General features: G+C 68.8%; 54 protein-coding genes and 1 tRNA gene (1 of these 55 only partly in view). 27 read left to right on the forward strand and 28 right to left on the reverse strand.

Annotation, left to right across the window (positions count from 1 at the left end):
* Positions 1 to 278: 278 nt before the first annotated feature.
* Entirely contained in the window at positions 279 to 1,754 is a 1,476-nt protein-coding gene (locus ACWGE0_RS36845) for a CYTH and CHAD domain-containing protein (RefSeq protein ID WP_452265504.1), read from the reverse strand.
* A 153-nt stretch (positions 1,755 to 1,907) separates the two neighbouring features.
* Here ACWGE0_RS36845 and ACWGE0_RS36850 point away from each other — a divergent pair, with 153 nt between their 5' ends.
* Genes ACWGE0_RS36850 through ACWGE0_RS36860 form a run of 3 tightly spaced genes read left to right on the forward strand, consistent with a single transcriptional unit; the run spans position 1,908 to position 3,506 of the window.
* Positions 1,908 to 2,717 carry a hypothetical protein gene (locus tag ACWGE0_RS36850; protein WP_452265505.1) on the forward strand — a complete coding sequence of 270 codons (810 nt, stop codon included), beginning with the start codon at positions 1,908 to 1,910 and terminating at the stop codon, positions 2,715 to 2,717.
* A gap of 46 nt (positions 2,718 to 2,763) precedes the next feature.
* Positions 2,764 to 3,198, forward strand: a complete 435-nt coding sequence (locus ACWGE0_RS36855; RefSeq protein WP_452265506.1) for an SRPBCC family protein — start codon at positions 2,764 to 2,766, stop codon at positions 3,196 to 3,198.
* Positions 3,195 to 3,506, forward strand: coding sequence for an ArsR/SmtB family transcription factor (locus tag ACWGE0_RS36860; protein ID WP_452265507.1), 312 nt, complete (start codon positions 3,195 to 3,197; stop codon positions 3,504 to 3,506). Before ACWGE0_RS36855 ends, ACWGE0_RS36860 begins: the two co-directional genes overlap by 4 nt.
* On the opposite strand, the gene ACWGE0_RS36865 is transcribed toward ACWGE0_RS36860, so the two are convergent.
* Together ACWGE0_RS36865 and ACWGE0_RS36870 are read right to left on the reverse strand one after the other, a co-directional pair.
* Positions 3,484 to 5,025, reverse strand: a complete 1,542-nt coding sequence (locus tag ACWGE0_RS36865; protein ID WP_452265508.1) for an amidohydrolase — start codon at positions 5,023 to 5,025, stop codon at positions 3,484 to 3,486. The genes ACWGE0_RS36860 and ACWGE0_RS36865 overlap by 23 nt on opposite strands.
* A complete protein-coding gene (locus ACWGE0_RS36870; RefSeq protein WP_452265509.1) occupies positions 5,022 to 6,272 on the reverse strand; it encodes a lysine N(6)-hydroxylase/L-ornithine N(5)-oxygenase family protein in 1,251 nt (416 codons plus the stop codon). The genes ACWGE0_RS36865 and ACWGE0_RS36870 overlap by 4 nt, the downstream gene beginning before the upstream one ends.
* Before the next feature lie 92 nt (positions 6,273 to 6,364).
* Between ACWGE0_RS36870 and ACWGE0_RS36875 the strand changes: the two genes are divergently transcribed.
* Positions 6,365 to 7,312 (forward strand): methionyl-tRNA formyltransferase, encoded by a 948-nt coding sequence (locus ACWGE0_RS36875; RefSeq protein ID WP_452265510.1) that lies wholly within the window; start codon positions 6,365 to 6,367, stop codon positions 7,310 to 7,312.
* Positions 7,313 to 7,375: 63 nt separating this feature from the next.
* The gene (locus ACWGE0_RS36880) at positions 7,376 to 8,026 is read left to right on the forward strand and encodes an HNH endonuclease family protein (RefSeq protein ID WP_452265511.1); all 651 of its coding nucleotides are present in this window, start codon (positions 7,376 to 7,378) and stop codon (positions 8,024 to 8,026) included.
* 102 nt (positions 8,027 to 8,128) lie between these two features.
* Here the strand turns inward: ACWGE0_RS36880 and ACWGE0_RS36885 are convergent, their stop codons facing one another.
* Positions 8,129 to 8,809 carry a hypothetical protein gene (locus ACWGE0_RS36885; RefSeq protein ID WP_319967975.1) on the reverse strand — a complete coding sequence of 227 codons (681 nt, stop codon included), beginning with the start codon at positions 8,807 to 8,809 and terminating at the stop codon, positions 8,129 to 8,131.
* A gap of 285 nt (positions 8,810 to 9,094) precedes the next feature.
* On the opposite strand from ACWGE0_RS36885, the gene ACWGE0_RS36890 reads away from it, so the two are divergent.
* Positions 9,095 to 9,352 carry a hypothetical protein gene (locus ACWGE0_RS36890; protein ID WP_452265512.1) on the forward strand — a complete coding sequence of 86 codons (258 nt, stop codon included), beginning with the start codon at positions 9,095 to 9,097 and terminating at the stop codon, positions 9,350 to 9,352.
* Here the strand turns inward: ACWGE0_RS36890 and ACWGE0_RS36895 are convergent.
* Together ACWGE0_RS36895 and ACWGE0_RS36900 are read right to left on the reverse strand one after the other, a co-directional pair.
* The gene (locus tag ACWGE0_RS36895) at positions 9,349 to 9,618 is read right to left on the reverse strand and encodes a DUF2277 domain-containing protein (protein ID WP_319967977.1); all 270 of its coding nucleotides are present in this window, start codon (positions 9,616 to 9,618) and stop codon (positions 9,349 to 9,351) included. The genes ACWGE0_RS36890 and ACWGE0_RS36895 overlap by 4 nt on opposite strands.
* Before the next feature lie 32 nt (positions 9,619 to 9,650).
* The gene (locus ACWGE0_RS36900) at positions 9,651 to 10,226 is read right to left on the reverse strand and encodes a helix-turn-helix domain-containing protein (RefSeq protein WP_452265513.1); all 576 of its coding nucleotides are present in this window, start codon (positions 10,224 to 10,226) and stop codon (positions 9,651 to 9,653) included.
* 50 nt (positions 10,227 to 10,276) lie between these two features.
* On the opposite strand from ACWGE0_RS36900, the gene ACWGE0_RS36905 reads away from it, so the two are divergent.
* A complete protein-coding gene (locus tag ACWGE0_RS36905; protein WP_452265514.1) occupies positions 10,277 to 11,092 on the forward strand; it encodes an NAD(P)/FAD-dependent oxidoreductase in 816 nt (271 codons plus the stop codon).
* Here the strand turns inward: ACWGE0_RS36905 and ACWGE0_RS36910 are convergent.
* Positions 11,073 to 12,785 carry a sensor histidine kinase gene (locus ACWGE0_RS36910; RefSeq protein ID WP_452265515.1) on the reverse strand — a complete coding sequence of 571 codons (1,713 nt, stop codon included), beginning with the start codon at positions 12,783 to 12,785 and terminating at the stop codon, positions 11,073 to 11,075. The two genes, ACWGE0_RS36905 and ACWGE0_RS36910, sit on opposite strands and share 20 nt — an antisense overlap.
* Positions 12,782 to 13,447, reverse strand: coding sequence for a response regulator (locus ACWGE0_RS36915; RefSeq protein ID WP_452265516.1), 666 nt, complete (start codon positions 13,445 to 13,447; stop codon positions 12,782 to 12,784). Before ACWGE0_RS36915 ends, ACWGE0_RS36910 begins: the two co-directional genes overlap by 4 nt.
* Positions 13,448 to 13,526: 79 nt before the next feature.
* Between ACWGE0_RS36915 and ACWGE0_RS36920 the strand changes: the two genes are divergently transcribed.
* Complete coding sequence (locus ACWGE0_RS36920) at positions 13,527 to 14,324, forward strand: DUF3152 domain-containing protein (protein ID WP_452265517.1); 798 nt, start codon at positions 13,527 to 13,529, stop codon at positions 14,322 to 14,324.
* On the opposite strand, the gene ACWGE0_RS36925 is transcribed toward ACWGE0_RS36920, so the two are convergent.
* Complete coding sequence (locus tag ACWGE0_RS36925; RefSeq protein WP_452265518.1) at positions 14,272 to 14,907, reverse strand: class I SAM-dependent methyltransferase; 636 nt, start codon at positions 14,905 to 14,907, stop codon at positions 14,272 to 14,274. The genes ACWGE0_RS36920 and ACWGE0_RS36925 overlap by 53 nt on opposite strands.
* 85 nt (positions 14,908 to 14,992) lie before the next feature.
* On the opposite strand from ACWGE0_RS36925, the gene ACWGE0_RS36930 reads away from it, so the two are divergent.
* Both ACWGE0_RS36930 and ACWGE0_RS36935 read left to right on the forward strand, forming a co-directional pair.
* On the forward strand, positions 14,993 to 15,562 hold the full coding sequence (locus ACWGE0_RS36930; protein WP_452265519.1) for a TetR/AcrR family transcriptional regulator: 570 nt from the start codon (positions 14,993 to 14,995) through the stop codon (positions 15,560 to 15,562).
* A gap of 24 nt (positions 15,563 to 15,586) precedes the next feature.
* A complete protein-coding gene (locus tag ACWGE0_RS36935; protein ID WP_452265520.1) occupies positions 15,587 to 16,492 on the forward strand; it encodes a LysR family transcriptional regulator in 906 nt (301 codons plus the stop codon).
* Here ACWGE0_RS36935 and ACWGE0_RS36940 read toward each other — a convergent pair.
* Complete coding sequence (locus ACWGE0_RS36940; RefSeq protein WP_452265521.1) at positions 16,449 to 17,210, reverse strand: AraC family transcriptional regulator; 762 nt, start codon at positions 17,208 to 17,210, stop codon at positions 16,449 to 16,451. The two genes, ACWGE0_RS36935 and ACWGE0_RS36940, sit on opposite strands and share 44 nt — an antisense overlap.
* Before the next feature lie 87 nt (positions 17,211 to 17,297).
* On the opposite strand from ACWGE0_RS36940, the gene ACWGE0_RS36945 reads away from it, so the two are divergent.
* A complete protein-coding gene (locus ACWGE0_RS36945) occupies positions 17,298 to 18,107 on the forward strand; it encodes an NmrA family NAD(P)-binding protein (protein WP_452265522.1) in 810 nt (269 codons plus the stop codon).
* Here the strand turns inward: ACWGE0_RS36945 and ACWGE0_RS36950 are convergent.
* On the reverse strand, positions 18,083 to 18,466 hold the full coding sequence (locus ACWGE0_RS36950; protein WP_452265523.1) for a hypothetical protein: 384 nt from the start codon (positions 18,464 to 18,466) through the stop codon (positions 18,083 to 18,085). The genes ACWGE0_RS36945 and ACWGE0_RS36950 overlap by 25 nt on opposite strands.
* Positions 18,467 to 18,505: 39 nt before the next feature.
* A complete protein-coding gene (locus ACWGE0_RS36955) occupies positions 18,506 to 18,823 on the reverse strand; it encodes a hypothetical protein (protein WP_319967987.1) in 318 nt (105 codons plus the stop codon).
* Positions 18,824 to 18,908: 85 nt separating this feature from the next.
* On the opposite strand from ACWGE0_RS36955, the gene ACWGE0_RS36960 reads away from it, so the two are divergent.
* The 3 genes from ACWGE0_RS36960 to ACWGE0_RS36970 are packed head-to-tail and all read left to right on the forward strand — an operon-like array spanning position 18,909 to position 20,336.
* Positions 18,909 to 19,217, forward strand: a complete 309-nt coding sequence (locus ACWGE0_RS36960) for a hypothetical protein (RefSeq protein WP_452265524.1) — start codon at positions 18,909 to 18,911, stop codon at positions 19,215 to 19,217.
* A 14-nt stretch (positions 19,218 to 19,231) separates the two neighbouring features.
* Positions 19,232 to 19,948 carry a WXG100 family type VII secretion target gene (locus tag ACWGE0_RS36965; RefSeq protein WP_452265525.1) on the forward strand — a complete coding sequence of 239 codons (717 nt, stop codon included), beginning with the start codon at positions 19,232 to 19,234 and terminating at the stop codon, positions 19,946 to 19,948.
* Between the two features lies 1 nt (position 19,949).
* A complete protein-coding gene (locus ACWGE0_RS36970) occupies positions 19,950 to 20,336 on the forward strand; it encodes a hypothetical protein (RefSeq protein ID WP_452265526.1) in 387 nt (128 codons plus the stop codon).
* Between the two features lie 3 nt (positions 20,337 to 20,339).
* Here ACWGE0_RS36970 and ACWGE0_RS36975 read toward each other — a convergent pair whose 3' ends face one another.
* From ACWGE0_RS36975 to ACWGE0_RS36985, 3 genes are all read right to left on the reverse strand, one after another.
* Positions 20,340 to 20,630, reverse strand: coding sequence for a hypothetical protein (locus tag ACWGE0_RS36975; RefSeq protein WP_452265527.1), 291 nt, complete (start codon positions 20,628 to 20,630; stop codon positions 20,340 to 20,342).
* 175 nt (positions 20,631 to 20,805) lie between these two features.
* Positions 20,806 to 20,881 (reverse strand) — tRNA-Arg (locus tag ACWGE0_RS36980).
* A gap of 126 nt (positions 20,882 to 21,007) precedes the next feature.
* Positions 21,008 to 22,087, reverse strand: coding sequence for a LacI family DNA-binding transcriptional regulator (locus tag ACWGE0_RS36985; RefSeq protein WP_452265528.1), 1,080 nt, complete (start codon positions 22,085 to 22,087; stop codon positions 21,008 to 21,010).
* 73 nt (positions 22,088 to 22,160) lie between these two features.
* Here ACWGE0_RS36985 and ACWGE0_RS36990 point away from each other — a divergent pair, with 73 nt between their 5' ends.
* Positions 22,161 to 23,324, forward strand: coding sequence for an MFS transporter (locus tag ACWGE0_RS36990; RefSeq protein ID WP_452265529.1), 1,164 nt, complete (start codon positions 22,161 to 22,163; stop codon positions 23,322 to 23,324).
* On the opposite strand, the gene ACWGE0_RS36995 is transcribed toward ACWGE0_RS36990, so the two are convergent.
* Positions 23,302 to 23,817 (reverse strand): lipoprotein, encoded by a 516-nt coding sequence (locus tag ACWGE0_RS36995; RefSeq protein ID WP_452265530.1) that lies wholly within the window; start codon positions 23,815 to 23,817, stop codon positions 23,302 to 23,304. The two genes, ACWGE0_RS36990 and ACWGE0_RS36995, sit on opposite strands and share 23 nt — an antisense overlap.
* Positions 23,818 to 23,852: 35 nt before the next feature.
* On the opposite strand from ACWGE0_RS36995, the gene ACWGE0_RS37000 reads away from it, so the two are divergent.
* Positions 23,853 to 25,784, forward strand: a complete 1,932-nt coding sequence (locus tag ACWGE0_RS37000; RefSeq protein ID WP_452265531.1) for a cytochrome c oxidase assembly protein — start codon at positions 23,853 to 23,855, stop codon at positions 25,782 to 25,784.
* On the opposite strand, the gene ACWGE0_RS37005 is transcribed toward ACWGE0_RS37000, so the two are convergent.
* From ACWGE0_RS37005 to ACWGE0_RS37015, 3 genes are read right to left on the reverse strand one after another with little or no spacing between them, the layout of a single operon-like run.
* The gene (locus ACWGE0_RS37005) at positions 25,781 to 26,578 is read right to left on the reverse strand and encodes an ABC transporter permease (RefSeq protein WP_452265532.1); all 798 of its coding nucleotides are present in this window, start codon (positions 26,576 to 26,578) and stop codon (positions 25,781 to 25,783) included. The genes ACWGE0_RS37000 and ACWGE0_RS37005 overlap by 4 nt on opposite strands.
* A gap of 9 nt (positions 26,579 to 26,587) precedes the next feature.
* Positions 26,588 to 27,511: an ATP-binding cassette domain-containing protein gene (locus tag ACWGE0_RS37010; RefSeq protein WP_452265533.1), complete on the reverse strand. Its 924-nt coding sequence runs from the start codon at positions 27,509 to 27,511 to the stop codon at positions 26,588 to 26,590.
* Positions 27,504 to 28,118, reverse strand: a complete 615-nt coding sequence (locus tag ACWGE0_RS37015) for a TetR/AcrR family transcriptional regulator (RefSeq protein ID WP_452265534.1) — start codon at positions 28,116 to 28,118, stop codon at positions 27,504 to 27,506. Before ACWGE0_RS37015 ends, ACWGE0_RS37010 begins: the two co-directional genes overlap by 8 nt.
* 234 nt (positions 28,119 to 28,352) lie before the next feature.
* Here ACWGE0_RS37015 and ssb point away from each other — a divergent pair, with 234 nt between their 5' ends.
* The 4 genes from ssb to ACWGE0_RS37035 all read left to right on the forward strand — a co-directional run bounded on the left by ssb (position 28,353) and on the right by ACWGE0_RS37035 (position 39,592).
* Positions 28,353 to 28,766: a single-stranded DNA-binding protein gene (gene ssb / locus ACWGE0_RS37020; RefSeq protein ID WP_452265535.1), complete on the forward strand. Its 414-nt coding sequence runs from the start codon at positions 28,353 to 28,355 to the stop codon at positions 28,764 to 28,766.
* Between the two features lie 273 nt (positions 28,767 to 29,039).
* Entirely contained in the window at positions 29,040 to 30,716 is a 1,677-nt protein-coding gene (gene ettA, locus ACWGE0_RS37025) for an energy-dependent translational throttle protein EttA (protein ID WP_452265536.1), read from the forward strand.
* Positions 30,717 to 30,734: 18 nt separating this feature from the next.
* Entirely contained in the window at positions 30,735 to 34,454 is a 3,720-nt protein-coding gene (locus ACWGE0_RS37030) for a hypothetical protein (protein WP_452265537.1), read from the forward strand.
* 194 nt (positions 34,455 to 34,648) lie between these two features.
* Complete coding sequence (locus tag ACWGE0_RS37035; protein ID WP_452265538.1) at positions 34,649 to 39,592, forward strand: NAD-glutamate dehydrogenase; 4,944 nt, start codon at positions 34,649 to 34,651, stop codon at positions 39,590 to 39,592.
* A 66-nt stretch (positions 39,593 to 39,658) separates the two neighbouring features.
* On the opposite strand, the gene ACWGE0_RS37040 is transcribed toward ACWGE0_RS37035, so the two are convergent.
* Complete coding sequence (locus ACWGE0_RS37040; protein ID WP_452265539.1) at positions 39,659 to 40,156, reverse strand: DUF2975 domain-containing protein; 498 nt, start codon at positions 40,154 to 40,156, stop codon at positions 39,659 to 39,661.
* Positions 40,157 to 40,250: 94 nt separating this feature from the next.
* Between ACWGE0_RS37040 and ACWGE0_RS37045 the strand changes: the two genes are divergently transcribed.
* The 3 genes from ACWGE0_RS37045 (at position 40,251) to ACWGE0_RS37055 (ending at position 42,498) form a co-directional block, all read left to right on the forward strand.
* Entirely contained in the window at positions 40,251 to 40,682 is a 432-nt protein-coding gene (locus ACWGE0_RS37045) for an acyl-CoA thioesterase (RefSeq protein WP_452265540.1), read from the forward strand.
* On the forward strand, positions 40,675 to 41,301 hold the full coding sequence (locus ACWGE0_RS37050) for a hypothetical protein (RefSeq protein ID WP_452265581.1): 627 nt from the start codon (positions 40,675 to 40,677) through the stop codon (positions 41,299 to 41,301). Before ACWGE0_RS37045 ends, ACWGE0_RS37050 begins: the two co-directional genes overlap by 8 nt.
* A 75-nt stretch (positions 41,302 to 41,376) precedes the next feature.
* The gene (locus ACWGE0_RS37055) at positions 41,377 to 42,498 is read left to right on the forward strand and encodes a low temperature requirement protein A (protein WP_452265541.1); all 1,122 of its coding nucleotides are present in this window, start codon (positions 41,377 to 41,379) and stop codon (positions 42,496 to 42,498) included.
* On the opposite strand, the gene ACWGE0_RS37060 is transcribed toward ACWGE0_RS37055, so the two are convergent.
* The 4 genes from ACWGE0_RS37060 to ACWGE0_RS37075 all read right to left on the reverse strand — a co-directional run bounded on the left by ACWGE0_RS37060 (position 42,495) and on the right by ACWGE0_RS37075 (position 47,710).
* Entirely contained in the window at positions 42,495 to 44,087 is a 1,593-nt protein-coding gene (locus ACWGE0_RS37060; protein ID WP_452265542.1) for a glycoside hydrolase family 13 protein, read from the reverse strand. The genes ACWGE0_RS37055 and ACWGE0_RS37060 overlap by 4 nt on opposite strands.
* Positions 44,088 to 44,144: 57 nt before the next feature.
* The gene (locus ACWGE0_RS37065; RefSeq protein WP_452265543.1) at positions 44,145 to 44,528 is read right to left on the reverse strand and encodes a globin; all 384 of its coding nucleotides are present in this window, start codon (positions 44,526 to 44,528) and stop codon (positions 44,145 to 44,147) included.
* A 159-nt stretch (positions 44,529 to 44,687) separates the two neighbouring features.
* The gene (locus ACWGE0_RS37070; protein ID WP_452265582.1) at positions 44,688 to 45,518 is read right to left on the reverse strand and encodes a mechanosensitive ion channel family protein; all 831 of its coding nucleotides are present in this window, start codon (positions 45,516 to 45,518) and stop codon (positions 44,688 to 44,690) included.
* Positions 45,519 to 45,613: 95 nt separating this feature from the next.
* Entirely contained in the window at positions 45,614 to 47,710 is a 2,097-nt protein-coding gene (locus tag ACWGE0_RS37075; RefSeq protein ID WP_452265544.1) for a prolyl oligopeptidase family serine peptidase, read from the reverse strand.
* Between the two features lie 247 nt (positions 47,711 to 47,957).
* Here ACWGE0_RS37075 and ACWGE0_RS37080 point away from each other — a divergent pair, with 247 nt between their 5' ends.
* Entirely contained in the window at positions 47,958 to 48,530 is a 573-nt protein-coding gene (locus tag ACWGE0_RS37080) for an HNH endonuclease (RefSeq protein WP_452265545.1), read from the forward strand.
* A gap of 51 nt (positions 48,531 to 48,581) precedes the next feature.
* On the opposite strand, the gene ACWGE0_RS37085 is transcribed toward ACWGE0_RS37080, so the two are convergent.
* Complete coding sequence (locus ACWGE0_RS37085; protein WP_452265546.1) at positions 48,582 to 49,502, reverse strand: DUF2345 domain-containing protein; 921 nt, start codon at positions 49,500 to 49,502, stop codon at positions 48,582 to 48,584.
* Between ACWGE0_RS37085 and ACWGE0_RS37090 the strand changes: the two genes are divergently transcribed.
* From ACWGE0_RS37090 to ACWGE0_RS37100, 3 genes are read left to right on the forward strand one after another with little or no spacing between them, the layout of a single operon-like run.
* Positions 49,482 to 50,684 carry an MFS transporter gene (locus ACWGE0_RS37090; RefSeq protein WP_452265547.1) on the forward strand — a complete coding sequence of 401 codons (1,203 nt, stop codon included), beginning with the start codon at positions 49,482 to 49,484 and terminating at the stop codon, positions 50,682 to 50,684. The genes ACWGE0_RS37085 and ACWGE0_RS37090 overlap by 21 nt on opposite strands.
* Before the next feature lie 20 nt (positions 50,685 to 50,704).
* Positions 50,705 to 50,950: an aa3-type cytochrome oxidase subunit CtaJ gene (gene ctaJ, locus ACWGE0_RS37095; RefSeq protein ID WP_452265548.1), complete on the forward strand. Its 246-nt coding sequence runs from the start codon at positions 50,705 to 50,707 to the stop codon at positions 50,948 to 50,950.
* A complete protein-coding gene (locus ACWGE0_RS37100; protein ID WP_452265549.1) occupies positions 50,937 to 51,416 on the forward strand; it encodes a DUF5130 family protein in 480 nt (159 codons plus the stop codon). The genes ctaJ and ACWGE0_RS37100 overlap by 14 nt, the downstream gene beginning before the upstream one ends.
* Before the next feature lie 45 nt (positions 51,417 to 51,461).
* Here the strand turns inward: ACWGE0_RS37100 and ACWGE0_RS37105 are convergent, their stop codons facing one another.
* From ACWGE0_RS37105 to pepN, 3 genes are all read right to left on the reverse strand, one after another.
* Positions 51,462 to 52,103 carry a GNAT family N-acetyltransferase gene (locus ACWGE0_RS37105; RefSeq protein ID WP_452265550.1) on the reverse strand — a complete coding sequence of 214 codons (642 nt, stop codon included), beginning with the start codon at positions 52,101 to 52,103 and terminating at the stop codon, positions 51,462 to 51,464.
* The gene (locus tag ACWGE0_RS37110) at positions 52,100 to 52,873 is read right to left on the reverse strand and encodes a GNAT family N-acetyltransferase (RefSeq protein ID WP_452265551.1); all 774 of its coding nucleotides are present in this window, start codon (positions 52,871 to 52,873) and stop codon (positions 52,100 to 52,102) included. Before ACWGE0_RS37110 ends, ACWGE0_RS37105 begins: the two co-directional genes overlap by 4 nt.
* A 273-nt stretch (positions 52,874 to 53,146) precedes the next feature.
* A protein-coding gene (gene pepN / locus ACWGE0_RS37115) for an aminopeptidase N (RefSeq protein ID WP_452265552.1) crosses the window boundary here: on the reverse strand, positions 53,147 to 55,392 show its 3' portion. Its footprint extends 316 nt past the window's final position; 2,246 of the gene's 2,562 nt are visible here — the last part of the coding sequence; its start codon lies beyond the right edge, outside the window — the gene reads right to left on this strand; the stop codon is at positions 53,147 to 53,149.

The raw sequence follows: 55,392 nt of genomic DNA on the forward strand, positions 1-55,392 counted from the left end.
GACGAAAAGCGTGTCCGTTTGACACCCCTGCCTGGTTGCAGCGAGTGCTGAGGCACGACTCGTGACGGGGACCCGCCCGGAGCGCTGTTTCAAGATTTAAGGACGCCTCGGCTTCGCCTTCGGGACTGCTCGCCTGCGGCTTCGCTTGAGGGCCTCGCCTTTCGGCTTCGGCTTGCCTTCGGCCTCGCGCGATCAAACCTCGCGGGAGTGTCAGACCCTTTGAGTACGTTGGGTCGCGGGGGACGGAATTCGAGGGGGTACCCCTGCGCGAGCCTGCGTCAGAGATGTTCCTTGGTCAGCTTTCGCCACAGCGCGGGGAGTGCGGCCTCGGTCCGGTGGGCCAGCTCCACTTCCTTGCCGTAGAGCAGGCCGAAGGTGAAGCCGTTCTCGTCGCCCCGGCCTAGTTCCAGGAGGACGGGGCGCGCCACCACCGAGTCTTGGTGGTCGCCCAGGAGGGTTTGGACGTCCTTGGCTCGCTTGCGGAGGTGGGTGGCGTGGGAGCCGAGGGCTGGTTCGGCCACTTCGGCGCTGTAGCGGAGGCGTTTGGCTGCCTTGCGGGCTTCGTGGAGGGGTTCGTCGTTGTTGTTGGCCTGCAAGGCTGCCTCTACGCGGACGTCCAAGCGGTGGCGGGCCTTTTCCACGAGTTTGGGCAGGATGTCCTTGGCCTTGCCGGATGCCTGTTTGGTCAGGGGAGGGGAGGCCAGGAGGGTGTCGATCGCGTTGAGGAGGGTGAAGTAGCGCTTGTCGTCCAGGGCGGCCACGGAGTCCTTGTGCGCCTTGGCTTCCAGTGGGGCGAAGTGGCGGGTCATGCGGGCGGCCACGTCGCCCAGGGCCAGTTCTGGGGGGAGGGTGTGCAGGGCGTCTTCGAAGCGCATGCGGAGGACTTCCAGGTCGCGGGAGGTGCCTAGGACTGAGGCCAGCCACTTGAGTTCGTCGGTCAGGGTGCGGGTGGAGTCGCGGTCGACGATTTTGCCGAAAGCCTGCAGGGCCGAGCGCATGCGGCGGGTGGCCACGCGCATCTGGTGGACGGCGTCGTCCTCGTTGCGGCGGACGCGCGGGTCCTGGTTCTGCAGTGCGGCGCGTTGTTCGTGGAGGTAGGCGAGGACCACTTCGCCTGCGGTGGACTTCTTGGTGATGGTCGGGATGGCGTCGCGTTTCACGCCGATCACCTGGGACAGCTTGGACTTCGAGGAGGACGGGTGGATGCCTGCCTCGCCGAGGTGCTGTTCGACGGTGTCGAGGAGTTTGCGGTCGCCGCCTTCGCCCAGTTCGACTTCGATCTCGCGCCAGGAGGTGGTTGTCGTTGAGGAGCCCATGGTTTGGGCGGTCACGACGTCGTCGACCACCTCGGCGAGGAGTTGGCCGGTGTTGTCGGTCAGTTGCCAGCGGCGGCGGTTCGTCCTGATCTCGGCCACCGGGCCCAGGCCGTTGCCTCGGGTGTGGGCGCGCACGAGGGAGGAGAGGTCCTTCGGGGGGTGCTTCACCGCGCGGCCCAGGGGGACGCGGACCTCTTGGCGGGTGTCTGCTTCGCCTGCTGGGAGTTTGAGGTGCCAGCCCTCGTCGTCGCCGCCCACCCGGCGGCGCAGGGTTACGCCGGCGCGGGCCAGGCGGTAGTCGTCGGTGTCGAAGTAGGTGGCTTCGAGGTCGAACACTTCCGGGCCGGTGGCCACGCCGGTGATGTCCGTGAGGTCCGGCAGACTCGCGTCCGATGGTGCCTCGTACTTGCGTTCGGTCTCAGTAACGGAGGTCGCCATTTTCTATTAATACCTCGTTTCGTCGCAGTTCACCCAGTGTGGTGACGGTGCGTGAGGGGTGGATGCCACGGGCGGGCGGAAACCTCGCCTCGAATGCGTGTAATTGGTGTGGGGTGTCTTGGCGGGGGTGGGTCTGTCCGGTTCGCTGGTTGCGTGCCCACGGAGAAGGAACGGCTTGACCTGGTCGAGCCGCAGGTCGCCACGTTGATCAGTCATGTCGGTCAGCTCACCGCCGAGCTGGAACGCGTCACGGCGCGGCTGACGGTGCTGGAACGGCGGCTGTCCGGCGCCGGTGACGGGCCGCTGGTCGATCTCGACGCGGTTGCCGAGGACATCGAGCCGCTGGTCGACGCGCTGCGCAAGGGGTGGGACGCCGAGACCGAGATCCTCGCAGATCCGGCTCGGGTCGAGTTGCGGCAGGAAGTGCTGGAGTTCGACGGGCTCAAGGCCCGGCGGGACGACGCCCGGTCCAAACTGGACGGTGGCAGGGTGCCGCGGTTCGAACGGGACGCGCTGTCGCACGAGGTCCGCCAGATGGAGTGGCTGATCAACGCGAACGAGGCCAGTGCGAAGCGGGCGGCCGAGCGGTTGGAGGCCGACGAGGACGCGACCGCTGAGGACTGGCGCACCGAGGCCGTGCTCGCCGGGGACAAGGCTCGCGGTGAGATCAAGGACGCGGCCGCGCGGCGCATCTCGGCGGCGCTCGGGCAGTACGCGCGCATGCCCGTGTGGTTCCGGGTGGGGCTGGGTGAGATTCCGACGCCCGACCCGTCGTTCTGGCTGGAGTCCGCGATCGCCGTGCTCGCGTACCGGCTGGAGTACGGCGTCACGGACGCGGTCTCGCCGCTGGGCACTCCGCCGTCGGCGTCGTCCGGCAGCGAGAACTGGGTTCGGCGCACGAACGTCTACGCGGACATCACGGACCGGCTCACGACGCTGGCCGCCACGTTCCACCTGCAGTAGTCTTTCTGCAACCGGAGGGTTGCAGGAGGTGGCAGGAGGTGTGACTGTGGATCGAATCGAACGCGACGTGCTGATCAACGCGTCGCCGCAGCGCGTCTGGGCCGCGCTGACCTCGGCCGAGCACCTCGGCACGTGGTTCGGCGACGCCGGGGCGACGGTGTCGGGGCTCGAGCCCGGCGGTGAGGTCACGCTGACGTGGGCCGAGCACGGCACCGGGCGTGCGATCATCGAGAAGGTCGAGCCCGAGTCGTTCTTCTCGTGGCGCTGGTCCGGTCCGCTCGGGCCTGACCCGGTGCCCGGCAACGCGACGCTGGTCGAGTTCACGCTCACGCCCGCGGACGGCGGCACGCTGCTGCAGGTCGTGGAGAGCGGGTTCACGCAGCTCGACCTGCCGCCGGAGGACCAGGAGAAGTACGCGTCCGGCAACGTCGGCGGCTGGGGCCACGAACTGAACGAGCTGCGGGAGTACCTGGAGAAGTGAGTCAGGTCGACGATGTGCTGGCCGCGCTCGCAGATCCCATGCGCAGGCGGGTGCTTGATCTGGTCGCGGCGAAAGGGCCGGTCTCGGCGTCGGCGCTGGCCACCGAGCTGCCGGTGAGCCGGCAGGCGATCGTGAAACACCTGGGCGTGCTGGAGAAGGCCGAGCTGGTGGCGTCCGAGCGGGCCGGCCGGGAGAACAACTTCTCCGTGCGGTCCGGCGCGCTCGACGCCACCGCCACCTGGATGGCCTCGCTCGCCTCGCAGTGGGACCGGCGGCTGGCGGCGCTCAAGAAGATCGCTGAGGGGTGAGCACTCCGCCGACCATGGTGGCGAGAACGGGGATGTCCGCGATCGCGTTGCTGGTGCGCGGGTCGTCGCCGAGCACCACGAGGTCCGCGAGCTTGCCGGGCGTGATGCTGCCCAGCACGTGCTCCTTGCGGCACGCGTAGGCGCTGCCGAGCGTGTACGCACGGATCGCCTCCTCGACGGTGATCGCCTCGTCCGGTCCGACCGCCCGGCCGCCGGAGGACCTGCGCCGCACCATGAACTCGATGGCGCGCAACGGGGCCCCGTCCGCGACCGGCCGGTCCGAGCTGCCCGCGACGGTGATCCCGTGATCGAGGAACGACCGGCCGCGATACATCCAGGGTGCCCGTTTCTCGCCCATGATCACGCTGTAGTCGTCGCCGTACGCGAAGAGAAACGTCGGCTGGACAACAGGAATCAGTCCGAGCGCCGCGATTCGTCCTAGCTGATCAGGGCGAACAAGGCCGCAGTGCTCGATCCGGTGCCTCGCGTCGGCGCGTGGTCGTTGCCGTTGTGCCTCGGCCACCGCGTTCAGCGCGAAGTCGATCGCGCGGTCGCCGATCGCGTGGATCGCGAGCTGCCACCCGGCGTGATGGCCGTCGATGATCGCCGCCCGCATGAACTCGTCGGTGTCGGCGAGCTGGCCGCGATTGCCGGTGCCCGCGTAGGGCTCGGACAACGCCGCCGTGCGCGCGATCATGCCGCCGTCGGTCCACAGCTTCATGGCGCCCAACGACAGCATGTCGTCGCCGAACCCGGTGTGCAGGCCGAGGTCGATCGCCCGCGCGATGCCGTCCGCGGGATCAGCGGCCACCTCGCCCAACACGTGCGCGGAGACCATGAGCTGCACGCGGATCGGCAGCTTCGCCCGTTGGTAGGCGGCTGCTTCCAGCGGGCTGCTGGCGATGAGCCCGGCGCCGATGCCCGCCTCCGCGCACATCGTCACGCCCTCGGCCAGAACCTGTTGCGCGCTCTCGTGCAGGTCGGCGGTGATCTCCTCGATCGAGTGGGGTAGCCGCAACGACCGCGCGGCCAGCTGCTCGTTCTCGGTCAGCCAGCCGTCGCTGGTGATCTCCGGAAGCTGGTTCAGCACGGCGGAGTTCACCACGCACGCGTGCCCGGAGATGTCCGCGAGGTAGATCGGCCGGTCGCCGGTGACCGGGTCCAGGTCCGCGGCTGTCAACGGGTGGTCCATGATCCGCCGGTCGTAGCCGGACGCCTCGATCCAGCCCTCACCCGGTGCGCCGGACAGCCGTTCGCGCACCTGGGCCGCGGTGGTCAGCCCCGTCACGTCGATGGTCCGGCGCGAGCGGCCGTTCCACGCGAGATGCGTGTGGGCGTCGATGAAACCCGGCAGCACCACGGCGTTGCCGAGGTCGACTGTCTCGGTGGCGGACAGGTCCGCGACCTGCTCGTCCAGCCCGGCGACGCGGCCCTGCCAGATGCCGATCGTGTGTGCGGCGGGACGTGCCGGGTCCATCGTGAGGGCCCGGCAGCCCGTCAGTTTGAGATCGAGTTTCACGCGGTCGCGAGGACCGGCACTGGGGTGTTGGTCAGCACGGACGTCAGGATCTCACCCGAACGCACCGCGACGTTGGAAAGGAGCGACGACGTGATGCCGTGCGAGTGCTCGGTGCCGCCCTGCAGGTAGATGCCGCCGCGCAGGGAGGTCTGCACGCGGTAGTCGCGGCCCACGACCAGACGGCCCGCATCGTCCCGTGCGCAGGTCTCGTCGAGTGAACCGAGAACCGGCGCGGCCTCGTCGTATCCGGTCGCGAGCAGCACGAGATCCGTGTCGACGTACTCCTGCTCGCCGGTGACGAGCGACTGGATCACCGCTCGCGCCCCGGTCGCGGACTCCTCGACGGCGACGAGCCGGGTCATGTTCATCATCTTCAGCCGCTGCGCGCCGAGGACCTTCTCCTGGTACTCGGTGCGGTAGAGCTGCGTGATGAGGTCGATGTCGACCACGGAGTAGTTGGTGTTGCGGTGGTAGTCCATCAACCGCTGCTTCACGGCGTCCGGTGCGTCGTAGTAGTGGTCGACGGCCTCGGGGTCGAAGATCCGGTTCGCGAACGAGCTGTCGTCCGCCGGGCTGTAGCCGTAGCGGGAGAACACCGAGCACACCTCGGCGCCGGGGAACTCGCGGTGCAGGTAGGCCACGGCCTCCGCGGCGCTCTGGCCCGCGCCCACGACGACGCACCGCTTCGGGTCGCTCAGCTCGCCGACCCTGTGCAGGAACTGGCTGTTGTGCCACACGCGGTCCGACAGCGCGATGCCCTCCGGCACGGTCGGGCGCAGTCCGGTGGCGAAGACGAGGTTGCGGGCGTGGTACACGTCACCAGTGGCCGTTGTCACCTCGAACAGGTCGTCCTGGATCGCTTCCACGCCAACGGCTTCGGTGTTGTAGGCGACCACGTCGTCGACCTGCGCCGCCGCCCACTCGAAGTAGTCGTGGAACTCGACGCGCAGCGGGAACAGGTTCTTGTGGTTGACGAAGTCGACCAGCCGGCCGCGGTCCCGCAGGTAGCAGAGGAACGAGAAGCGGCTGGTGGGGTTCCTCATGGTGACCAGGTCCTTGAGGAACGAGACCTGCATGGTGGCGTCGTCGAGCAACATGCCCCGATGCCAGCCGAACGCTTGCTGGCGTTCGAGAAACACCGCGGTGACAGGGGTTTCGGCCTGCTCGTTGTGCTCGGTGAGAGCGATGGCGAGCGCCAGGTTCGAAGGACCGAACCCGATACCGACGATGTCGTAGATCGGATGCATGAGCACCTAACTTAGGGAAGCCTAAGCTCACTTGGCAAGTCGCAGTTAGGTTAGCCTGACCGTATCGCACCGGAGTAGAGGAGGGCACCCCCATGAGGGTCGTCATGTTCGGGTTCCAGACCTGGGGTCATCGCACCCTGCAGGCACTTTTGGCGTCCGAGCACGAGGTCGTCCTGGTGGTGACCCACCCGAAGGGTGAGGGCGCGTACGAGAAGGTCTGGAGCGATTCGGTCGAGGAGCTGGCGCGCGAGAACGGCGTGGAGGTGCTCATCCGCGAACGTCCGGAGGACCAGGAGCTGCTCGACGCGCTCAAGGCCGCCGACCCGGACGTGATCGTCGCCTGCAACTGGCGCACCTGGATCCCGCCGCAGGTCTTCGCGCTGCCCAAGCGCGGCACGCTGAACGTGCACGACTCGCTGCTGCCGAAGTACGCGGGCTTCTCGCCGTTGATCTGGGCGCTTCTCAACGACGAGAAGGAAGTCGGCGTGACGGCGCACATGATGGACGACACACTCGACGCCGGCGACATCGTGTTGCAGCGCTCGGTTCCGGTCGGCCCGCGCGACACGACGGCCGACCTGTTCGCCAAGACGCTCGAGCTCTTCGGCCCGATCACCGTCGATGGCCTCGCGGAGATCGCGTCCGGCCGCACCGAGTTCACCAAGCAGGACCGTTCGCAGGCCTCGTTCTTCCACAAGCGCGCCGAGGAGGACCTGCGGATCGACTTCACCTGGACCGCCGAGGAACTCGACCGGCTGGTGCGCGCCCAGTGCGCGCCGTACCCGAGCGCGTTCTGCTTCCACCGCGGCCAGCGCCTGGAGATCATCGAGGCGGACGTCTCCGCCGAGGTCTACGGCGGCACCCCCGGCCGCATCTTCTACCGCGAGGGCGACGGCGTGACGATCGTCGCCGGCACCGAGGCGCGGCGCGGCCGCAGCAAGGCGTTGCTGGTCAAGAAGGTTCGCACCGCCGACGGCACCGAGCTCAAGGCCCACGAGTACTTCAAGCACATGGGCGGTTACCTCACCTCCCGACCGTAACAACGACATGCCGATCACGGGCCGGTTGACCGGTCCGTGATCGGCATGCCCGATCATGAGCGAATGAATCGCGCGGCGGTGACGTCACTGGTGGTCTTCGTGCTGCTGGTGGCAGTGGGCTGGTACCTGACGAATCTCCAGTCATCCCAGGAGAAAACGCCCACGACGCCCGCACCCACCGGACCCGCTCCCGCCGGCTCGTCCGACCTGGGCGCGGTGAAGATCGCGCCGGAAGGCAAGATGGCCGGCTACAGCCGCGACCGCTTCCCGCACTGGGCCTCGCAGGGAAACTCCTGTGACACCAGGGAGATCGTGCTGCAGCGCCAGGGTGCCGACGTGAAGTCGGACAAGGACTGCAAGGCCGTCTCCGGCACCTGGAACAGCGTCTACGACGGCGTGGCGATCAAGGACGCCGGTGAGGTCGACATCGACCACACCGTGCCGCTGGCCGAAGCATGGCGTTCCGGCGCGGACAAGTGGACCGACGACGAGCGCAAGGCGTTCGCCAACGACCTCGGCGGCATCCAGCTGATCGCCGTGACGGCGAAGTCGAACCGGTCCAAGGGCGACCAGGACCCGGCGAAGTGGAAGCCGCCGGTGCAGACGTACTGGTGCACCTACGCGCAGCACTGGATCTCGGTGAAGATCACCTACAAGCTCACGGCCGACCAGCCGGAGCACGACGCGCTCGCCGTGATGCTCAAGGCCTGCTGAGCTGAGTTTTGAACGAGTAACCAGCACGGGAAGGTGTTCCCCGAGGAGCGCCGGAGCGCTGACGCAGCCCGACCCCCCGGACGGGCTGCGTCGTCGGCCGCTCTAGACCGCGTGTACCGACTCGAACAGCCCGGACAGCTTCCAGTGCGTCACGTAGCCCATCGCCTCGGCCGCGATCAGCACGTCCAGCTTCCCGAGGTTGGTGCGCACCGGCATCTGGTACGCCTTGCCGCGCCGCACGTCGAGCACCATCGGCGTGGCGCCGGGCAACGTGTCGGCGATGGTGTGCTGCAGGATCCGCAGCCCGACGTTCGCCGCCTCCCTGGTCAGCGGCAGCTCCTTGGCGTGCACGAGCACCGCGTAGGTCGACCCGTCCTTCTTGCGCAGCCCCAGGTGCGGGCGGACCTTCAAGGTCAGCTCGCCTGCGCGGTAGGTGGCAGGCTCGACCGGGACGCCGGTGGCCTTGAACGACGCCAGCCAGGGCAGGAAGCCGTCGGCGATCTCCTCGAACGCCCGCGGCTGGCCCGTGCGGTTGGCGTTCATGACCGCCTTCTTCAGCTCCAGTTCAGGTTCGGTGGAGTTGACCGCTCGTCGCATGGCGTCGCGGATCGGGTTGTAGAACCCGCACACCTTGGTATCGGAGGCCAGGTACATCCCCCGCTGTTCCGACACGATGTTGATGCGTCCACGCTGACCGCTCATGACGTACTCGGTGAACGACAGTGCGGTGACGCTGACGTTGTTGTCCGGCAACGCTTTCTCCCCTCGTACCGCCTTCTTCACCTGACGTTATCCGAGAGGTCTGACAAAAACGGCGCTGCTCCAAACGGTGTAACGACTACGCAGAGTAGAGCGACTACCCGTGTGGGCTACACACAAAGTTGCGACGTGGGCCTCAATCGGTAAACGGACCGTGACGGACTGGCGACCGATCATGACGATGACCGTTCGTCTGCCGTTCGCCGACTCTCACCGAACGCTCACCGCACGACAGGCGGAAGTCACCCTGCGTAGAAGATCAACTTAGGAGAATAGGTCCTACAGGAGGAATCACGGCGAGGGAGCACGATGGCGGTAAAGGCGGAGCGTTCACCCGATAGAGCGGGTGACGTAGAGGTTCCGCAGCCGCGGCAGCCGACGAGGTGGCTGGTCCACCCCGACCACTGGCCGCACGCGATGCAGGTGACGGTCATCCTCGTGCTGATCGCGCTGCTGCTGTGGGCCATCGCCGTCACGCTCGGCCCCGACCAGGCGTTCATCGTCGGGTCCGCGGGTGTCGCCGCCAAGCTCATCTGCATGTACCTCGACACCCGCGACCGGAACTAGCGTCCGTAGCGCTCGGCTGATCGCGCCTTCGCTTTCGCTGCCTCGACCTCGCGGTCCTTCGGCGGCGCCGTCGTGACCAGCGCGTCGAGCAGTTCCTGGGTCGCCGCCGCGACCGCCGCGACCGCCTTGTCGAACGCGGCCTGGTTCGCCGCCGACGGTTTCGCCGCCCCGCTCACCTTGCGTACGTACTGCACCGCTGCGGCCTGCACCTCGTCAGACGTCGCCGGCGGTTCGAAGTTGTGGAGCACCCGGATGTTTCGGCACATGCCTCCACTATGACCGCTGCGGCGGAGCCGCACTACGACCGCTGTGGCGGCGCGGCGCGGGTGTGGATGCGTTCCCCCTGCTTGCCGAACAGGCTGATGATCTCGGCCGGGTTGCCGTCCGCGCTGCTCAGAGCATGTGGCTGGCGGCAGTCGAACTCCGCCACCTCGCCGGCGCGCAGCACGACCTCCTTGTCTCCGAGCCGCAACCGGATCCGTCCGCTGAGCACGTAGAACCACTCGTAGCCCTCGTGCACGCGCGGTTCGTGCAGCGTGGTCTCGGTGATGATCATCTTCCACGCCTGCATCGGCCCGATCGACCTGGTCAGCGGAATGCCGACGCGGCCGTGGTCGAGTTCGCGCGGCTTCATCGTGACGCGCGGATCGCCCACCTCGGGCGCGCCCACCAGGTCGTCCAGCGACACCTGGTAGGTCCGCGACAACGGCAGCAGCAGCTCCAGCGTGGGTTTGCGCTGGTCGGACTCAAGACGGGACAGCGTCGACTTCGAGATGCCCGTCATCTCGGACAGCGTCGCCAGCGTGAGGTCGTGCTCGGCGCGCAACGCTGCGAGCCGCTGTCCCAAGGTCGCGAAGTTCGCCGTTGTTGCCATAACGGCAACTTACTTTGCCAAAACTGGACTGTCGACCGCACTGTGGAGCCATGGGATACGAAGTGGTGATCATTGGTGGGGGAGCGGCCGGACTGAGTGCCGCCCTGATGCTGACCAGGGCGCGCCGCAGCGTGCTCGTGGTCGACGGTGCCGAGCCGCGCAACAAGCCGGCCGCGCACATGCACAACTACCTCTCTCGTGACGGGCTTTCGCCGTTGGACCTGCTCAAGCACGGTCGCGCGGAGGTCGAGGGCTACGGCGGAGAGATCGTCAACGACCAGGTCAAGGACGTGACGAAGACCGATGACGGGTTCGCGGTCGAGCTGTCCGGACGGACTGTCCACGCGCAGCGCCTGCTGTTCGCGACCGGCCTGGTCGACGAGGTGCCGGACGTCCTGCGCGACCGCTGGGGCCGCGACGTCTTCGGTTGTCCGTACTGCCACGGCTACGAGGTCCGCGACCAGAAGCTCGTGGTGTTCGGCGAGGAGATGAAGGTCGCGCTGGTCCGGCAGTGGTCGGCGGACGTCACCCACGTGCCGACGGTGGACGGCATCGAGGTGGAGGACGACCGGCTCGTCGCGGTGATCTCCGGCTCGGAGCGCATCCCCGCTGACGCGCTCGTGTACTCCGCACCGATGAAACCGCGCGACGAGTTCCTGCTGGCGTTGGGTGCCGAAACGGCGGAGACCATGGCTGGTCTGTTCGTGCGCACGGACGACAAGGGCCGCACGAGCGTGCCCGGTGTCTACGCGGCAGGCAACGTCACGGACCCGGCGGCCATCGTGATCGTCGCCGCCGCACAGGGTGCGCAGGCGGCCGGGATGATCAACATGGACCTGCTGGGCCTCATGCCAGCGGCAGGCTGATCCGGAACGTCGAACCGCTGCCGAGCACGCTGGTCGCGGACACCGTGCCGCCGTGCGCCTCGACCAGGTGCCGGGTGATCGCGAGACCGAGCCCGCTGCCACCCGTGCGGCGGCTGCGGGACTTGTCCGCGCGCCAGAACCTGTCGAACACGTGCGGCACGTCGTCCGGCGCGATCCCGGTGCCGGTGTCCCGCACCTCGATGATCGCATTGTCGGCTTCCTGGAACAGCTTCACGACGACCTCGCCGCCCGGTGGGGTGTAGCGGACGGCGTTCGCGACGAGGTTGCCGAGCGCCTGCCGCAGCCGCACCGGGTCCGCGCTGATGTGCACCGGCGTGATCTCCGCCCGCAGCAGGATCTCGCGGTTCTGTTGCGCGTTCACGACCTGGTCGACCACGTCGTCGAGCGAGATCGGCTCGGGGTGCAGCCGCAACGTGCCGGCGTCGGCCTGTGCCAGGTCGTGCAGGTCGTCCACGAGTCGTTGCAGCAGAAGGGATTCCTCCAGCAGCATGCCGATCAGGTGCGGGTCCGGCTCTGCCAGCCCGTCCTGCGTCGCCTCCAGCCAGCCGGTGATGTTGCCCAACGGCGTGCGCAACTCGTGCGCTACGTCGCTGACCATGGCCTGGCGCTGGCGTTCGGTCTCGGCGAGCTTCTCGGACATCGCGTTGAACGACTTGGCCAGCTCGCCGATCTCGCCCGCGCCACCGTCCACGCGCACGGCCCGATCGCCCTCCGCGGTGCGTTGGGTCGCGGCGGTGAGCGCGCGGATCGGCCGCACCAGCTGGGTCGCGGTGAGCCACGACGCGAATCCGGCCAGCGCGAGGATTCCCAGTGCCACCAACGTGATCCGGGTGGTGCCGGTCGTCGACAGGTCGATCGCCATCGGCTCTTCACCGGTCGGCGAGGTCAGGAAGAGGTAGGCGGGCGGGGCGACGTACGGCCGAAGCTGATCGCGACGCGCGCTGGTCATGCACGTCACCGCCTCCGGCGACGCGTCCCGGGCGACGGTGACGTCCCAGTCGAGCGACACCCGGCCACCCGCCTTGGCCAGGGGCTGCAGGCCAGGGGCGAGCCGGTCGAGGCATTCCACGAACAGTTGCTGGAGCTTTTCGTAGGCTGCCTGCTCCGTCGCCGTGAGCGTGTACAGCTGGTAGCCGACCTCGCACTCGTCCCACCTGGAGAACTGGCCGGGTTCGAGGTTGGAGAGTCGCGGCCTGCCGTTGGGAGCGTCCACGATCTGGATCTTGTCGTTGCACGCGGCGAGCTCCGTGGCGTAGAAGTGCAGCTTCTCCTTCTCCGGATCGCTGAGCTGGAACGGTCCGACCGCCCTGGGGTCGATCTTGCCGCTGACGTTGAGCGGGTCGACCGTGGCCTTGGGCGTGATGGGCAGCTGCGGTGAGTTCTCGTTGCCGGTGTCGACCAGCTTCTTGCCGTTGAGGTCGGTCAACGCGATGCGGCGGTTGTACTTCCGGGCGTATCCGTCCACTTCGGACTGGGCTGCCGTCCAGTCCTTGTGCTTGGCCGCGTAGTTCACCAGTTCGTCGAGGATCTGCGCGTCCGTCTCGAGCGCCTCGCCCTGCTCCTGCCGGATCGTGCCCGTGGTCGCCTGGCTCGCGAGCCAGGCCGTGACGGCGATCGAACAGGCCGCGATCACCAGGGAGAACAAGAAGAACCGAACGAGCAGGCTTTTCATACGAGCTTGTACCCAATGCCGTAGACGGTCAGCAGTCGCTCCGGCCGGCGCGGATCGGCCTCGATCTTGCGGCGCAGCTTCATCATGTGCACGTCGACCGTGCGCGCCGTGATGAAGCCGTCCTCCAACAACTGTTCGCGCGTGAACACCCGTTGCGGCTGCGCGGCCATCTTTGCCAGCAACCGGAACTCCGCCGGGGTGAGGCTCACCAGTTCGTCGTTGATGCGCACCTCGTGCCGGATCGGGTCGACCATCAGGTCGCCGACCTTGAGCACCGTGACGTTGGTTTCGCGCGCACGCCCGGTGCGTCGCAGGATCGTGCGCACCCGCGCCACCATCTGCCGCGGCCGGAACGGCTTGGTGATGTAGTCGTCCGCTCCCAGGTCGAACCCGAGCAGCACGTCGTCCTCAGTGGACCGGGCGGTGAGCAGCACGATCGGCACGTCCGACTCGGTGCGGATCGCGCGAATCACGTCGATGCCGTCCACCAGCGGCATCATCACGTCCAGCACCAGCAGATCGGGGTTGCGCCGCCGCGTCTCGTCGATCGCCGCCCGTCCGTCGTGGACGACCATCACGGAATGCCCGTCGTGCTCGAGGTACCGGCGCACGAGTTCCGCCTGGTTGAGGTTGTCCTCGGCCACGAGGATGTGGGCGCACACCAATGCAGTATGCAGGCCTTCACGACAGGCAAGCGGGACGTAAACAGGTTCTTCATCAGTTCCGGCGAGCCTCGTCGTCATGAAGGTGCATCTGGTTCTGGGGGCCGTTGCCTTGACGGCGTTGCTCCTGACGACAGCCCAGCTGGCAGGCGAAACGTCCCCCGTGGCCGCTCCGGCCGCAACGCGGGCCGTGCCGCAGCCCGTGTCGTCGACGGTTCCTTCCGCTCCGGCAGCGCCCCCGCCACCGCCCCGTGTGTACGCGTCCAGCTCGGACCTGCCCGACGGCCCCGACTTCCCCGCCACCGGCGCCGGCACGTTCCACGTGGTCCAGGGCGCGGGCGAGGTCGTGGGCACCGGCCCGCTGCGCACCTACGCCGTCGAGGTCGAGGACGGCGTCACCGTCGACGAACAGGCCTTCTCCGCCTTCGTGGACGCGACCCTCACCGACCCGCGCGGCTGGACCGCGGGCGGCGCGCGTTCGGTCCGGAGGGTGTCGGGTGCGGCGTCGGTGCGCATCAGGCTCGCCTCGCAGCAGACCGCGCGCAACGTCTGCGGCTACGAGATCCCGGTCGACGTCTCGTGCCGGGACGGCAACTTCGTCGTCCTGAACGCCGCCCGCTGGTTCCGCGGCGCCGTCGCGTTCCTGCCGGACCTGACCTCGTACCGCCAGTACATGGTCAACCACGAGGTCGGCCACGCGTTCGGGCAGAACCACCGCCCCTGTGAGGTGGCGGGCGGCCCGGCGCCGGTGATGATGCAGCAGACGTTCAGCGTGTCCAACGACGAGATCGTGCGCATCACCAACGGCGTGCCTCAGGGCGCGTTCATCCCGCGGGACGGGAAGGTGTGCAGGCCGAACGGGTGGCCGAACCCGTGAGTTTGCGGGCGATGACCAGCGTCGTGGTGTCGCCCTCGACCTCGAACACCGGCTCCACCTGCTCGAACACCTTCCGGAGCTCGGTGACGACATCGGCACCGGTGAACCCCGCGATCCTCCGGTAGGCCGCGCGCAGGAACCTGGTCGCGCGGGTCCTGCGGGCCAGTCGCACGTCGAACACGAACAACCGCCCGCCCGGTTTGAGCGCGTCCGCCGCGTTCGCGATCGCCGCCGGCACGTCCGGCATCGCGCTGAACGCGCCGAGCGCCACCGCCGCGTCGAACTGCCCGGCCCCGTGATCAGTGGCGCACGCGTCGGCCTGCCGCACCTCGACGTTGGGCCACTTCGCCCGTTTCCTGGCGACGGCGACCATGCGTGCACTGCTGTCCATCGCGACCACACGTCCTTGTGGCCCAACGGCTTCCACGAGCGCCGGGAGCGAACCCCCGGTGCCGCAGCCGATGTCGAGCACGGCCTCGCCGGGTTTGAGGTCGAGCCGGTCGATCGCGAGCCGGTTGAGCGACCCGGAGAACCGGTCGAGCGTCCGGTAGTAGGTGAGCGCGGCGAAATCCCAGAACTGCATGACGTCCCCCTGACGTTTTGCAATGCGATCGCATCGTAAAACAGGCGCTGGGTAGGATGCAATGCGATTGCATCGGAGAGTTCGCATGCCCAAGCAGGTCGACCACGCCGAGCGCCGGCGTCAGATCGGTGACGCCGTGTGCCGGCTGATCGCCACGAGGGGCCTCGACGCCGTCAGCCTGCGCCACGTGGCCGCGGAGGCGGACGTGTCCATGGGACGCGTCCAGCACTACTTCGCGACCAAGGACGAGCTGCTCATGTTCGCGTTCGAGCTGATCAGCGAACGCGTGGCGGCCCGCATGGGCGCTGTCCACTCCGACGATCCCGCGACCTGCCTGCGCGCGATCCTGCTCGAACTCCTGCCGCTGAGCCCCGAGGCCCGCGCCGAGGCCCCGGTGCTCGCCGCGTTCCTGGCGCAGGCCGTGGTCGAACCGCGCTTCGGTCAGGCGTTGCGCGAGGGCACCGACGGGATGGTGGCGTGGCTGGCCGGGATGATCACGGCGGTGCGTCCCGGCGGTGATCCGGAACGGGACGCGATGGCGCTGCTGGCGTTCGTCGACGGCCTGATGCTTCAGGTGCTGATAGGTCAGGTGTCGCCGGAAGCGGCAGAAGACTTGCTGGATCACCAACTCGCGCGTGTGCTCACTCGTGGTTGATGTCCTTCTCCATAACCTGACGGGATGGATGTGGACACGAGGCTGCTGCGGTACTTCGCCGCCATCGCTCAGGAGGGCAACCTCACGCGCGCGGCGCACCGGCTGTTCGTGTCACAACCATCGCTGACCAAACAACTCAAGCACTTGGAATCGCAGCTGGGCGTGCGGCTGTTCACCAGGTCCAGCACCGGCATGACGCTGACCGATGCCGGTCACGCCCTCGCCGCGCGGGTGCCGCCGGTGCTCGCGGGCTGGGACACCGCGGTGAGCGAGACCCGCGGTGCCGCTCGCGTGCTGCGGGTCGGGTTCCTGGCCAGTGCGGCGAACGATGCGACGCAGGACATTCTGGCCGCGTTCGGCAAGCTCCGGCCGGGCTGGCGGGTCGATCTGCGGCAGGCGCCGTGGTCGGATCCGACGGCGGGGCTCGCCGCGGCGGAGGTCCCGGTCGCGTTGCTGCGCCTGCCCTTTCCCGGGGAGGAGTCGTTCGGGGTGCGGATGCTGTTCAGCGAACCTCGTTGCGTGGCACTGCCTTCCGTGCATCCGCTGGCCGGGCGCGACGAGATCGCGTTCCCCGAACTGTGGGACGAACCGGTCATCGTCGCCCCGACGCTCAAGGGAACCTGGCGCGATCACTGGCTGGCACTGTCCGAAAGGGACGGTCGGGAAGTGCGCGTCGGCGCGGTCACGGAGCGGCCCGACGAGTTCCTCGGCGCGATCGCCGCCGGCTGCGGCATCGCGCTGGTTCCGGCGTCCACCTCCCGCTTCTACTCCCGGCCGGACATCGTCTACGTGCCGGTCCGCGGCGTGAGCCCCAGCGAGGTCGGCGTCGCGTGGCTGCCGGACGCCGGTGAGGCTGCGGCCGACTTCGTTCGATGCTGCCTGGACGTCACGCAGTCGCGGCGCACCGGCTGCGGCACTCGCTCGGACTGAACCCGTGCACGCGCTTGAACGCGGCACTGAACCCGAACGCGTCCGCGTACCCGACCTGGCGCGCCACCGAGGCCACCGTCGCCGACGACTCGGCCAGCAGATCCGCGGCCACCGCCATCCGCCAGTCGGTCAGGTACGTCAGCGGCGGCACCCCGACCAGCTTGGCGAACCTGGTCGCCAGCGTGGTCCGCGCCACCCCGGCTTCCTTGGCCAGCAACGCGAGCGTCCACCCGCGCGCTGGTGACGCGTGCATGGCTTGCAACACCGGCCCGACCACCACGTCCGCACGTGCGGCCAGCCATCCAGTGCCGTGCGTGCCGTCGAACCACTCCCGCAGCGCGCACACCATCAGCCAGTCCAGCAACCGGTCCGTCACCACGCCAGGCGCACCAGTGCCCACGGCGTCGTAGAACGCCGCGCACTCGTCAGACCCCGGCGCCACCAGTGCGTCCGGCAACACGGCCGTCAGCCGGCGCGCCACCGCCCCCATGACGTCGTACGTGCCGCTGACCACCGAGGCATGTCCCTCCGCGGCAACGGATCCCTGCACCACCACGATGTCCCCGGCCTTGGCGGTCTCACCCAGAACGCTCATCTCGCCCGCCGCCACCGCGTACAACGTGAGTCCCGACAACACCTGCGTCCCGGACATCTCGACCCGACGCACCCCGGCACCATCCGCGCGCACCCCGCGCAACAGCTCGTCGAAAGCCTCCATGCCTCCAACATACGGGCGGAACGATCGAACATCATCGATGGACTCTCGCCCATGTCCTCGAGTGCCTCACCCAGGTTGGCTGGAGCCATGACACAAGAGATCCTGGTCCTGGGCGCGACCGGCAAGACGGGACGCCGGGTGGTCCGCGCCCTCGAAGCCACCGGGGCGAAAGTTCGCGCGGCCTCCCGTTCCAGCGCCCACCGCTTCGACTGGTCCGACGAGTCGACCTGGAAACCGGTCCTGGACGGCGTCGGCGCCGCCTACGTGATCGCGCCGGAGGACCCGTCCCTCGCAGCCCCGTTCGTGGAACTGGCCAAGACCTCCGGCGTGCGGCGCCTGGTCCTGTTGTCCGGCAGGGGACTGGACGAGACACCGGCCGAGATCTTCCAGGGCATGCACGCGGCGGAGAAAGCCGTGCGCGCCAGCGGCCTGTCCTGGACCATCCTGCGCGCCAACAACTTCACCCAGAACTTCTCCGAGGAGGTTTGGCACCCCGAGGTCCAGGCCGGTCGCCTGTCCCTGCCGGTCGACGACACCCCGGAACCGTTCGTGGACGTCCACGACATCGCCGAGGTGGCAGCCCTGGCCCTGACCACCGACGACCACAACGGCCAGACCTACGACCTCACCGGCCCCGAGGGGATCACCTTCGCCTCGGCTCTGGCCAAGATCTCCGCAGCCACCGGCCGCCCGGTGGAACTGGTCCGCCTGACCCCGGACGAGTACCGCGAAACCCTGCTCTCCCAAGGCGTTCCCGAGGAAGTCGCCACCGAGCTGAACGGCATGTTCGACGGCATGCGCAACGGCCTGATGGCCACCCCGACCGACGACGTCGCCCGCCTGCTGGGCCGCCCGGCCACCAGCTTCGACGCCTACGTGGCCGAAGCCTGGTCCTGACGCGGCAACAACAGGTGCACGGCGAACCCCGCCGCCGTGGCCATCACCGCCTGGTAGACGACCGACAGCTGGTAAGCCGCCCCCACCAGGAACGCCGCGTCCAGCCCGGTCGTCCACCAGCCGGCCAACTCACCCAGCCCCACCACGTGCCACCCGAAGAACCCGGCACACCACCCGGTGACCACCCAGGCACCACGCCCACCCCGCCGCACGAACAACCACGTCGACACCGCGGCCACCGCGTTGAAAGCGAGCGCCACCCCGGTCAGCGTCGCGTCGGGGCTCCACACGAGGCTGGCCAGCGTCTGCACGACCAGCACTGCGATGACGAGTCCGATGCCCAGCCGAGTCTTGTCCACGCCGGCGACCCTAGCCCGGCCCGTTCGCGGCGCTCGCGGTCAGTCCGAGCCGAGCACGAGCCGGATCAGCCCGGCACTGGCGAAGATCAGCACGAGCGCGAGCAACAGCCACCCCGCCCTCGCCCCGAGCAGCCCCGGGCTCGGTGACTCCATGCCGCGCGCCCTGGCGTTCAGCGCCTCCGCCCGCAGCACGCACGCCAGCGCCCCGACCCAGATCAGGAACACCAGCAGGAACACCCAGTGGCCGAAGATCCCTCCGGCGAGCAGTCCGATGAGGATCGGAGCGAACACGACGATCCACAACGTGCGGAAGAGCAGGCCCCATCGGTAGGTACCACTGACCGGCTGGTTCCGCACGTCCTGCCTCCACTCCGCCCACCCGGCGCACCGCCGACGGCCCGGCTACCTTACGTGACCAGTCGGACACGCGGAGGTGGACACGATGTCGTTCAAAGCGAATCCCCCGAGCCTGGACGCGTTCGCGACCGTCCTGGAAGGACTCGGCGGTGACGTGAAAGCCGCGAAGGAGTACCTCCACCAACACCTGTCGTACGACTACGGCGACGCGCGCATGTTCGCCAACATCGCGAACGCCAACAACGACACCAAAGCCGCGGTCTCCGCCTCCCTCGACCGTCTCGCCGACGTCGTGGCCAAGTCCGCGCAGGAACTGCACAAGTCCGCGCAGATGTACCGCACCACGGACGACAGGGAAGAACAGCGACTCGACGCCACCTACTCGCCCAAGTAGATCGGAGCGCGCGGATGTCCAGTCCTGCGGCCGCCCTGGTGGCACCCACCAGTGAGCAGATGATCCCGGAGACGTTCGACAAGATCCTGTCGTTCCCCGACTACTTCAGCCTCGGCCACTGGGTTCTCGTCGGCTGCGACGCGTTGTTCGGAGTGAACCCGGCCGAGTGGATCGCCAAGGAGATCTCCGGCGACTGGGAGGCCGTGGCGAAAGCCGGCAGTGCGCTCAAGAACCTGGGCAAGTTCAACGAGTCCTTCGCCGGCGCCGTCGACACCGGCGCCGACGCGCTGTTCCAAGGCTGGCAAGGCAACGCCGCCGGCGCCGCCGCAACGTACTTCGACAAGCTCCCCGCCGCCCTGCGCGCCCAGATCAGCGCCCTCAACAACACCGGCCACCAGTTCGAGCAGGCCGCGTTCGGCGTCTGGGGCCTGGCGAAGACGATCGTCAGCCTCCTGGAACTCCTGCTGGACCTGGTGATCGCCTGGGCCATCGAGGCCGCCGCCACCGCCGCCGCCTCGTGGACCGTCGTGGGCGCCATCGCAGGAGGCGCCGCCATGGTCGCCACCGCCGCCAAAGCCATCTCGGTCTGGGGCGACATCTGCAAGGCCCACGGCATGGCCTGGACGATCTGCACCGGCGTCACCGGCACCATCGCCGGCTACCTGAGCCTCCTGCACGACATGAAGGACCACCCACTCCCCGCCGGCGCGTACGACCACCCCGGAGCCTGACGTGACCACCCCGCGACCCGAACCACTCCTCGACATCGCCCGAGGCGACGCCGCCCGCTCCCAAGTCCTGCGCGAGTCCCTGAAAATCCTCCGCGCCCGCTCCACCGACCCCGCCTTCGGCAAACTCGTAGACGACGTCCTCGCGGGCCGCCGCGGCCTGCGAGAAGCCGTCGCCTCACCCCTCTTCAACCAGGCCCTCACACCAGGCGTGCAAGAAGCGGCGCAGCGGTACAAGGACATGCCGGAGGAGGAACGCGCACGCCTCGCGGCCGAGGGGGAGCGGCAACTGGACCGGCTTCGTGAGGAGCCGCGCGGGCCCGCGTCACCGCCTCCGGGCGATGACGACGAGGACTTCGGCGACACGGGATACCTGCAGCCGTCGAGGTGACCGTCATGGTGCTGACGACTTCCGGCAGTTCGTGATCCGCACGGCGTCGGTTTCCGTCAGATGACAGATCACGTGGTCGCCCTTCTGCACCTCGGTGTCGAACTCCGCCTTGTCGACCACTGAACGGTGCCAGTTGTCCGCGCGCAGGTCGTGTGGCCGTCCGCTGGTCACGTTGATGTCATACGTGGTTTCTCCGACGTCGATGACGAGGAACGTCGGGTCGGCCTCGATGCGGTGCAAGGCGCACGCGGTCAGGGCGAAGCAGGTGAGCAACAGCGTGGCGATCGTGCGCATTCGTCCCCCAAGTCGATCTCGCCTTGTCGGACGTGCCAGATGCGAGGGGGGTTGCTCCGCTGTCCAGCCGGCAACGGCACTGGGCCGAGCGTCCCGGCCTTCTCGAGGTGAAACCACTGGACAAGCAAAGGGCCGACCTCCGAAGAGATCGGCCCGCAACACCCTCACCAGCGCTTGGCGCCCCCGGCAGGATTCGAACCTGCGACCTCGGGATTAGAAGTCCCTCGCTCTCTCCACTGAGCTACGGAGGCTTGGGAGCTGAAGCGGCCACGAAGTGTGGTCGCCGATGCCCCCACCGGACACATCGTCCGGAGTCGATCGACCGTTTCCGCCCTACGTCCGAACGGGTGACGAAAACTGTCTAAACGTGACACGTATCACTTTCGCGGGGCCGTTGAGGCTCTCTCCACGAGGGAAACGTCGAGTCTCGTCGGCCTTGGCGGTCTGCCGCCGGCCAGTAACTTCAGCGCCAGTTCGCCGGCTCGGCGGCCCTTGTCGGCCAGGGGTTGACGCACCGTAGTCAGGGGTGGGTCGCTGTAGGCCGCTTCGGGGACGTCGTCGAAGCCGACGACGGAAATGTCGCCGGGGACGGTCAAACCCAGATCGCGGGCCGCTTGGAGAGTGCCGAAGGCCAGTTGGTCCGACGCGCACAGCAGGGCGCTCGGGCGTGGCGTGCGGGTGAGCAGCCACCGCGCGCCTAGACGTCCGAGTTCGCGATCACTGCCGCGCGCCTCCCACACCGGGACATTGTCCGGTTGCACCCCGCCTTTTTCCAAAGTGTCGAGGTAGCCGCCCAGCCGGTCGCGGCTCACGCGGAACGGCACGTCCGAACGGCGCTCGAAGGTGACGGGGCCGGATACTCCGTCCGGGTGCAGGGAGAACGTCAGGATGCCGAACGCGGTGTGTCCCAGGGCGAGCAGGTGTGCGGCGGCCGAGGTCGCGCCGGCGTAGTCCTGGACCTCCACGCGCGCCGAACCCGGCAGCACCGGCTGGTCGATCACCACCAGTGGGAGTCCGCGGGCGGCCACGGCGTCCAACGCCGGCGCGGTGTCCGGCAGGGAGTAGGCCACCATCACGTCTGCTTGGGCGCGGGACACGATCGAGGGGCGTGGGCCGCCGGTGGCGTCGCCGGGCATCAGGACCAGGCTGTGGTCGTGACCGTCGACGGTCGAGGCGAGGCCGTCGAGCACGATCGACAGCGCGGGATCCGAGAAGGCGCCGGACAGTCCTTGCGGCAGCATGAAACCCACGGCGGCGGACGAGCGGGTGGCCAGCGAGCGCGCGACGGGGTCCGGGCCCGCGTAGCCCAGGGAGCGGGCCGTCTCGAGGATGCGTTCGCGCAACGACGACGAGAGCTGGTCGGGGCGGTTGTACGCGTTCGAGACCGTTGCCCTGGAAACCCCTACCGCGGCGGCGACGGTGTCCAGCGTCGGCCTGCGTCGGCGGTCGGAGTCCACGGACAGCATCGTAGGCGAGATGGCGGTCCCAAATCGCTGGCGTGGCTGAAGCGCTTCAGTCATGCTGGAGCGCATGTCCCCACGCTTGGCCACGTTCGTCGTCTTCCTGTTGAACGGCGCCGTCTTCGGCACCTGGGCGGCCCGTGTGCCCGCGCTCGCCGAGCAGATCGGCGCGGAGGTGGGCAGCCTCGGTCTGGCGCTGCTCGGGGCGAGTGTCGGACTGGCCTTCACGGCACCGTTGGCGGCACGGATCTGCGCGGTGCACGGGTCGCGCGGGGTGCTGATAGCGAGCAGCCTCCTCAGTCCGTTGCTTCTGCCCGTGCTCGCGCTCTCGCAGTCACCCGTGCAGTTCGGTCTGACGCTGGTCGCACTAGGGGCGAGCATCGCCGCGATGGACGTGTCGATGAACATCGCTGCGGTCGTCGTCGTCCGCGATCTGCAGCGGTCGTTGATGCCGCAGTTCCACGCGGGTTTCAGCGTCGGTGGCCTCATCGGGTCGTTGGGCAGCGCCGCCGCCGCTCAGGCGCACTGGACGCCGATGAGGCACTTCCTCTTGGCAGCACTTGTGGGCGTTGTCGTGACCGCGCTCATCGCTAAGAAGATCCCCGGAGGAGTAGGGGAGCGCCACAGGGAAGAAGTCACCGAACGCACCAACGTGCTCAAGAGGCCGGTCCTCTGGCTGTTGGCGAGCGTCGCGCTGTGCAGTGCCATCGCGGAAGGGGCGGCGGCGGACTGGTCGGCGTTGTTCATGGTGCGTGAACGCGGAATGGGTGACGCGGCGGGCGCCTACGCCTATGCGGGTTTCTCCGTCGCGATGGCGCTCGCACGGTGGTTCGGCGAACCGATCCAACGCACGCTCGGCCCGCACCGCCTCCTCGCCGCGGGCGGTGGCCTCGCCGCGACGGGCCTGGCGCTCACGGTCCTGGTTCCGTTCCCGGCCGCCGGGTACATCGGGTTCGGCATGGCAGGACTCGGGCTCGCGTTCTCGTTCCCCGTGGTCATGGACCTCGCGAGCGAGACAGGCAAGCGCGCGGACGGCAGCGGTGGCGAACGTGAGCTGGGCCTCGTCACGACGATCGCCTACACGGGGTTCCTCGCGGGCCCGCCGATCGTGGGCGGCCTCGCGCACGTCAGTTCGCTGGTCGTGTCGCTCGGGTTCGTGGCGCTGGTCACCGCGCTGATCATCCCGGCGACCTGGCTGGCCCGGCGGGCCGCTAGGCAGCCGGCACGCGTTTGAGCGCTTCCTGGCCGATCGGCTCCAGCGCGTCACGGGCCTTGGTCTCGGTGCCGCCGAGGATGCCGATGGCGACCAGCAGCGACTCGTCGCGGGTGACCGCGATGGTGGCCGTGCACACCATGTCCTTCTCCTGCTGGCCGCAGCTCAGCCACGTGGCGTGCTTGGCGGTCGTGACCTCACGGCCCGACTTCTGCGACTTCTTCGACTCGTCGAACGACCGGTAGGGGACCGCCACCAGCACGTACGCGTTCTCCTTCAGCGTGAAAAGGCACGAGTTCGCCATCTCCGCGCGCGGCACGGGCTGGAACTTGAGCGTCCCGATCGGCTTCAGGTCCTTCTCCGTGACGAGCGCGCACGGATCGACGCCCGCGGTCTTGCGCGGCGTCGCGATCGCCAGGGGCGGCAGCGGCGCCGCGATGGGTTCGCCCTGGATGCGGTAGGAGCAGCCGGCCACCGCGAGCAGGGCGAGCAGGAGGAGGAGAGAACGTCTCACACGGCGCAACACTAGAGGGTCGTAGGCTCCGGGGCGTGGCAATCGCACGCTCCACCAGAACGGGTTTGGTGCCCCTCGTCGTCATCGGCTTCGCGGTGGCGGCCGCCGTCGCCGTCGCGTTCAGCGCGCTCTCGGGCAAGCCTCCGGCAGGGCTGCTCGTCGTGCGCGTGCTGACGGAGACAGGCGCGGTGGTGACCATCGGCTCGTTGCTGCTGGCGGCATTCCTCGTGCCACCGCAGAAGTCCGGCACTCTCGCAGCAGACGGTTACGCGGCGATGCGCACCGCAGGATGGTTCGCGCTCGTGTGGCTGGTCGGTGCCGTGTTGTCGGTGCCGTTCACCACGGCGGCCGCGATCGACCGTCCGGTGAGCTCGTTCACCTTCAGCCAGATGATCGCGACGGCGATGTTGCTGGAGCAGTCCAAGGCCTGGCTGCTGACGGCGATCATCGTGAGCTTGCTCGCACTGGGCTGCCGGCTCGTGCTGTCGTGGGGCTGGACGACGGTGCTGTTGTTCCTGGCGATCTTCGCGCTGGTGCCGGTCGCGGTCACCGGCCACTCGTCGTCCGGCGGCTCGCACGACATGGCGACGAACAGCCTGTTGTTCCACCTGATCGCCGCCGTGCTCTGGGTGGGTGGCCTGATCGCGTTGCTCGCGCACGGCAGGCGTGGTGGTGCGCACCTTCCCCTCGCCGCGACGAGGTTCTCGAAGCTGGCGCTGGTCTGCTGGATCGTGATGGCCGTCTCGGGTGTGGTGAACGCGCTCGTGCGTGTCACCCCGACTGATCTCGTGACGTCGACCTACGGCTGGCTGACGCTCGGCAAACTGGCCTGTCTGCTGCTGCTCGGCGTATTCGGCTACTTCCAGCGCGAACGCGGCGTGAAGGGTGTTGTCGACGGCAAGCCGCACGCATTGCTGAAGCTCGCGGGCCTCGAAGTGCTGCTGATGATGTTCACGATCGGTCTCGCCGTGGCGCTGGCCCGCACGCCTCCTCCCGGTGGCGCGACGGAGTTGCCCAGCCGCACGGAGATCGCGATCGGCTACGACCTCGACGGACCGCCCACGCTGGCGCGCATCCTGTTCGACTGGCGCTTCGACCTGATCTACGGCACGGCGGCGCTGGCCCTCGCGCTGTTGTACGTCCTGGGTGTGCGCAGGCTTTCCCAGCGCGGCGACAAGTGGCCGGTCGGCCGCACCGTCGCGTGGCTGTGCGGGTGTTTCTCTCTCTTGTTCGCGACGTCGTCGGGCATGGGGCGCTACTCGCCGGCGATGTTCAGCGTCCACATGGAAGCGCACATGGTGTTGTCCATGCTGACGCCGATCCTGTTCGTCCTGGGTGGACCGGTCACGCTGGCGTTGCGCGCGTTGCCGGTCGGCAAGGAGGTGCCGGGACCGCGCGAGTGGGTGCTGGCGTTCGTGCACTCACCGCTCGCGCGTCTGCTGACGAACCCCTTCGTGGCGCTGGCCTTGTTCGTCGGTTCCTTCTACGCCTTGTACTTCTCGGGCCTGTTCGAGGCCGCGCTGCCGTTCCACTGGGCGCACCTCGCGATGAACGCCCACTTCATCCTGGTCGGCTACGTCTTCTACTGGCCGGTGATCGGCATCGACCCGGCACCGAACAAGCTGCCGCCGCTCGGCCGGTTGGGGCTGTTGTTCGCGTCGATCCCGTTCCACGCGTTCTTCGGCATCGTGCTGATGAGCTCCGCGAACGTCATCGGCGAGCAGTTCTACCGCGGCCTGTCGCTGCCCTGGGTGCAGAACCTGCTGGAAGACCAACGACTCGGCGGCGGCATCGCGTGGGCGGCGGGGGAGATCCCGTTGCTGGTGGTCATGGTCGCCCTGCTCACCCAGTGGGCGCGGCAGGACGGCCGGGACGCGAAGCGGTACGACCGCAAGGCCGACGCCGATGGGGGCGCCGACCTGGAGGCCTACAACGCGATGCTCCGCAAGATGGCGGGCAAGGACTAGATGGACAGCGGCCTGCGGAAGCCTCGGACCGCGAAGAACGCGCCGACCGCCGCGATCGCGCCGCTCGTGACCAGCGCGCCGGCCACCCCGGTCACCGGGTGGGCCAGTGCCAGGCTGCGGGCGGCGTCGACCGCGTAGGTCAGCGGGTTGACCTTCGCGATCGCCTGCAGCCAGCCCGGCAGGCCGTTGACCGGCACGAACGCGCTGGACGCGAACATCAGCGGGAACATCGCCAGGAAGCCGACGGTCTGCATGAGTTCCGCCTTGCGCACCCACGCGGCGATCGCGATGAACACCCAGCTCAGTGCCCATCCCACGATCAGCGCGAGGCCCAGTGCAGCGAGCGTGCCGAGCATGCCTCCGTCGGGCCGGAACCCGAACACCAGCACGCCGAACGCGATCATCAGCACCAGCTGGAACGCCGTGCGAACCGCATCGGAAAGATTGCGCGCCAACAGAACCGTGCTCGGCCTGATGGGCAGCGAACGGAACCGTGCGAGCACACCGTTCGACATGTCCTGCACGAGTCCGATGCCGGACGCGAGAGAGGACTGCATCGCGGTGTTCACGAGGATCGCGGGCAGCAGGTAGTTGATGTAGCTCATGCCCGGCGGGAAGTTCGCCGTGGACGTGATGCTGCCGAAGATCTGGCTGAACAGCGTCAGCATGATCAACGGCTGCAGGATGCTGAAGAACACCAGCGCGGGCGTGCGCAGCAGTGCCCGCAGTGAACGGCCGGTCAGCACCATGACTTGCGTCGGGTAGCTGCTGCCGTGCCAGGTCAAGGTCGCCATGATGTCCCCCTAGTTCGCGGCGAGAGTCAGGTAGACGTCGTCCAACGTGGGCTCTGCGAGGCCGATTTCGTGTGCCTCCAAGCCGTTGTCGTCCAACGCGCGCACGACCGTCGCAAGGTCGCGTGAAGCGCTGACGGGCGTGGTGAGCGTGAGGCCCTCCGCGACGGGATGGAGCCCCACCGCGTTGATCGCCTTCAGCGCGGTGTCCACTTCGGACGCCGTGTCGAGCGTGACGGTCACCGTGCGCTGACCGACCTGAGCCTTGAGCTCGGAGCTGGTGCCGGACGCGACGACCTTGCCGTGGGACAGCACGGTGATCGTGTCCGCGAGCCGGTCGGCCTCGTCCAGGTACTGCGTCGTGAGCAGGACGGTCGTGCCGTCGGCGGCGAGCTTCTCGACTATCTCCCACATCGCCAGGCGGCTGGCCGGGTCGAGGCCGGTGGTCGGCTCGTCGAGGAACAGCACCTCGGGGTTGCCGACCAGGGACGCCGCCAGGTCGAGCCGGCGCCGCATGCCGCCGGAGTAGGTCTTGGCGTTGCGCTTGGCGGCGTCGGTGAGGTCGAACTGCTCCAGCAGATCGTCGGCGCGCTGGTGGGCCTGTTTGCGGCTGGCGCCCAGCAGCCGGGCGATCAGCACGAGGTTGTCGTGGCCGCTGAGCTGTTCGTCGACGGCGGCGAACTGGCCGGTCAGGCCGATGCGCCTGCGCACCTCGTGGCTCTGCTTCGAGACGTCGAAGCCGGCGATCCGCGCGCTGCCGCCGGACAGCGGCAGCATCGTGGTGAGGATGTTGATCAGCGTGGTCTTGCCGGCGCCGTTGTGGCCGAGAAGGCCGAGCACGGAACCCTTCTTCGCGGTAACGCTCACGCCGTCGAGGGCGTGCACGTCACCGAACTTCTTGCTCACGTCTGTGGCTTCGATCATGAGCTCAGACATCTCTACCCCCTGATGTGAGTGCTCCGTGCAGGAACAGTTCGACGAGCTGTGCCGGTTCGACGGTCGTCTCGCCGAAGCCCTTGCCCTGCAGGCGGTTGGTGAAGACGAAACCGAGCAGCAGGCGGGCGGCGTGCTCGGGGCTGGTGCGCAGGTCCGCGTCACGGAACAGTTCGGCGATCGCGTTCGAGACGCGCTGCATGCCGGCCTGCGGACCCTTGTGCTTCTCGTGGTCCTCCTGGCTCGGCTGGTAACCGGACTCGCGCAGCGCGCCCATGACGCTCCACATGCGATCGAGGTAGCCGGTCACCGTGCTGGTCGCCTCCACGAGTCGCTGCTCGATCGGCAAGTCGGTGGGCACCGCTTTGATGCGGGCCACTTCGTCGTCGGAGAGCAACGCACGCTGGATGACCGCGTCGAGCAGCTCGGCCTTGTCCTTGAAGACGCGGAACACCGTGCCTTCCGCGATGCCGGCCGCGGCGGCGATCTGGCTGGTGGTGACGTTCGCGCCGTCCTTCACGACGAGCGGCAGCGTGGCCTGGACGATCGCTTCACGGCGATCTTCCGGGCTCATCGCGGGGGCGCGGCGGCGGCGTGGTTCCTCTGACACGCCTGCAACTATATGAGTGAGTACTCACTCATGTCAATGAGTGGGCGCTCACTCACTCGCGCGGCTCCAGCGCGGCCCTAGCACGCGGGTACGACAATTCGGCGGCTTGAGCTGCTCCAAGATCTCGACCTGTCCACAACCCGCGAGTAATCCACAGATCCGCGTCCGGCCCGCCCACGCCACCCGCCTCCGGAGCAACCTGGACTCCGAACCCGCGACCTGGAGGCAAACCCGATGGCCTGGAATTCCACCCTCATCACCGTTGTTGGATCTGTGGCGAGCGACATCTCGTACAAGCACGGTGAGGACGGCAAGACCAACGCGTACTTCCGCCTCAGCTCGACCGAACGCCGGTACAACACGGCGATCGGCGACTGGGAGGACGGTGAGACGTTGTGGCTCGGCGTCTCGTGCTGGCGCAAGCTCGCCGACAGCGTGAAGACCACGCTGTCCAAAGGTGATCCCGTGATCGTCCAGGGCAAGCTGCGGATGCGGCACTACGAGAAGGACGACCAGAAGCGAACGGCGTTCAATCTGGACGCGCTGCACGTCGGCCTGGACCTGAGCCGAGTGCAGTCACTGGGCTCCGCTCCGGTCGTTGAACCGCGAGTCGGCGAAGATCTCGCCGAGGAACCTGTTCCGTTCTGATCCGGGTTTGCGCCGTTCGGGGCAAACGAGTTCCGGGTGTGCGGGAACCCACCCGATCCGGCGGCGCGGCCGGAGAGGATGTACGTACTGCGAACCACGAAGAAGGAGGGAAGCTCGTAGATCGGGGCCGCTGAGGACCGATCGCCGACAGTCGTTCACGTTCGAACGGAACGAGCAGGTCACCGAGTCGCGTGACGCTCGATCCGGGGGTGAACGCCTGCTTGTCGGCGACCGAGGTCAGGAGCCTCTGAGCACCGCTCTACGATCGCCGCCATGGCCGAGTTCATCTACACCATGAAAAAGGTGCGCAAGGCGCACGGTGACAAGGTCATCCTCGATGACGTCACGATCATGTTCTACCCCGGCGCGAAGATCGGTGTGGTCGGTCCCAACGGCGCCGGCAAGTCGAGCGTGCTCAAGATCATGGCGGGGCTGGACACGCCGAACAACGGCGAGGCGTACCTGTCGCCCGGTTACACCGTGGGCATCCTGCAGCAGGAGCCGCCGCTCAACGAGGAGAAGACCGTCCTCGGCAACGTCCAGGAGGGCCTGGGCGAGATCAAGGTGAAGCTGGACCGCTTCAACGAGATCGCCGAGTTGATGGCGACCGACTACTCCGACGAGCTGATGGAGGAGATGGGCAAGCTCCAGGAGGACCTGGACCACGCGAACGCGTGGGACATCGACTCCCAGCTGGAGCAGGCGATGGACGCCCTGCGCTGCCCGCCGCCGGACTCCGACGTCACCAAGCTCTCCGGTGGTGAGCGCCGCCGGGTCGCGCTGTGCAAGCTGTTGCTGAGCAAGCCCGACCTGCTGCTGCTCGACGAGCCCACCAACCACCTGGACGCGGAGAGCGTCCTGTGGCTGGAGCAGCACCTCGCGCAGTACACCGGCGCCGTGCTCGCCGTGACCCACGACAGGTACTTCCTGGACAACCTCGCCGAGTGGATCCTCGAGATCGACCGCGGCCGCACCCACCCGTACGAGGGCAACTACTCGACCTACCTGGAGAAGAAGGCCGAGCGGCTGGCCGTCCAGGGCAAGAAGGACCAGAAGCTGCAGAAGCGCCTCAAGGACGAGCTGGAGTGGGTGCGCTCCGGCGCCAAGGCCCGCCAGGCGAAGTCCAAGGCGCGTCTCGACCGCTACGAGGAGATGGCGGCCGAGGCGGAGAAGACCCGCAAGCTCGACTTCGAGGAGATCCAGATCCCGCCGGGCCCGCGTCTGGGCAGCGTCGTGGTCGAGGCCGACAAGCTCAAGAAGGGCTTCGGCGACAGGGTCCTGATCGACGGGTTGTCGTTCACGTTGCCGCGCAACGGCATCGTCGGTGTCATCGGTCCGAACGGCGTCGGCAAGACGACGCTGTTCAAGACCATCGTCGGCCTCGAGGAGCCCGACGCCGGCGAGGTCAAGGTCGGCGAGACGGTCCTGCTGTCCTACGTCGACCAGAACCGCGGCGGCATCGACCCGAAGAAGAACGTGTGGGAGGTCGTGTCCGGCGGACTCGACTACATCCACGTCGGCAACGTCGAGATGCCGTCTCGCGCGTACGTCAGCGCGTTCGGCTTCAAGGGTCCGGACCAGCAGAAGCCCGCCGGTGTGCTGTCGGGTGGTGAGCGCAACCGCCTGAACCTCGCGCTCACGCTCAAGCTCGGTGGCAACCTGATCCTGCTGGACGAGCCGACCAACGACCTGGACGTCGAGACCCTGGGCTCGCTGGAGAACGCTCTCGAGCAGTTCCCCGGCTGTGCCGTCGTGATCTCGCACGACAGGTGGTTCCTCGACCGCGTCGCCACGCACATCCTCGCGTGGGAGGGCACGGACGAGGACCCGTCGAAGTGGTACTGGTTCGAGGGCAACTTCGAGGGCTACGAGAAGAACAAGCTCGAGCGCCTGGGTGCCGACGCCGCGAGGCCGCACCGCGTCACGTACCGCAAGCTGACACGGGACTGAGAGGGCAACGGCGACGTCGTGGCGGCGAGGGGCGAGACGCAGGCGAACGTCGAGGTGAGCACGCTGGTCGTGCCCGCCTGGATGCTGCGTTGGCGGGCACCGGAGCTCGCTCTGGTGCTGGGCGAGCGCGCGGTCGCGCTCGCCGCCACCCGCCGCGACGAAGCCGATCGCCTTCGGGCGGAGTCGCTGGTGGTCTTCGCGGGCAACCGCGTTGGCCGCGGCGTCCGCGTCGCGGACCGCGCGATCGACGCGCTGAAGGCGGCCGAGGCTGCCGGTGAACACGAGACCGCGTGGCTGCTGCGGGTGGAACTCGCGGCGTGCGCGCGGTCCGTGGGCGCCCCGCTGACGGGGTTCGCCGCCGTGACCCCCGTGCTGGAAGCGCCGGACGTGCCCGCGGAACTGCGGGCGTCGGCTCTGGTGCAGGCCAGCGAATGCCTCGTCACGGTCGGCCGTGGCGACGAACCCACGCGGGCGCTCGCGGAGGCGGACCAGCTCTACGTCTCCGACGCGACGCTCGACGAGGACACCCGCCTGCTGCTGCGCGGTCTGATCCGCGCGGTGCAGGCCGCGCAGCACCGGCGGTGGGGCGACATCGCCGCCGCCATCGGTGCCGCGCGGGAAGGCCTGGACCTGCTGAGCAGGTTCTCCGACCCGTCCGCGGACAGCGGCCAGGGCATCGGCCGGCTCACGCTGGAATTGGTGCTCGCGCTGATGGACGCGAACCGCCTGCTCGACGCGAGCGAGGTCGGCAGCCCGATGCTCGACCGCCCGGTGCGGGCGCCGTCGGCGTCCACGACGGGCTGGTTGCGCCTGGCCCTGGCCACGCGTGTGCACCTGCCCGCAGGCAGGGTCGCGCTGGCCCGCGAAATGCTGCGGGAAGCCGCGGCGAGCGCCGAACGCCACCAGCTCGACACCCTGCTGGCGGAAAGCCTGCTCGCGCTGGCCCACGTGCACGAGGTGTCCGGCGAACTGGCCGACGCGCTCACGAACCTGCGCGCCGCCCACGCCGCCGAACGCCGCCGGGCCCGGGCCGTCTACGCGATGCGCGCCCGGCTCGCCGCCGAGTTCTCCGGAGTGCACCGCCAGCCGGCCGACCTGCACCAGCAGCTGGCGAGCGTGCTCCGCCCGGTCGAGGGCATGCCGATCGTCACCGACGGCGTGCTGTCCGCCGCCCTGAAACAACAGCTGCGCCAGTGGAGACCTGTCCAGGTCCGCAAAGGCGACGGCTTGAAGGTCAAGCGCGTCCGCCGCGCTGCCGAAGACATGACCGTGGAGGGTTTGTCCGCGGCACGCCAGCACGCCGCCGACCGGTGGCGCATGGTCCAGCCGTTCGGCGAGCCCGACGACAAAACCCCGGAGCCCGTGGAACCGCCCCCCGCAACCCCGTCCTCCGACCGCACCGTCCCCGCCTCGGGCCTGATCGCCTCCGCGGGTGCCATGGTGAGCGGTCGCCGCCGCGCAGCCCGAGTGGCAGCGGGCGAGATCGACGACGACGAGCCGAACACCCTCTCCGACACCCCAGCCGCTCCCGAACCGCAGGCACCGCAATCCTTCGGATCACCTTCCTTCGGATCGCAGTCCTTCACCGCGCAGCCTCCAGCAGCGCAGCCCCCAGCAGCCCAACCCCCAGCAGCACAGCCGCGGGCACAGCAGCCGTCGGCAGCACCGCCCCAGGCATCGCAGCCCCAGCCGCAGGCGTCGCAGCCGCAGCTGAGTCCGGAGCAGGAACGCAAGCGCAAGGTCGAGCAGCAGCTCATGGAGTTGCAGCGCGAGGCCCGCCGCCAGATCGAGGCGGAGCGCAAGGAACGCGAGGAACAACGCGCCCAGGCACGACGTGAAGCCGAGGCAGCGGAGGAAGCCGCGCGCCAGGAGGCGGCTCGTCAGGAGGCGGCCAGGCAGGAAGCGGCCAGGCAGGAGGCCGCCCGCCAGGAAGCGGCGCGGCAGGAAGCCGTGCGGCGGGAAGAGGCACGCCGTGAGGCTGCCCGCCTGGAAGCGGTTCGCCGGGACGTCGCGCGGCAGGAAGCGGCCCACCAGGAGGTCGCCCGCCAGGCCGCCGAACGGGAGGAGGCCGCTCGCGCGCAGGCAGCCGCCCGTGAGGAAGCGTCCAGCTCCCCGCAGGAAAGCGTGCTGGACATGCTCAAGGCCCAGGGCCTGCGGGCAGGTGGCCGCCGCCGGCGCGCTGCCGAGCCAGAGCCCGGCCAAGCGTCCAAGCCGGAGTCCGAAAGCCCGTCGTGGCGCGTGGAGCCGCCGTCCAGTCGCCGCGAGGACGACTCCTCCGGCTCGCACTCCGTTCCCGCGGACCACTCCGACCGGCCGAACTACTTCGCGGACCCGGCCTCTCCTGACATGCCGGACCATCCCTCCCGCTCTGGCCTCTCCGCGGCGTTCGGCCGTCCGCCGGCGGCTCCGGACTTCGGCCCGCACGTGGACGAACCGTCCTACCCGCTGCACACCCCTGTCTCGGGCATCCCGGTCGGCCTCGCCGACTCCGACGACGAGCGCAAGCTCCCCGACCTCGACTTCAGCTCACTCGACTTCGGCACGCCGAGGTCGCAGCGGTCGTCCGCCTCCATCCCGTCCCCGGTTCCCGAACCGGACGTCGAGCCAGAGCCGGAGCCCGGTGACAAGCCGCTGCCGTCCGTGCCGGACCCGATCCCGTCGGTGCCGACGCCGGACGAGATCCCGCGGTCCCCGGAACCGGATCTGCTGTCGAGCACGTTCCTGAGCTCGGCGGACGTCGAGGACGACGCCTCGGACGTCCCCACCGTCCCGGTCCGCCTGCCCCGCGCCGCGGACCAGCCGGCGCCCGACCAGGCCACCCAGCCCGGCTTCGGCGGTCAGTCGAGCTTCGGCACGCAGAGTTTCGGCACGCAGTCCGCGTTCGGCACCCAGCCGAGTTTCGGCACCCAGGCAGGCTTCGGCGCCCAGTCCGGTTTCGGCGGGTTCGGGACGCAGCCAGGTTCGGGCGACCAGCCCGGCTCGGCCGTCGACGCCGGATCGGGTACGGACACCCAGCCCGACGCGACCCCGGAGTACGACTTCTTCGCCGCCGAGCCCGAGTCCCCGGCCGCGCAGCCGAACCCGGTGGACGCGGCAACGGAGACCGGCCTCACCGCCCCGGCCGACGGTGAACCGGCGGGGGAGAAGGCCGGCACCGAGATCTACGGTGAGTCCGGCACGCGAACGGGCCGCCCGAGCAGCCGGCGCAAGCCCAGCGACCTGAGCCTCGCCGACCTGCTGGCGGAGGCTCTCGTCGCCTACGAGACGGGCCGCCGCTCCGACGAGGAGCAGGTCGACGCCACCGACCTGAGCGTCCCGGAGTGGTCCGCCGATTCCGGGGCCACCACGGAGCCCACCGTCGTCCCCGAAGGACCCGGTGCTGAGCCGTTCGGCGCTGAGCGATCCGGTGCCGAGGAGGAGCAGCCCTCCACCACGGACCCGCTCTTTCGCCCAGGAGAGTCGTTCGGTTCGCAGTCGCCCGCGGTCGAGGCGCCTGCGGAGATCAGCTCGGACTCCTTCTTCCGACCAGGCCCGCCCATCGGCACTCAGCAGGACCTGGCCGCGGATGCATTGCCCAGCGTCAACTCGCTCTCCTTCGGCGCGCCGCCGGCGGAGTCCGAGCAGGAGAAGACCGGCCCGATCGTCCCCGTGGGCGCGGCGCCGGACAGCGAGACCACCGGTCCGATCCGCCCTGTCGGGTTCGACGGTCCGGCCGGTTGGACGTTGCCGGGGAAGTGATGGTGGCCAACACCACACAGCCCGGCACCGCACCATGAACTGCCTGTTGTCGCCGCTGATGACGTGACTCGATTCAGCCCTCGATTCAGTGGTCCGTCAGTGCCCCTCCTGTTGCCGGTGACGGCCGCCACCCCATCTAGGGTGGTGGCGAACCCGGCACACAGAGGTGCCGGATAGCGTGGAGTCGCCTGAAGATGACCTCGACTGGAGCCCCGACCCGTACCGACGACGCCACCGCGGTGACCCCCGCGGACGGCGACAGTCCGACGGCCAGTCCTGAGCAGGTCCGTGACGAGCTGATCGAACGGGCCGCCGCCAATGCCCCCGAACTCGCTGATCTGATCCGCCTCTTCTACCGGCACGTCCCCGCCGAGGAAGTCAACGACGACGACCCGGTGGACCTGGTCGGAGCGGTGCGGTCGAACTACCAGCTCGCCGAGAGCCGCGTTCCCGGACGCGCTGCGGTGCGCATCCTGAACCCGACCCGCGGCAGCGACGGGTGGCAGTGCCCCGTCACCGTGGTCCAGGTCGTGACGGACGACATGCCGTACCTCGTGGACTCGGTCGCGTCAGAGCTCACCCGCGGCGGTGTGCAGGTGCAGCGCGTCGTGCACCCCATCGTCGTCGTGCGGCGTGACCCGGTCACCGGCGAGCGCACCGAGGTGCTGCCGACCGCCGATCCGGCCGATCCGCCCGCGGACGCGCTGGCCGAGTCGTGGATGAACATCGAGGTCGACCTCATCACCGACCCCGATCGTGCCCGCGAGCTCGAGTCCCGGCTGCTGACGGTGCTGACCGACGTCCGCGAGGTCGTCGAGGACACCGAACGGATGGTGTCGACGGCACTGCAGCTGGCCGAGGAGCTGGGCAAGGACTCGGCAGAGGACACCACGGACGGCTCCAAGCTGCTCAAGTGGCTCGCCGACGGCCACTTCACCTTCATGGGCTACCGGCAGTACGAGCTGGTGCAGGAGGACGGCGAACCGGCGCTGCGGGCCGTGCTCGCGAGCGGTCTCGGCGTGCTGCGCCAGGACAGCCTCGCGGCGCGCAGCCTCACCGCGGGGCCGGACAACGGCGCGCAGGCGCTCAGCCCCGACCTGCTCGTCCTCACCCAGGCGAGCGCGCAGAGCAGCGTGCACCGCAGCGTCTACCCCTACTACGTGGGCGTGAAGACGTTCGACGAAGAGGGCAACGTCTCCGGTGAGCACCGGTTCCTCGGCATCTTCAGCACCACCGCGCTGCACGAGGACGTGCTCGACATCCCGGTGATCGAGCGCCGGGTGCGCGACGTGATCCACCGCGCGGGCTTCCCGCTGCAGTCGTACTCGGGCCAGCGGATGCTCGAGGTGATCCAGAACTACCCGCGCACCGAGCTGTTCTCGGTCGACGCCGACACGCTGTACCAGACCACGACGGGCGTCATCGCGCTCGCGGAACGCCGCAGGCTGCGGCTGTTCCTGCGGCGCGACCCGTTCGGCCGCTTCTTCTCGTGCCTGGTCTACCTGCCGCGCGACCGCTACACGACGACGAGCCGTCTCGCGATGCAGGAGGTGCTGCTCGCCGAGCTCGGCGGCCTGAACCTCGAGTACAGCGCGCGCATCGGCGAGTCCGCGCTGGCCCGCGTGCACTTCATGGTGCACACGGACCCGGCCCGTACGCCGGAGCCGGACGTCCACGCGATCCAGGCGAAGCTGGCCGAGGCCGTGCGCAGCTGGGACGACCGCATGGTCGAGGCCGTCGTCGGCGACGACGGCGAGCTCGGTGCCGAGTCGGCCACGGAGCAGGGCCAGCGGTTCGCCGCGGTGTTCCCGGAGGCCTACAAGGAGGACTTCCGCGCCGCCACGGGTCTCGAGGACTACCGGCGCATCGAGGCGCTCGTCGAGGGCGACCTCGACATGGTCTTCTACGTGCCGGAGGACGCCGAACCGGGCGAGCGGCGGTTCAAGCTGTTCGTGACCGGCGACGGCATCACCTTGTCGGACGTGCTGCCGATGTTGCAGCGCATGGGCGTGATCGTGGTCGACGAACGGCCGTACGAGATCGCGCGCGAAGACGGTGTGCGGTGCTGGATCTACGACTTCGGCCTGCGCATCGACGCCGCGGCGCTCGCCCAGCTGTCCGAGTCCGACCTGGACAACGTGCGCGTGCGGTTCCAGGACGCGTTCGCCGCGGTCTGGCGCGGTGAGGCGGAGGTCGACAGGTTCAACTCTCTGGTGCTGCAGGGCGGGCTCACCTGGCAGCAGGCCGCGATGCTGCGCGCGTACGCGAAGTACCTGCGTCAGGCGGGCACGCCGTACTCGCAGGACTACATCGAGGACGCGGTGCTCGGTCACACGAGCGTGGCGATCGCGCTGGTCGCGTTGTTCGAGTCCCGGTTCGACCCTCGGCTCGACGAGACTACGCGGGCCGACCGCACCGAGACGATGGTCGTCGAGACCGGCAAGCTGATCGACGACGTGACGAGCCTCGACGCGGACCGCATCCTGCGCAGCCTGCTCACGCTGATCAACGCCACGCTGCGGACGAACTACTTCTTCCGCGACGCGGACGGCAACGCCCGGCCGTACCTGTCGGTCAAGCTCGACCCGCAGGCCATCCCCGACCTGCCGGCGCCGCGGCCGAAGTTCGAGATCTTCGTGTACTCGCCGCGGATCGAGGGCGTGCACCTGCGCTTCGGCAGCGTCGCGCGCGGTGGTCTGCGCTGGTCCGACCGCCGCGAGGACTTCCGCACGGAGGTGCTCGGCCTGGTCAAGGCGCAGGCCGTGAAGAACGCCGTGATCGTGCCGGTCGGCGCGAAGGGCGGCTTCGTGGTGAAGAAGCCGATCCCGCCCACCGGCGACCCCGGCATCGACCGCGAGAACTTCATGTCCGAGGGCATCGCCTGCTACAAGATGTTCATCTCGGGCCTGCTCGACCTCACCGACAACCTGATCAACAACGAGGTCGTGCCCGCGCCGCAGGTCGTGCGCTACGACGGTGACGACACGTACCTGGTCGTGGCCGCGGACAAGGGCACGGCGACGTTCTCCGACATCGCGAACGGCGTGAGCCAGAGCTACGGCTTCTGGCTCGGCGACGCGTTCGCGTCCGGTGGCTCGATCGGCTACGACCACAAGGCCATGGGCATCACGGCCAAGGGCGCGTGGGAGAGCGTGAAGCGCTCGTTCCGCGAGCTCGGGCTGGACACGCAGACCGAGGAGTTCACGGTCGTCGGCATCGGCGACATGTCCGGTGACGTGTTCGGCAACGGCATGATGCTGTCCGAGCACATCCGGCTCGTGGCCGCGTTCGACCACCGGCACATCTTCATCGACCCGAACCCGGTCGCGGACACGTCGTTCGCGGAGCGCGTGCGGCTGTTCAACGTGCCGCGCTCGTCGTGGGACGACTACGACCGTTCGCTGATCAGCGAGGGCGGTGGCATCTTCCCTCTCACGTCCAAGTCGATCCCGATCTCCGAGCAGGCCCGCGTCGCGCTGGGGCTGCCCGAGGGCGTGGTGAAGCTGTCGCCGCCGGAGCTGAAGAAGGCGATCCTGCTCGCGCCGGTCGACCTGCTGTGGAACGGCGGCATCGGCACGTACGTGAAGGCGTCGACCGAGTCGCACGCCGACGTCGGTGACAAGGCGAACGACTCGATCCGCGTCGACGGCAACGAGTTGCGGGTCAAGGTCGTCGGCGAGGGCGGCAACCTGGGCCTGACCCAGCGCGGCCGCATCGAGTTCGCGCGCAGCGGCGGCAAGGTCAACACCGACGCGCTCGACAACTCCGCGGGCGTCGACTGCTCCGACCACGAGGTCAACATCAAGATCCTGCTGGACCACCTGGTCCGGGAGGGTTCGCTGGAACAGTTGCAGCGCAACGAGGTCCTCGCCGAGATGACCGACGAGGTCGGCGAGCTCGTGCTGGCGGACAACTACTCGCAGAACAACGTTCTCGGTGTCAGCCGGGCGCACGCGGGTCCGATGCTGTCGGTGCACGCGCGTCTCACGGCCGACCTCGAGCAGCGCGGTGCGCTCAACCGCAAGCTCGAAGCGCTGCCGAGCGCGGCGGAGTTCAAGGCGCTGGAGAAGCAGGGCGCCGGCCTCACCTCGCCGGAGCTGGCCACGCTGCTCGCGTTCACCAAGCTCACGCTGAAGGAAGAGCTGCTCGCGAGCGACATCCCGACGATCGACACCTTCAAGAACAAGCTCCCGGACTACTTCCCGACCTTGTTGCGCGAACGGTTCGGCGCGGCCATCCCGAACCACCCGCTGGCGAAGCAGATCATCACCACGGTCGTCGTCAACGAGGTCGTCGATGGTGGCGGCGTGTCCTACGCCTTCCGCCTGGCCGAGGAGATGAGCGCGTCGTTGACCGACGCGGTGCGCTCCTACGCAGTGGTCACCGAGGTCTTCGACCTGCCGTCGATCTGGCGCGAGATCCAGGCGCTGGACAACGTGGTGCCGACGGACGTCCAGGACAACATGGTCCTGGAGACCCGCCGACTGCTGGACCGCGCGTCCCGCTGGCTGCTCTCCAACCGCCCGCAGCCGCTGGCGGTGGGCTCGACGATCAACCGCTTCCGCGGCGTGGTCGAGGAGCTCAGCCCGTTCGCCTTCGACCTGTTGCAGGGCAAGGAACTGGACGTCGTCGCGGGCAAGGCCGAACGGTACGTCGAACAGGGCGTCCCGGCGGAGCTCGCCCGCAAGGTCGCGGCACTGCTCTACATGTACGGCCTGCTCGACGTCACCGAGATCGCCGAGCTGGCCGAACGCGAGTTCGGCCCGACCGGCGGCGCCGGCCCGGAACGCACGCACCGGGAGACGGCCGAGCTGTACTTCGCGCTGTCCGACCACCTCGACATCGACCACATGCTGGACTCGGTGACGAACCTGGAGCGCGGCAACCGCTGGCACGCCCTGGCCCGGCTGGCTCTGCGCGACGACTTCTACTCGTCGCTGCGGGCCATCTCCGTCGACGTGCTCAGGGCGAGCGACGAGGGCGACACCGCGAGCGAGAAGATCGCCAAGTGGGAACAGGCCAACTCCTCCCGCCTGGCTCGCTCGCGCGGTGCGCTGGAGGAGATCAACCGGGTCCACCAGCTGGACCTGGCCACCCTGTCCGTCGCCGCCCGCCAGGTGCGGAGCATGGTCAGGTAGGACAGAACAGAAACCGGGGCGCCGCGGAATCCCCTCCGCGGCGCCCCGGTGCTTTTCCGCAGCGGATCACACGATCTGCTCCAGCTCCGCGCGCTGCAGGATCGCGCGCCGCAGCCAGTGCCTCCCGACCACCACCAGCAACGCCACGCCGACCGCCGCGACCGTGCCCACCGCGGACCCCATCCACAGGCCCAGGGTCTCCATGCCGTCCGCCGGCGAGGGGATGTCGGCGAACGTGACGTAGACGAACAGCCCGGCGAGCACCACGGCTCCGGCGGCGATGGCACCGATCGCGATGTTCGTCCACGTGAGCGCGCCGGACTCGAACACGGTGCCTCTGCCCGCCAGGTGCAGCATTCCTCCCAGCGCCACCGCCAGGACCTGGAGGCACGCGATGAAGACGATCGCGGACACCACGAGCGGCACCCGCACGGACTCGTAGGGCGGGAAGAGCGCGACCTCGTCCGCCGCGGTCGTCGGGATCACCACGACCTGCGCGAACAGCCCGCCGAGGACCGCGACGGCGAGCAGGGCCTGCAGGAACAACACCAGGGCGCGAGACATAGATCGAGTATCGAGAGCTGCCTATCGAATTTCAATCGGCCGGTGTGGAGGTCCTGTGAAGGTTCAGGCCTGCCGCGTTCGGTAGGGTCCCTGCATGGGTGTCTTCGTCACTGGTGTGCGACCGCGATGGTCGGACATGGATGCGTTCGGCCACATCAATCACGCGAACACCGTGACGTTGCTCGAAGAGGCCCGGATCGAGCTGCTGTTCACCGAGGCGGCCCGCCACGGCGTGAAGGAAATGGCCGAGGGCATGGTCGTGGCGAAGCTCGTGGTCGAGTACCTCTCGCCGATCGTGTTCACCGGCGAGGACATCGTGGTGGAGATGTCGGTGCGGGAGCTGAAGTCCGCGTCGTTCACACTCGACTACGTGGTGCGCGGCAGCCGTGAGCCGAACAGCCCTGTCGTCACCAAGGCGGAGACGCTCATGGCGCCCTTCAACGTGACTACCGCACGGCCGCGTCGGCTGACCGAGGCCGAGCGTGACTTTCTCGCCGGGTGGCGAGCAGGGGGTAATGGTGCCTGAGCTGGTGTTGGCCGACGCGGCCGAGAGAGACGACCTGGGCGCGTTCGCCGCGCGGGCGGTGCGGCTGGACGGTCAGACCGTCGTGCGGCTGCGCAACCGCAACGAGGAACTGCTCGACGCGTGGGTCGCCACGCCGTTCGACACGCTCGCCACGCGAACCGTTGCGGGGCAGGCGAATCCGGCCGACGTCACGGTGGCGGGATCCGAGCTGCTGACCGGGCTCGCGGTCATGCGCGACGAGCGCATCGATCCAGGGCCCGCCAAGGACCTGATGTGGCGCTCGGCCCTGCCGCCCGCCGACGGCTGGCTCATGGTGGACCGGTTGCCCGTCGAGGTCGTCGCGAAGATCGCGGACGAGGGCGTCGAGGTGGCGCGGGAGAACACCGGGCCGCAGGGCACGCCGCCGGCCTCGTTGCTGGACCAGGCGGTGCTCACGGTGAGCGGGTCCGGGCTGGACCTGAAGATCCCGCTGCGCTGCCTGTTCGCGTTGTCGGGCATGGGTTTCCTCGGCGAGGACGGCGACGTGCGGGTCTCCGGGACCGACTCGTGGCTGCGGATCGACGCCCGCTACGGCGCGGTGGTGCGCCGCCGCCACTCGATGTTGCCGCTGCTGGTCTGACCTGGAGTTAGGTTCAGGTTCGCCGCTGGAGAATTCGGGACGCCGCAAGCGGATGCGCGTGGCACGATGTCGCGCGTGTCCGCCGAAACGCACGCACCGCAAGAAGACACCGAGTACCGCGTCTCGACGCTGGAGCTCTTCTTCGACCTGGTCTTCGTCTTCACGATCACCCAGCTGACCAGCAAGCTGGCCGGCGACACGTCGCCGCTCGGGTTCGCCCAGGTCGTGATCATGCTGTTCGTGATCCTGTGGATGTACTTCGGGTACGTCTGGCTCACCAACGCCGTCCCGCCGAACACCACGCTGCGGCGGCTGTTGCTGATGGCGGGCATGGGCGGGTTCCTGGTGATGGCGCTGGCGATTCCGAACGCGTTCGACGCCGCCGGACCCGCGTTCGGTGTCGGGTACCTGATCGTGAACCTGGTCCACTCCGGGCTGTTCATCGCGGCGGGCGGGCCGGGATCGGCGGCCGCCATGGCGCGGCTGGCGCCGTTCAACCTCGGCTCGGCGGGTCTGGTGATGGCCGGCGGGTTCCTGCCGCCTGCCTGGCGTGCCGCAGCCTGGGTCGCGGCCGTGGTGCTGATGATCGTGTCGCCGTACGTCAACCGGCGGCACGGCGAGTTCCGGATCAGGTCGGCGCACTTCGTCGAGCGGCACGGCCTCGTGGTCATCGTGGCGCTGGGCGAGTCGATCATCGCGATCGGCATCGGGGCTGCGGGGCTGCCGCTCAACCTGCAGCTCGTGGTGGCCGCGTTGCTCGGTCTCGCGCTCGTCTACCAGCTGTGGTGGTGCTACTTCGGCCGTGACCAGGACGTGCGCGCCGAGCACAGCCTCCAGCACATGACGCAGGCCGAACGGGCCCGCGCGGCACTGTCGGCGTTCGGATGGGCCCACGCGCCGATCCTGCTCGGCATCGTCGTCGTGGCCGTCGGCGTGAAGAAGACGATCGGCCACGCCACCGACCACCTCTACCTCAGCGGCGCGCTGGCCCTGGGCGGCGGGGTCGCGATCTTCCTGGCGGGGCAGGTCTACTTCCGCCTCAGGCTGCGCATCGGCACCGTCAAGTGGCGCGCCATCGGCACGGTCGCGGCGCTTGCGACCGTGCCGATCGGGCTGTGGCTCGCCATCGCGCAGGTCGCCGCCCTGGTCCTGGTGGTCGGCGCGCTGCTGGCGGTCGAGGAGAAGGTGAGGGCTTAGGCGAGCCAGACCGCGGTGTCCGGAGGCAGCTGGTCGCCGTCCATCGGCCCGGACGACAGCAGCACCTGACCGGGCGGCAGCGGTACGGACGCACCGGACGTGTTCAGCGCGCAGATCAGCCCGCCGCCCTTGCGCCGGAACGCGAAGCAGCCGGCCGGGGCGCCGTACCACTCCAGCTCCTCACCGGCGAAGCCCGCGTTGGACTTCCGGTGCTCCAGCGCCTCGCGGTACAGCGAGAGCATCGAACCTGGATCTTCGAGCTGGGCCTCGGCGGTGAGGTGGTCCCACTCGTTCGGCTGCGGCAGCCAGGTGTTCACGGCCGTGGAGAAGCCGAACGGCGGCGCGGTGCCCTCCCACGGGATCGGCACCCGGCAGCCGTCTCGGCCGCGCTCGGTGTGGCCGGAGCGTTCCCAGGTCGGGTCCTGCAGCGCCCAGTCGGGCAGTTCCACGTTCGGCAGGCCGAGCTCTTCGCCGTTGTAGAGGTAGATCACGCCCGGCAGCGCCAGTTCCACCAGCGTCATCGCGCGGGCCCGTTGCTCGCCCAGCGCTCCGCCGCCGTAGCGGGTCACGTGGCGCACCACGTCGTGGTTGGACAACGTCCAGGTCGCGGGGGTGCCGGACAGTGCGACGGCGCCCAGCGAGTGCTCGATCGCCGAACGGACGGCGTCGGCGTCGAAGTCGGCCTCGACCAGGCGGAAGTTGAAGCCCAGGTGCAGCTCGTCCGGGCGGACGTAGGCGGCGAAGCGCTCGTCGTCCTTCACCCAGATCTCGCCGACGGCCATGGTGCCGGGGTAGCCGTCCATGACCTTGCGGATCATGCGGTGGATCTCGTGCACGCCGTCGTTGTCGAAGCGCGGGTCGTGCGCGTCGTCCGACAGCACGCCGGGAACCTGCGGGCGGATCTCCATGTCCGGGAGACCCTCCGGCTTGGCCATGCCGTGCGCCACGTCGATGCGGAAGCCGTCGACACCGCGGTCCAGCCAGAACCGCAGCGTCTGCTCCAGGTCGGCGCGGACCTCCGGGTGGTCCCAGTTGAGGTCGGGCTGCTCCGGCGCGAACAGGTGCAGGTACCACTGGCCGTCCGGCACGCGGGTCCAGGCGGGGCCGCCGAAGACCGAGGTCCAGTTGTTCGGCGGCTGCGAGCCGTCGAAGCCGCGGCCCTCGCGGAAGACGTAGCGCGACCGCTCCATGCTGCCGGGACCGGCCTGCAACGCCTCCTGGAACCACTCGTGCAGGTCGCTCGTGTGGTTCGGGACCAGGTCGACCGTCACGCGGATGTTGTGCTCGTGCGCGTCCGCCACCAGCCGGTCGAACGCGGCCAGGTCGCCGAACATCGGGTCCACGTCGCGCGGGTCCGCCACGTCGTAGCCGTGGTCGGCCATCGGCGAGCGGTAGAACGGGGTGAGCCACAGGGCGTCGACACCGAGCAGTTCCAGGTAGCCGAGGCGGGACCTGATGCCGTCGAGGTCGCCGACGCCGTCGCCGTTGGAGTCGGCGAAGGAGCGCACGTAGACCTGGTAGAACACGGCGTCACGCCACCAGGCGGACTCTTCGGCGATCTCAGGGCTGAGGTCGGAGGATCGTCGCACGGGGAGTCATCCTGCCATTCGTCTCGCTGCGAAAGGACCCGATCGGGTGATGGGCGCTCAGGACCAGCTGTTCATCAGGCTGTTCGCGGCCATCTCCAGGTAGTCCCAGAGCTGCTTGCGGTGAGCCTCGTCAAGACCTGCGTCGTCGACGGCGACCCTCATGCAACGCAGCCACGCGTCCCGTTCGATCGGACCGATCTTGAACGGCACGTGTCGCATCCGCAGCCTCGGGTGGCCGCGGTTGTCCGAGTAGGTGTGGGGGCCGCCCCAGTACTGCATCAGGAACAGCCGCAGCCGCTCCTCCGCAGGTCCGAGATCTTCTTCGGGGTACAGCGGGAGGAGGATCTCGTCGGTCTTCACCTCTTTGTAGAAGCGCGCGACGATGCGGTGGAACGTCTCCTCGCCACCGACCTGTTCGAAGAAGCTCACGGGGTTGCCCACGCAACCATCCTGACTCACGCGAGCCACCGCGCGCAGGCCGCCCCGGGTGTTGGTTCGCTCATAGGGGTGTGAACTGGCAGGACGCTGGGTGATCACCGTCTCGAATGGGTGTTCTAACTCACCTGGCGTCCGCCGCCTGTCCTGTTTGGGAAAACTGTCCTACTTGGCGGTGAAGCCTGCCTCTTCCAGAGCGGGCATGAGCTGCGCACGAAGGTTGCGCTGGACCGCCCACTGACGGCCGGGACGGGTCTTCACGGTGATCCGCAGGGTGATGTTCTCCGGAGTGAACTTCTCCACGCCGAGCACCTCCGGCTTGGCCGTGATGTCCGTCTTCAGCGGCTCCCGGTCGGCGACCAGCGCCACCGTGCGCTCCAGCACCTGGGTCGCCTCGGCGAGGTTCGCGCCGTAGCTCAGCGGCAGGTCGACGACCGCGACCGCGAAGCCCTGCGACGAGTTGCCGACGCGCAGGATCTCGCCGTTGCGGACGTACCAGACGGTGCCGCCGGTGTCGCGGATCGTGGTGGTGCGCAGCGCGACCGCCTCGACCGTGCCGGTGATCGCCGGGCCGAGGTCCACGACGTCACCGACGCCGTACTGGTCCTCCAGCAGCATGAACATGCCGGACAGGAAGTCCTTGACCAGGTTCTGGGCGCCGAAACCGATGGCGACGCCCAGGATGCCCGCCGAGGTCAGCACCGGCGTGATGTCCAGGCCGACCACGATCATGATCTCCAGGAACGCTATTCCGAAGATCAGGATCGTGACGATGGACTGCAGCACCGAGCCGATGGTCTTCGCGCGCTGCTCACGGCGCTCGGAGACGAGGTTCCCGAGCGCTTGAGGTGCGCGTTCCCGCAAGGGCTTGAGCAGGCCCGGCTTCTTGCCTTCCTTGCCGGGCGTGGTGATCCGGCTGATGACCTTGCGCAGCAGGGCCCTGATCACGAAGGCGGCGATCAGGATCACGACGATCTTGATCGCGCCCGCGATGATGGCTGGACCGTGCTCCTCGAAGAACTTGACCGCCTGTGCGGTCTTGTTCGCGGCGTCATCCACGGGACTCGGCGCCAACACGTGCTCGTGCCCTCCTACAACTCCATGCCAGTGGCATTCGCGAGAAACGTCAGCTGGTCCACGGCGAGAGCGACCGTCCGGCTGACCGACCTGCCGGCGTGACCCACCTCTGTCTCGCGGCGGATCAGCACGGGGTGCTTGGTCGGATCACTGGACGAAGCGTGCTGCAACGCGGCGCACATCTTCCTGGCGTGGTTGGGGTCCACACGAGAATCCGACTCGAACACCGTGAACAAGACCGAAGGGTACTCAACGTCCGTTACCACTCGGTGATAAGGAGAGTAGGACAGCAGCCAGCCCAGCTCCTCGGAAACGCTTGCGCTGCCGTATTCATCGGCCCACAACCGTCCAAGCAGGAACTTCTCGTAGCGCACCATGTCGAGCAGTGGCGCTGAGCACACCACGGCCGCGTAGAGCTCGGGCCGCTGGGTGAGCGCGGCACCGACGAGCAGGCCGCCGTTGCTGCCGCCCATGATCGACAACTGCTGCGGCGTGGTCCACCCGTCGCGCACCAGGCGTTCCGCGGCGGCGTGGAAGTCGTCGAACACGTTCTGCTTGTTCGCGCGCATGCCGGCGACGTGCCAGTCCTCGCCTTCCTCGTCGCCACCGCGCAACGACACGTGCACCCACACGCCGCCCGCTTCGACCCAGGCCAGCGTGGTCGCGCTGTAGCCGGGCCCGCGGCCGATCGCGAAGCCGCCGTAGCCGGTGAGCAGCGCGGGACGGGGCAGGTCGGGCTTCTGCTCGCCGCTCACGACGAACATCCGGACCGTCGTGCCGTCCTTCGACGTGTACGCGATCTGCTGCGTCGTCACGGTCGGCAGTTCGACACGACCCGGCGCGGCCTCGTGCAGCACCGTCTCACCGGTGGAGGTGGAGAACCGGAACACCGACTGAGGCGTCACGAAGTCCGTCCACCCGAACCACACCGTGTCCTGGTCGTGGTCCGTCAGCGCGTCCACGACAGACATGCCGTGCAACGAACCCGTGCCGGGCAGCGGGATCGCCTGCTTGTGCGCACCGGTCGCGGCGTCGTGCAGGTGCAGTTCGGACACCGCGTGCCTGGTGCGCAGGACGACCAAGTTGCCGTTGAGCCAGCGCAGGCCGTCCAGCACCGAGTCCGGTTCCTCGCTGATGAGCTCGGTCCACTCGGTGGGGTTCTCCGGGTCGGCGACGCACAGGCGCTGGCGGGGCGCGTCCAGCGTGGTGTGCAGGTACAGCCGGCCGTCACGGGCGACGAACGCCGAGCACTGCACGCCGGCCTCGGTCAGGATCACGGGCTTGAGCGCGCTGTCGCCGTGCAGGTCCGCGATCCACACCGAGTCGTGCTTCGTCGTGCTGGGCGCACCGCTGACGACCAGCCAACGGCCGTCCTGCGAGACGGTGAGCGAGTAGTAGAAGGTGTGCTCGAGGCCGTCGCCGTGCACGTTGAGGTCTGTGTCCGGGTCGGTGCCGACGCGGTGACGCCACACACGGCGGTGGAACAGCTTCTCGTCGTCGGGCAGCAACGCCGGGTCGAGCTGGCGTACGTAGTAGAACTCCTCGCCGCCCGGCAGCCAGCCGATGGAGGAGTAGCGGCACCGGTCGATGGGGCCCTCGATGAGGTCGCCCGACTCGACGTCGATGACGTGCAGGAGCGAGTGCTCGTTGCCGCCGACGGAGACCTGGTACGCCAGGCGCGTGCCCTCGAGGCTGGGGGACCAGCCGTCCAGGGTGGTCCGGCCGGACGGGTCGAGGGCGCTCACGTCGAGCAACGGGCGTTCGGTGCCGTCGATCTCGCGCACCATGACCACGGGATGGTCCTGCTCAGGGCCGCGGCGGGTGAAGAACGCCCTGCCCGCGCGCCAGGTCGGAGTGGACACCGACCCCGTGCGCATCAGCTCCTTCAGCCTGCCGCCGAGGCGTTCGCGGCCCGGCACGGCGTCGAGCCAGGAGCGTGCGAGCACGTCCTGCGCCTGCGACCACGCCTCGGTGCGGGCGTCCGCCGTGTCCTCGAGCCAGCGATAGGGATCCGCGATGTCGCGGCCGTGAATCTGCTCGGCGAGGTTTAGCCGCTCGGCGATCGGGTAGGTGATCGTCGCAGGCAGTGGAGTGGAAGGAACCTCTGTCACCTTGTCAAGGGTAGCGGGCGATGAAAACCATCTCCGATAGGGCGCTCGTTCACCCCCGGTTTGATCACACATCCATGACGCGTCACTTATCACACGTGATTTTTTCCTGGTAAGTGTGGTCTCCTATGGCTGAACCGGTGGAGGTGGTCGCGTGCCAGACCGACAACCGACCCCTATCGGCACCTCGCTACCAGGCGAGACGGCGCCGACGGTCCCCCCATGCCGAAAACCGCCCGAGCTGCGGGCCGTGCCGGATGGGGATCGAGATGGGGGAGGTACCGGTCCGACGCCGGCTGTTTTCCCCTGGGGAAGACGCAAGGTCCTGCTGCTGAACGCCACGTTCGAGCCGCTCACGGCGTTGTCGTTGCGCCGGGCGGTCGTGCTCGTGGTCTGCGGGAAGGCCGAAGTCGTGCACGGGGACGCTTCAGGGCTCGTGCTGCACTCGTCGAAGTCCGAGGTGCTCGTGCCGTCCGTGATCCGGCTGAGCACCTACGTTCGCGTGCCTTATCGAGGTCGCGTGCCGATGACCCGTGCCGGGCTCATGCACCGCGACCGTTATCGCTGTGCCTACTGCGGCGGCCGGGCCGAGACGATCGACCACGTCGTGCCGCGTTCGCGTGGCGGACCTCACACCTGGACCAACTGCGTCGCCTGCTGTGCGAAGTGCAACCACCGCAAGGCGGACAAGATGCTGTCCGAACTGGGCTGGCGGCTGCGCGTGATTCCCGCCGCGCCGCGTGGCCCGCACTGGCGGCTGCTCGCCGGGGTGGCCGAGGCGGATCCGCAGTGGTTGCCGTACCTGGGTGAACCCGCGGCCTGATCTGGCCGGTTCCGCTCCCCGTCGTTCTGCTGGGTCGTTCTGCCGGCTGGGTCAGGCCGCGAGGCTGAAGTCGTTCTGGCGCGCCGTGATGCGCACGGAGTCGTCGAGGGCCGTGATCCGGACCGAGTCGGTGGCCGTGATGCGCACGGAGTCCTCACGTGCGGTGATGCGGACGCTGTCGTCGTGAGCAGTGATGCGGACCGAGTCGTCCATGGTGATCCGGACGCTGTCGTCGTGCGCGGTGATGCGGACGGAGTCGTCCATCGTGATGCGGACCGAGTCGTCCTGTGCCGTGATGCGAACCGAATCGTCCATGGTGATCCGGACGGAGTCGTCGTGGGCGGTGATGCGCACGGAGTCGTCATGCGCGGTGATGCGGACCGAGTCGTCGTGAGCCGTGATGCGGACGGAGTCGTCCATGGTGATCCGGACGGAGTCCTCACGCGCGGTGATCCTCACCGAGTCCTGCTGAGCGGTGATCCGAACGGAGTCTTCACGCGCCGTGATCCGGACGGAGTCGGTCATGGTGATCCTGACCGAATCGCTCGCCGTGATGCGCACGGAGTCTGCCATGGTGATGCGCACCGAGTCCGAGGCAGTGATGCGCACAGAATCGGCCGCAGTGATCCGAACGGAGTCACGCGCCGTGATGCGAACGGAGTCACTGGCCGTAATACGCACTGAATCGTCCTTGTAGCTCATAAGAGTGACGGACGGGACCTGGGGGCGGGTGGTCAGCAACATTTCGTGTCCTCCAGGACGCTCGGGGTGGGTGCGCAAGACCCGTATAGGTGAAAAGCTAAGAGGTGGGTGTTCCGGGAACAAGACCCCAAACCGGCACCCGTTCGCCTCCGTCCGGGTGAGGCCTGACCGGGTGTAACCGCTGCGCCGCACGAGAGCACTCATTGCCCTTACTGGCCGGTATGGACACGCTCTGTAGCGTTCAGACAGATGGAACGTGACGTGCGTCATACGGCGAAAGGCCTGCGCGGACGCGGTTTCCGAGCTCTCACCGGCGCGTGGGCGGTGTCGCTCGTCGGGGACGGCGTGCGCATCGTCGCGTTGCCATTGTTCACCGCCGCGAGCACTCGAAGTCCACTGGCGGTGTCCGCGGTGGCTGTCGCGGTCACCCTGCCCTGGTTGCTCGTCGCGCTGCCGGCGGGCGCACTCGTGGACCGTTGGCGGCCCAGAACCGTTGTCGTGGTGGCACATTGGCTGCGCGCCGGGGTGACCGGACTGCTCGCGCTGGCGGTCCACAACGGACATGCGACGGTCGTCGTCTTGTGTGCCACGGCTTTCGTGCTGACCTCGGCCGAGACGTTCGCGGACTCGGCGTCACAGGTGCTGCTGGTCGAACTGGCCGGCCCGGACGAGCTGGAGGCGGCGAACGGCCGGTTCGTGACGGTCGAGACGGTCGGCATGGACCTAGCGGGCCCGCTGGCCGCGGCGGTGCTGTTCTGGTGGGCTCCCGCGGCCTGTTTCGCACTCGACGCGGCCTCGTTCGCCGTCGCCGCGGTGCTGGCGTCCCGGGTTCCAGATGTCGCGCCCGAACGCGCTCAGGGTGATCTTCGCGGACAGCTGGTGGAGGGTGCGCGGTTCCTCGTGCGGACCCCTGGCCTGCGGTCACTGGTAGTTGCCGTTGCAATCACAGCTGTCTGTGCGGCCGCGATCAACGCCATGCTGGCGCTCTACTCCATCCAGGTGCTGGGCCTCTCCGAACCGGTGGTTCCCGGCCTTGTCGTGTGCATGGCGGCCGGGGCTCTGCTAGGCGCCTGGCTGTCCCCGCGGCTCGCGGTGCGGTGGGGTGCCGGCCGCGTCATGGTCGGGTTCCTGGCACTGCTCGGCGCGGCGTTCGCGTTGTTCGGCCTGGTGCCCTGGCTCGTGGTGGCGGTGCTCGCGTGCGTGCTGTTCGGCGTGGCGTCGGCGGGCTGGAACGTGCTGTCCGCGACCCGGCGCCAACGGCTCACCCCAGGACCGATGATGGGCCGCGTGACCAGCGCGTATCGGGTGCTCGCGTGGGGACTCTCGCCGCTCGGCGCGGGTCTCGCCGGACCGCTCGCCTCGGTGACGTCGCTGGGCACCGTCTACGTCGTGGCGGGCTCGATAGTGGGATTGACCGCGATCTTGCTGGCCCGGCCTCTCGCGCGCGACTGAGTTCGGCTACCGTACCCGCCGTGACCATCGTGGAGACCGTCCTCGTCTTCGCGCTGATCCCGCTGGCTCTGTACGGCGTGATCATGCTGCTGACGTTGAGGCCCAAGGCCACCCGGATTCCCCGGTACCGGCCCGGCCAGGAGTGGGGCTACGCCCCGGTGTGGTGGAGCGCGAACCCGGCCGGGTTGAGCTCGGGCCACCACAGCACGCCCGAGTCCGCCGGCCAGGGCTCGACTGCCAGGGGAGGCGCTCGTGGCAACTGGTAAAGCGATCGTGGCTGTCGACCCGTCCACGCTGCCCACCGGCGCCGTCGTGACGAACAGCGGCCGCGTCTCCGCAGCGAAGATGTACGAGCCGCACGCGCCGGAGCTGCCGTTCACGCCGACCCAGCTCGCGCAGCTGGACGAGGCGCTGACGCTCTCCAGCCGCACCACCGGCCTCGACTTCAGCGTGTACCTGGGCGAGCTGGGCACGAACGCCCACGAGCGCGCGCAGGAGCTGCACGCCTCGACCGAGCGACCGGCGCACCACGTCCTGGTGGCCGTGTCGCCGGGCGAGCGCGTCGTCGAGATCGTGACGGGCGAGGAGTCCCACCGCCGTCTCGCCGACCGCGGCGCCAAGCTCGCGGTGATGAGCATGGTGGCGTCCTTCAAGGAGGGCGACCTCGCGGGCGGCCTCGTGTCGGGCCTGCGCATGCTGACCGACCAGGCGGGCAACGCACCGCGTTCCTGATCCGAACTGAGTGAAAGGCCCCCGGCTCGGGGGCCTTTCGCGTTTTCAGCCCGCGATGACCGCGTTCTGCGCCACCACGAGGCCGGAGATCCGCTCCCAGCCGAGCCTGCTGTAGAGGTGCACGCCCACGGTCGACGAGAAGAGCAACCCGGTCGTCGCCCCGTCCTTCACCGCCTCGCGCACCAGCGTGCCCATCACGACGCTGCCGAGCCCACGCCGCCGATGCGCCTCGGCGGTCTCGATCCGGTGCGCGACCGCGTCTTCGCCGACGACGGCCATCAGCCCGCTCGCCGCCTCCTCACCGTCCGCCGAGAGCACGCGGACCTGGATGACCGGGTTCCTGGTCACCTCCACCGCGTAGCCCGCGGGCGGTTCCGGTGCGGGATGGCCGGCCAGAGCGCGCTTCATGAACGTCTCGTCCGGCCGCGCCACGATCAACCCGGCAGCCTCGAGTTCCGCGGCGACCTTCTCCGGTGCGTGCGTCGGAACGCTCAGCCAGTTCGGTTCCTCGGACGCGGCAACGATCCTGGCCATCGCGGCGGTGTCCGCGTCGTCCGTGGCGATCCACTCGTACTGCCGGTGCGGCCGGTTCACGTGGACGACCAGGTACCCGTCGCGGTACTCGGACGTCAGCCCGTCGGCCGCGATCCAGCCGCGGTGCCAGCGTTCGACCAGTTCACCGATCATGCTTCCCCCTTGGACGCGATCACGACGTCGGAAACCCTGTGCCAGCCCAGCTTCCGGTACAGGTGCAGGCCGTCCTCGGTGGCGAACAGCAGTCCGTCCGCGGCGCCGGCCTTGACGGCTTCCCGCACCAGCACGCCCATCACCACGCTGCCGAGCCCGCGCCGCCGGTGCCGGGGCGCGGTCTGGATGCGGTGCGGCACAGCGTCCTCACCGACCACGGCGATCAACCCGCTCGCGGCCTCCTCGCCGTGGTGCAGCACCCGGACCTCGATGACGTCCGTGCCGGTCACCTCGATCGTGTAGCCGTCCGGAAGCTCCGGCGCGGGATGGCCGGTGAGCGCGCGCCGCATGAAGGTTTCCCTCGGGCGCAACGTCAAGCCGGCTTCCCGCACGGCCGTTTCGACCTCGTCGGGCGACTTCGTGGGCACGGTGAGCCAGTCCTCGGCACCGCTCTGGCTCGCGTGCCAGGCCGCTGAACCGTCGTCTCGGGTCAGGACGCGTTCGGTCCGCCTGCCGGGGTGGTTGACGCGCACGTGCCAGGAGTTCGGGCGGCGCAGGGTGGTCAGGCGGGCCGCCGCGGCGGTGTCGAACGGCGCCCACAGGTTGCGTTCCGCCGGAACACCGTCGTGCCACAGGTCCCACACGGCGCGCGCGGACGGAACCGGGCGATCTGTTGCGTCGGCACAGCTCGGCTGGTCGAGCACAACGTCGAACAGCCCGTCACCCAACGCGGAGGGCATCACCGACATCACCTCCAGGTCGATCGGCACCGATCAACGTCACCGGAGGCCATTCGTTGTGACCATCCCACTGCCTCGGAAATCCGTCCATCGCAAGGCATTCACTCTCGACGCCGTCCTGCAGGACAACCCGTCGGTGTTGGCGGCACGGGCCAGGACTACCACGACCTCGGTGTCGTCGTCCTCAGTCTCGAACCAGTGCACGATCTCGTACCGCAAACAGGCCTCCCCAGGACGGCCTCCTGACGTTATGCGAAAGCCCCGCGACGCGCGAACGCATTGCGGGGCTTCCACATCAGAACATCAGGACCGGTCGAACTCCTGGGCGGCCAGAGCGCGCACGATGCCCGCACGGCCCTCGGACACCAGGCGGCGCAGCGCCGGCGGGTGCTCGTCCGCCAGCCACGCGTCGGCGGCCTCCACAGTGGACCTCGCGATCGACCAGGCCGGGAACATGCCGACCACCATGGACTGCGCGCGTTCGGAGCTGCGGCGATCCCACACGCTCTTCACGTCACCGAAGTAGCGCTCGACGTACGGCGCGAGCAGTTCCTTCTGGCCGGGGTGGGAGATGCCCGCGATGATCGCCTCGGAGACCGCGTTGGGCAGGTCGTCGTCGTTCACCGCGCGGTCCCACGCCTCGTCCTTGGCCGCGATGGTCGGGCGCAGGGCACGGGCCGACTGCGCACGGCGGTGGCCGGTGGAGGTCGGGTCGCGCTCCTCCTCGGCGTTGATCTCCGCCAGGTCGGCCTTGCCGTGCGCGACCAGGGCCTGCAGCAGCCGCCAGCGCAGGTCGGTGTCGACGTCCAGGCCGGGAAGGCCCGCGGAACCGTCGTACCAGCCGCGCAGCACGTCCAAAGTGGACTCGTCCAGCACCGACGAGGACAGCGCGTTCACGAACGCCAGCTGGTGGTCCGAGCCCGGTTCGGCGGCCTGCGCCAGTTCCAGGGCCTTCGCCACGAACCGGCGCCAGCCCTCAGCCCGCCACGAGTCGTCCGCGTACGACGACAGCGAGGTCTGCGCCTGCAGCAGAAGTCGTTGCACGACACCGACCTCGGACTCGGAGTGCAGTCCGCCCAGCACGAGGTTCACGAAGTCGCGGGCCTTCAGCTCGGCCTCGCGGGTCATCTCCCACGCGGCCGACCAGCACAGCGTGCGCGGCAGCGGCTCGGCGATGTCGGAGATGTGGTCGATCAGCCCGGCCAGCGAGTCCGGGTCGAGGCGCATCGTGCAGTACGTGAGGTCGTCGTCGTTGACCAGCACGATCTTGCCGCGGTGCACGCCGACCAGCTCGGGAACCTCGGTGCGGTCACCCGTCACGTCCAGCTCGTGGCGGTGCGTGCGGACGAGCTTGCCGGTGCCGTCGTCGTCGTAGACGCCGATCGCGATGCGGTGCGTGCGCAGTTCGCCGGCACCGGGACGCGCGCCGCCCTGCAGCACGGCGAACTCGGTGAACTTGCCCTGTGCGTCCACGGTGAACTTGGGGCGCAACAGGTTCAGGCCCGTCGTCTCCAGCCACTGCGCGCTCCACCACGACAGGTCGCGCCCGGACGCCTCCTCCAGCGCGCCCAGCAGGTCGGCCAGCGTCGCGTTGCCCCAGGCGTGCTTGGCGAAGTAGACCCGCAGGCCCGCCAGGAAGTTCTCCAGCCCGACGTACGCGACGAGCTGCTTGAGCACCGAGGCGCCCTTGGCGTAGGTGATGCCGTCGAAGTTGACCTCGACCGCCTGCACGTCGGAGATGTCCGCGGCGACGGGGTGCGTCGAGGGCAGCTGGTCTTGCCGGTACGCCCAGGACTTCTCGATCTTCGCGAACGTCGTCCACGCCTGGCGGTACTCGGTGGCCTCTGCCTGTGCGAGCACGGACGCCCAGGTGGCGAACGACTCGTTCAGCCACAGGTCGTCCCACCAGCGCATGGTGACCAGGTCGCCGAACCACATGTGCGCCATCTCGTGCAGCACGGTCTCGGCGCGGCGCTCGTAGAGGTAGCGGGTGACGCGGCTGCGGAAGACGTAGTCCTCGAGGAACGTGACGCAGCCGGCGTTCTCCATCGCGCCCGCGTTGAACTCGGGCACGAAGCACTGGTCGTACTTGCCGAACGGGTACTGCACCCCGAACGCCTTGTGGAAGAACCCGAAGCCCTGCTTGGTCTCGGTGAACAGCCGCTCGTGGTCCATGTGAGGAGCGAGCGAGGCGCGGCAGTAGATGCCCAGCGGGATGCGGAAGTCACCCTCGACGAACTCGTCGCGCCACTCGGCGTAAGGACCGGCGACCAGGGCCACGATGTAGGTCGACATCGGCTTGGTGGTGGCGAACGTGTGCACGTCCGCGCCGCCCTCGCCGTCCTCGGTGGCGGTGATCTCGCCGTTCGAGATGACCTTCCAGTCGTGCGGCGCCGTGACCTTCATCGAGTAGACCGACTTGAGGTCGGGCTGGTCGAAGCACGCGAACATGCGCTTGGCGTCCGCGGTCTCGAACTGCGAGTACAGGTACACACCGCCGTCGACCGGGTCGACGAACCGGTGCAGGCCCTCGCCGGTGTTCATGTACC

The organism is Lentzea sp. NPDC054927 (genome assembly GCF_053610285.1).

Bases quoted from the DNA above. Each gene is read 5' to 3' on its own strand.
- ACWGE0_RS36845 (WP_452265504.1), bottom strand. From the start codon at position 1,754: ATGGCGACCTCCGTTACTGAGACCGAACGCAAGTACGAGGCACCATCG.
- ACWGE0_RS36870 (WP_452265509.1), bottom strand. From the start codon at position 6,272: ATGCATCCGATCTACGACATCGTCGGTATCGGGTTCGGTCCTTCGAAC.
- ACWGE0_RS36875 (WP_452265510.1), top strand. From the start codon at position 6,365: ATGAGGGTCGTCATGTTCGGGTTCCAGACCTGGGGTCATCGCACCCTG.
- ACWGE0_RS36880 (WP_452265511.1), top strand. From the start codon at position 7,376: ATGAATCGCGCGGCGGTGACGTCACTGGTGGTCTTCGTGCTGCTGGTG.
- ACWGE0_RS36890 (WP_452265512.1), top strand. From the start codon at position 9,095: ATGGCGGTAAAGGCGGAGCGTTCACCCGATAGAGCGGGTGACGTAGAG.
- ACWGE0_RS36895 (WP_319967977.1), bottom strand. From the start codon at position 9,618: ATGTGCCGAAACATCCGGGTGCTCCACAACTTCGAACCGCCGGCGACG.
- ACWGE0_RS36900 (WP_452265513.1), bottom strand. From the start codon at position 10,226: ATGGCAACAACGGCGAACTTCGCGACCTTGGGACAGCGGCTCGCAGCG.
- ACWGE0_RS36905 (WP_452265514.1), top strand. From the start codon at position 10,277: ATGGGATACGAAGTGGTGATCATTGGTGGGGGAGCGGCCGGACTGAGT.
- ACWGE0_RS36910 (WP_452265515.1), bottom strand. From the start codon at position 12,785: ATGAAAAGCCTGCTCGTTCGGTTCTTCTTGTTCTCCCTGGTGATCGCG.
- ACWGE0_RS36920 (WP_452265517.1), top strand. From the start codon at position 13,527: ATGAAGGTGCATCTGGTTCTGGGGGCCGTTGCCTTGACGGCGTTGCTC.
- ACWGE0_RS36925 (WP_452265518.1), bottom strand. From the start codon at position 14,907: ATGCAGTTCTGGGATTTCGCCGCGCTCACCTACTACCGGACGCTCGAC.
- ACWGE0_RS36930 (WP_452265519.1), top strand. From the start codon at position 14,993: ATGCCCAAGCAGGTCGACCACGCCGAGCGCCGGCGTCAGATCGGTGAC.
- ACWGE0_RS36935 (WP_452265520.1), top strand. From the start codon at position 15,587: ATGGATGTGGACACGAGGCTGCTGCGGTACTTCGCCGCCATCGCTCAG.
- ACWGE0_RS36940 (WP_452265521.1), bottom strand. From the start codon at position 17,210: ATGGAGGCTTTCGACGAGCTGTTGCGCGGGGTGCGCGCGGATGGTGCC.
- ACWGE0_RS36945 (WP_452265522.1), top strand. From the start codon at position 17,298: ATGACACAAGAGATCCTGGTCCTGGGCGCGACCGGCAAGACGGGACGC.
- ACWGE0_RS36960 (WP_452265524.1), top strand. From the start codon at position 18,909: ATGTCGTTCAAAGCGAATCCCCCGAGCCTGGACGCGTTCGCGACCGTC.
- ACWGE0_RS36965 (WP_452265525.1), top strand. From the start codon at position 19,232: ATGTCCAGTCCTGCGGCCGCCCTGGTGGCACCCACCAGTGAGCAGATG.
- ACWGE0_RS36975 (WP_452265527.1), bottom strand. From the start codon at position 20,630: ATGCGCACGATCGCCACGCTGTTGCTCACCTGCTTCGCCCTGACCGCG.
- ACWGE0_RS36990 (WP_452265529.1), top strand. From the start codon at position 22,161: ATGTCCCCACGCTTGGCCACGTTCGTCGTCTTCCTGTTGAACGGCGCC.
- ACWGE0_RS37005 (WP_452265532.1), bottom strand. From the start codon at position 26,578: ATGGCGACCTTGACCTGGCACGGCAGCAGCTACCCGACGCAAGTCATG.
- ACWGE0_RS37010 (WP_452265533.1), bottom strand. From the start codon at position 27,511: ATGTCTGAGCTCATGATCGAAGCCACAGACGTGAGCAAGAAGTTCGGT.
- ssb (WP_452265535.1), top strand. From the start codon at position 28,353: ATGGCCTGGAATTCCACCCTCATCACCGTTGTTGGATCTGTGGCGAGC.
- ettA (WP_452265536.1), top strand. From the start codon at position 29,040: ATGGCCGAGTTCATCTACACCATGAAAAAGGTGCGCAAGGCGCACGGT.
- ACWGE0_RS37035 (WP_452265538.1), top strand. From the start codon at position 34,649: ATGACCTCGACTGGAGCCCCGACCCGTACCGACGACGCCACCGCGGTG.
- ACWGE0_RS37040 (WP_452265539.1), bottom strand. From the start codon at position 40,156: ATGTCTCGCGCCCTGGTGTTGTTCCTGCAGGCCCTGCTCGCCGTCGCG.
- ACWGE0_RS37045 (WP_452265540.1), top strand. From the start codon at position 40,251: ATGGGTGTCTTCGTCACTGGTGTGCGACCGCGATGGTCGGACATGGAT.
- ACWGE0_RS37090 (WP_452265547.1), top strand. From the start codon at position 49,482: ATGGAACGTGACGTGCGTCATACGGCGAAAGGCCTGCGCGGACGCGGT.
- ACWGE0_RS37085 (WP_452265546.1), bottom strand. From the start codon at position 49,502: ATGACGCACGTCACGTTCCATCTGTCTGAACGCTACAGAGCGTGTCCA.
- ACWGE0_RS37105 (WP_452265550.1), bottom strand. From the start codon at position 52,103: ATGATCGGTGAACTGGTCGAACGCTGGCACCGCGGCTGGATCGCGGCC.